General features: G+C 57.3%; 55 protein-coding genes, 1 tRNA gene and 1 rRNA gene (1 of these 57 only partly in view). 22 read left to right on the top strand and 35 right to left on the bottom strand.

From position 1 onward, the window contains the following. From ACTQ3R_RS06140 to ACTQ3R_RS06125, 4 genes are all read right to left on the bottom strand, one after another. Nucleotides 1–143: the 5' portion of a hypothetical protein gene (locus ACTQ3R_RS06140; protein ID WP_032548367.1), read on the bottom strand. Its footprint begins 55 nt before the window's first position; only the first 143 of its 198 coding nucleotides appear in the window; it begins with the start codon at nucleotides 141–143; its stop codon lies off the left edge, out of view. A 58-nt stretch (nucleotides 144–201) separates the two neighbouring features. Next, complete coding sequence (mobV, locus tag ACTQ3R_RS06135; protein WP_427855216.1) at nucleotides 202–1140, bottom strand: MobV family relaxase; 939 nt, start codon at nucleotides 1138–1140, stop codon at nucleotides 202–204. A 182-nt stretch (nucleotides 1141–1322) separates the two neighbouring features. Further along, nucleotides 1323–1718: a replication initiator protein A gene (locus ACTQ3R_RS06130; RefSeq protein ID WP_249747351.1), complete on the bottom strand. Its 396-nt coding sequence runs from the start codon at nucleotides 1716–1718 to the stop codon at nucleotides 1323–1325. A 111-nt stretch (nucleotides 1719–1829) separates the two neighbouring features. Further along, nucleotides 1830–2243, bottom strand: coding sequence for a cysteine-rich VLP domain-containing protein (locus ACTQ3R_RS06125; RefSeq protein ID WP_437793761.1), 414 nt, complete (start codon nucleotides 2241–2243; stop codon nucleotides 1830–1832). Nucleotides 2244–2623: 380 nt separating this feature from the next. Between ACTQ3R_RS06125 and ACTQ3R_RS06120 the strand changes: the two genes are divergently transcribed. From ACTQ3R_RS06120 to ACTQ3R_RS06105, 4 genes are all read left to right on the top strand, one after another. After that, on the top strand, nucleotides 2624–3169 hold the full coding sequence (locus ACTQ3R_RS06120; RefSeq protein WP_021391068.1) for an AAA family ATPase: 546 nt from the start codon (nucleotides 2624–2626) through the stop codon (nucleotides 3167–3169). A gap of 37 nt (nucleotides 3170–3206) precedes the next feature. Beyond that, entirely contained in the window at nucleotides 3207–4007 is an 801-nt protein-coding gene (locus tag ACTQ3R_RS06115; RefSeq protein ID WP_021391066.1) for a helix-turn-helix domain-containing protein, read from the top strand. 25 nt (nucleotides 4008–4032) lie between these two features. Further along, on the top strand, nucleotides 4033–4485 hold the full coding sequence (locus ACTQ3R_RS06110) for a GNAT family N-acetyltransferase (protein ID WP_021391067.1): 453 nt from the start codon (nucleotides 4033–4035) through the stop codon (nucleotides 4483–4485). Between the two features lie 374 nt (nucleotides 4486–4859). Further along, nucleotides 4860–6335, top strand: a complete 1476-nt coding sequence (locus ACTQ3R_RS06105) for an Lsa family ABC-F type ribosomal protection protein (RefSeq protein ID WP_235398761.1) — start codon at nucleotides 4860–4862, stop codon at nucleotides 6333–6335. Nucleotides 6336–7028: 693 nt separating this feature from the next. On the opposite strand, the gene ACTQ3R_RS06100 is transcribed toward ACTQ3R_RS06105, so the two are convergent. The 6 genes from ACTQ3R_RS06100 to ACTQ3R_RS06075 all read right to left on the bottom strand — a co-directional run bounded on the left by ACTQ3R_RS06100 (nucleotide 7029) and on the right by ACTQ3R_RS06075 (nucleotide 13282). Next, nucleotides 7029–7511 (bottom strand): hypothetical protein, encoded by a 483-nt coding sequence (locus tag ACTQ3R_RS06100; protein WP_441778264.1) that lies wholly within the window; start codon nucleotides 7509–7511, stop codon nucleotides 7029–7031. Between the two features lie 131 nt (nucleotides 7512–7642). Beyond that, the gene (locus tag ACTQ3R_RS06095; protein WP_441778263.1) at nucleotides 7643–8647 is read right to left on the bottom strand and encodes a TAXI family TRAP transporter solute-binding subunit; all 1005 of its coding nucleotides are present in this window, start codon (nucleotides 8645–8647) and stop codon (nucleotides 7643–7645) included. Nucleotides 8648–8693: 46 nt separating this feature from the next. Beyond that, nucleotides 8694–9491: an enoyl-CoA hydratase/isomerase family protein gene (locus tag ACTQ3R_RS06090; RefSeq protein ID WP_441778262.1), complete on the bottom strand. Its 798-nt coding sequence runs from the start codon at nucleotides 9489–9491 to the stop codon at nucleotides 8694–8696. Between the two features lie 30 nt (nucleotides 9492–9521). Further along, nucleotides 9522–10388 (bottom strand): 3-hydroxyacyl-CoA dehydrogenase family protein, encoded by an 867-nt coding sequence (locus tag ACTQ3R_RS06085; protein ID WP_441778261.1) that lies wholly within the window; start codon nucleotides 10386–10388, stop codon nucleotides 9522–9524. 37 nt (nucleotides 10389–10425) lie between these two features. Beyond that, the gene (locus ACTQ3R_RS06080) at nucleotides 10426–11613 is read right to left on the bottom strand and encodes a thiolase family protein (protein ID WP_441778260.1); all 1188 of its coding nucleotides are present in this window, start codon (nucleotides 11611–11613) and stop codon (nucleotides 10426–10428) included. 280 nt (nucleotides 11614–11893) lie between these two features. Next, on the bottom strand, nucleotides 11894–13282 hold the full coding sequence (locus tag ACTQ3R_RS06075; RefSeq protein WP_441778259.1) for a sigma-54 interaction domain-containing protein: 1389 nt from the start codon (nucleotides 13280–13282) through the stop codon (nucleotides 11894–11896). A 490-nt stretch (nucleotides 13283–13772) separates the two neighbouring features. Between ACTQ3R_RS06075 and dpsA the strand changes: the two genes are divergently transcribed. The 4 genes from dpsA (at nucleotide 13773) to glsA (ending at nucleotide 17336) form a co-directional block, all read left to right on the top strand. Next, nucleotides 13773–14645 (top strand): dipicolinate synthase subunit DpsA, encoded by an 873-nt coding sequence (gene dpsA / locus ACTQ3R_RS06070; RefSeq protein WP_441778258.1) that lies wholly within the window; start codon nucleotides 13773–13775, stop codon nucleotides 14643–14645. A 21-nt stretch (nucleotides 14646–14666) separates the two neighbouring features. Then, nucleotides 14667–15245 (top strand): dipicolinate synthase subunit B, encoded by a 579-nt coding sequence (locus tag ACTQ3R_RS06065; protein ID WP_441778257.1) that lies wholly within the window; start codon nucleotides 14667–14669, stop codon nucleotides 15243–15245. 102 nt (nucleotides 15246–15347) lie between these two features. Then, nucleotides 15348–16280 carry a LysR family transcriptional regulator gene (locus ACTQ3R_RS06060; RefSeq protein WP_441778256.1) on the top strand — a complete coding sequence of 311 codons (933 nt, stop codon included), beginning with the start codon at nucleotides 15348–15350 and terminating at the stop codon, nucleotides 16278–16280. Nucleotides 16281–16409: 129 nt separating this feature from the next. Further along, nucleotides 16410–17336 carry a glutaminase A gene (gene glsA, locus ACTQ3R_RS06055; protein ID WP_441778255.1) on the top strand — a complete coding sequence of 309 codons (927 nt, stop codon included), beginning with the start codon at nucleotides 16410–16412 and terminating at the stop codon, nucleotides 17334–17336. A gap of 92 nt (nucleotides 17337–17428) precedes the next feature. On the opposite strand, the gene ACTQ3R_RS06050 is transcribed toward glsA, so the two are convergent. The 5 genes from ACTQ3R_RS06050 to ACTQ3R_RS06030 form a co-directional block, all read right to left on the bottom strand. Continuing rightward, nucleotides 17429–18370, bottom strand: coding sequence for a transketolase family protein (locus tag ACTQ3R_RS06050; protein ID WP_441778254.1), 942 nt, complete (start codon nucleotides 18368–18370; stop codon nucleotides 17429–17431). 1 nt (nucleotide 18371) lies between these two features. Further along, nucleotides 18372–19217 carry a transketolase gene (locus tag ACTQ3R_RS06045; RefSeq protein ID WP_441778253.1) on the bottom strand — a complete coding sequence of 282 codons (846 nt, stop codon included), beginning with the start codon at nucleotides 19215–19217 and terminating at the stop codon, nucleotides 18372–18374. Nucleotides 19218–19367: 150 nt separating this feature from the next. After that, entirely contained in the window at nucleotides 19368–19988 is a 621-nt protein-coding gene (locus ACTQ3R_RS06040; RefSeq protein WP_441778252.1) for a hypothetical protein, read from the bottom strand. A 136-nt stretch (nucleotides 19989–20124) separates the two neighbouring features. Continuing rightward, nucleotides 20125–21222, bottom strand: coding sequence for a tetratricopeptide repeat-containing glycosyltransferase (locus tag ACTQ3R_RS06035; RefSeq protein ID WP_441778251.1), 1098 nt, complete (start codon nucleotides 21220–21222; stop codon nucleotides 20125–20127). 63 nt (nucleotides 21223–21285) lie between these two features. Continuing rightward, on the bottom strand, nucleotides 21286–22602 hold the full coding sequence (locus ACTQ3R_RS06030) for a collagen-like protein (RefSeq protein WP_441778250.1): 1317 nt from the start codon (nucleotides 22600–22602) through the stop codon (nucleotides 21286–21288). A gap of 155 nt (nucleotides 22603–22757) precedes the next feature. Between ACTQ3R_RS06030 and glpK the strand changes: the two genes are divergently transcribed. Next, complete coding sequence (glpK, locus tag ACTQ3R_RS06025) at nucleotides 22758–24251, top strand: glycerol kinase GlpK (RefSeq protein ID WP_441778249.1); 1494 nt, start codon at nucleotides 22758–22760, stop codon at nucleotides 24249–24251. Nucleotides 24252–24263: 12 nt separating this feature from the next. After that, entirely contained in the window at nucleotides 24264–24533 is a 270-nt protein-coding gene (locus tag ACTQ3R_RS06020; protein ID WP_441778248.1) for a hypothetical protein, read from the top strand. 108 nt (nucleotides 24534–24641) lie between these two features. On the opposite strand, the gene ACTQ3R_RS06015 is transcribed toward ACTQ3R_RS06020, so the two are convergent. Further along, nucleotides 24642–25823, bottom strand: a complete 1182-nt coding sequence (locus ACTQ3R_RS06015; RefSeq protein ID WP_441778247.1) for a cation:proton antiporter — start codon at nucleotides 25821–25823, stop codon at nucleotides 24642–24644. Nucleotides 25824–26111: 288 nt separating this feature from the next. Between ACTQ3R_RS06015 and ACTQ3R_RS06010 the strand changes: the two genes are divergently transcribed. From ACTQ3R_RS06010 to cobA, 5 genes are read left to right on the top strand one after another with little or no spacing between them, the layout of a single operon-like run. Then, a complete protein-coding gene (locus tag ACTQ3R_RS06010; protein ID WP_441778246.1) occupies nucleotides 26112–27098 on the top strand; it encodes an ABC transporter substrate-binding protein in 987 nt (328 codons plus the stop codon). After that, entirely contained in the window at nucleotides 27061–28080 is a 1020-nt protein-coding gene (locus ACTQ3R_RS06005) for a FecCD family ABC transporter permease (protein ID WP_441778245.1), read from the top strand. The genes ACTQ3R_RS06010 and ACTQ3R_RS06005 overlap by 38 nt, the downstream gene beginning before the upstream one ends. Further along, nucleotides 28073–28840: an ABC transporter ATP-binding protein gene (locus ACTQ3R_RS06000; RefSeq protein ID WP_441778244.1), complete on the top strand. Its 768-nt coding sequence runs from the start codon at nucleotides 28073–28075 to the stop codon at nucleotides 28838–28840. The genes ACTQ3R_RS06005 and ACTQ3R_RS06000 overlap by 8 nt, the downstream gene beginning before the upstream one ends. A gap of 11 nt (nucleotides 28841–28851) precedes the next feature. Next, entirely contained in the window at nucleotides 28852–29472 is a 621-nt protein-coding gene (locus ACTQ3R_RS05995) for a precorrin-2 dehydrogenase/sirohydrochlorin ferrochelatase family protein (RefSeq protein ID WP_441778243.1), read from the top strand. After that, nucleotides 29469–30950, top strand: coding sequence for a uroporphyrinogen-III C-methyltransferase (cobA, locus tag ACTQ3R_RS05990; RefSeq protein WP_441778242.1), 1482 nt, complete (start codon nucleotides 29469–29471; stop codon nucleotides 30948–30950). Before ACTQ3R_RS05995 ends, cobA begins: the two co-directional genes overlap by 4 nt. Nucleotides 30951–30993: 43 nt before the next feature. On the opposite strand, the gene ACTQ3R_RS05985 is transcribed toward cobA, so the two are convergent. From ACTQ3R_RS05985 to ACTQ3R_RS05920, 14 genes are all read right to left on the bottom strand, one after another. Next, the gene (locus ACTQ3R_RS05985; RefSeq protein ID WP_441778241.1) at nucleotides 30994–31842 is read right to left on the bottom strand and encodes a metallophosphoesterase; all 849 of its coding nucleotides are present in this window, start codon (nucleotides 31840–31842) and stop codon (nucleotides 30994–30996) included. Nucleotides 31843–31975: 133 nt separating this feature from the next. Further along, the gene (locus ACTQ3R_RS05980) at nucleotides 31976–32818 is read right to left on the bottom strand and encodes a sirohydrochlorin cobaltochelatase (protein WP_441778240.1); all 843 of its coding nucleotides are present in this window, start codon (nucleotides 32816–32818) and stop codon (nucleotides 31976–31978) included. 102 nt (nucleotides 32819–32920) lie between these two features. Further along, complete coding sequence (locus ACTQ3R_RS05975) at nucleotides 32921–33544, bottom strand: uridine kinase family protein (RefSeq protein WP_441778239.1); 624 nt, start codon at nucleotides 33542–33544, stop codon at nucleotides 32921–32923. Nucleotides 33545–33560: 16 nt separating this feature from the next. After that, nucleotides 33561–34109 (bottom strand): ECF transporter S component, encoded by a 549-nt coding sequence (locus ACTQ3R_RS05970; RefSeq protein ID WP_441778238.1) that lies wholly within the window; start codon nucleotides 34107–34109, stop codon nucleotides 33561–33563. A 186-nt stretch (nucleotides 34110–34295) separates the two neighbouring features. Continuing rightward, a complete protein-coding gene (locus tag ACTQ3R_RS05965) occupies nucleotides 34296–34697 on the bottom strand; it encodes a DUF5655 domain-containing protein (RefSeq protein ID WP_441778237.1) in 402 nt (133 codons plus the stop codon). Between the two features lie 117 nt (nucleotides 34698–34814). Beyond that, nucleotides 34815–35222, bottom strand: coding sequence for an RbsD/FucU domain-containing protein (locus ACTQ3R_RS05960; protein WP_441778236.1), 408 nt, complete (start codon nucleotides 35220–35222; stop codon nucleotides 34815–34817). 13 nt (nucleotides 35223–35235) lie between these two features. Continuing rightward, nucleotides 35236–35850: an SIS domain-containing protein gene (locus tag ACTQ3R_RS05955; RefSeq protein WP_441778235.1), complete on the bottom strand. Its 615-nt coding sequence runs from the start codon at nucleotides 35848–35850 to the stop codon at nucleotides 35236–35238. A 90-nt stretch (nucleotides 35851–35940) separates the two neighbouring features. Then, nucleotides 35941–36936, bottom strand: a complete 996-nt coding sequence (locus ACTQ3R_RS05950) for a ribokinase (RefSeq protein ID WP_441778234.1) — start codon at nucleotides 36934–36936, stop codon at nucleotides 35941–35943. Nucleotides 36937–36951: 15 nt separating this feature from the next. After that, nucleotides 36952–38457 (bottom strand): tripartite tricarboxylate transporter permease, encoded by a 1506-nt coding sequence (locus ACTQ3R_RS05945; protein WP_441778233.1) that lies wholly within the window; start codon nucleotides 38455–38457, stop codon nucleotides 36952–36954. A gap of 11 nt (nucleotides 38458–38468) precedes the next feature. Continuing rightward, a complete protein-coding gene (locus ACTQ3R_RS05940) occupies nucleotides 38469–38936 on the bottom strand; it encodes a tripartite tricarboxylate transporter TctB family protein (protein ID WP_441778232.1) in 468 nt (155 codons plus the stop codon). Nucleotides 38937–39037: 101 nt separating this feature from the next. Further along, nucleotides 39038–40078 carry a tripartite tricarboxylate transporter substrate binding protein gene (locus ACTQ3R_RS05935; protein WP_441778231.1) on the bottom strand — a complete coding sequence of 347 codons (1041 nt, stop codon included), beginning with the start codon at nucleotides 40076–40078 and terminating at the stop codon, nucleotides 39038–39040. A 31-nt stretch (nucleotides 40079–40109) separates the two neighbouring features. Beyond that, nucleotides 40110–41021, bottom strand: coding sequence for a dihydrodipicolinate synthase family protein (locus ACTQ3R_RS05930; RefSeq protein WP_441778230.1), 912 nt, complete (start codon nucleotides 41019–41021; stop codon nucleotides 40110–40112). A gap of 22 nt (nucleotides 41022–41043) precedes the next feature. Further along, complete coding sequence (locus ACTQ3R_RS05925) at nucleotides 41044–42087, bottom strand: sialidase family protein (protein WP_441778229.1); 1044 nt, start codon at nucleotides 42085–42087, stop codon at nucleotides 41044–41046. After that, complete coding sequence (locus ACTQ3R_RS05920) at nucleotides 42084–42854, bottom strand: IclR family transcriptional regulator (RefSeq protein WP_441778228.1); 771 nt, start codon at nucleotides 42852–42854, stop codon at nucleotides 42084–42086. Before ACTQ3R_RS05920 ends, ACTQ3R_RS05925 begins: the two co-directional genes overlap by 4 nt. A gap of 641 nt (nucleotides 42855–43495) precedes the next feature. Here ACTQ3R_RS05920 and ACTQ3R_RS05915 point away from each other — a divergent pair. The 3 genes from ACTQ3R_RS05915 (at nucleotide 43496) to ACTQ3R_RS05905 (ending at nucleotide 48489) form a co-directional block, all read left to right on the top strand. Next, on the top strand, nucleotides 43496–46429 hold the full coding sequence (locus tag ACTQ3R_RS05915) for an acyl-CoA dehydratase activase-related protein (RefSeq protein WP_441778227.1): 2934 nt from the start codon (nucleotides 43496–43498) through the stop codon (nucleotides 46427–46429). 2 nt (nucleotides 46430–46431) lie between these two features. Beyond that, nucleotides 46432–47763, top strand: a complete 1332-nt coding sequence (locus ACTQ3R_RS05910; RefSeq protein ID WP_441778226.1) for a 2-hydroxyglutaryl-CoA dehydratase — start codon at nucleotides 46432–46434, stop codon at nucleotides 47761–47763. Nucleotides 47764–47871: 108 nt separating this feature from the next. Further along, nucleotides 47872–48489 carry a DUF1643 domain-containing protein gene (locus ACTQ3R_RS05905; protein ID WP_441778225.1) on the top strand — a complete coding sequence of 206 codons (618 nt, stop codon included), beginning with the start codon at nucleotides 47872–47874 and terminating at the stop codon, nucleotides 48487–48489. A gap of 45 nt (nucleotides 48490–48534) precedes the next feature. Here ACTQ3R_RS05905 and ACTQ3R_RS05900 read toward each other — a convergent pair whose 3' ends face one another. Next, entirely contained in the window at nucleotides 48535–49143 is a 609-nt protein-coding gene (locus ACTQ3R_RS05900; protein ID WP_441778389.1) for a substrate-binding domain-containing protein, read from the bottom strand. Nucleotides 49144–49161: 18 nt separating this feature from the next. Then, nucleotides 49162–49425: a LysR family transcriptional regulator gene (locus ACTQ3R_RS05895; RefSeq protein ID WP_441778224.1), complete on the bottom strand. Its 264-nt coding sequence runs from the start codon at nucleotides 49423–49425 to the stop codon at nucleotides 49162–49164. Between the two features lie 153 nt (nucleotides 49426–49578). Here ACTQ3R_RS05895 and ACTQ3R_RS05890 point away from each other — a divergent pair, with 153 nt between their 5' ends. From ACTQ3R_RS05890 to ACTQ3R_RS05875, 4 genes are all read left to right on the top strand, one after another. Further along, nucleotides 49579–50046, top strand: a complete 468-nt coding sequence (locus ACTQ3R_RS05890; RefSeq protein ID WP_441778223.1) for a MarR family winged helix-turn-helix transcriptional regulator — start codon at nucleotides 49579–49581, stop codon at nucleotides 50044–50046. Further along, nucleotides 50043–51782, top strand: a complete 1740-nt coding sequence (locus ACTQ3R_RS05885) for an ABC transporter ATP-binding protein (protein ID WP_441778222.1) — start codon at nucleotides 50043–50045, stop codon at nucleotides 51780–51782. Before ACTQ3R_RS05890 ends, ACTQ3R_RS05885 begins: the two co-directional genes overlap by 4 nt. A gap of 14 nt (nucleotides 51783–51796) precedes the next feature. After that, nucleotides 51797–53677, top strand: a complete 1881-nt coding sequence (locus tag ACTQ3R_RS05880; protein ID WP_441778221.1) for an ABC transporter ATP-binding protein — start codon at nucleotides 51797–51799, stop codon at nucleotides 53675–53677. A 104-nt stretch (nucleotides 53678–53781) separates the two neighbouring features. Then, complete coding sequence (locus ACTQ3R_RS05875; RefSeq protein WP_441778220.1) at nucleotides 53782–54999, top strand: PstS family phosphate ABC transporter substrate-binding protein; 1218 nt, start codon at nucleotides 53782–53784, stop codon at nucleotides 54997–54999. A 44-nt stretch (nucleotides 55000–55043) separates the two neighbouring features. On the opposite strand, the gene ACTQ3R_RS05870 is transcribed toward ACTQ3R_RS05875, so the two are convergent. The 3 genes from ACTQ3R_RS05870 to ACTQ3R_RS05860 all read right to left on the bottom strand — a co-directional run bounded on the left by ACTQ3R_RS05870 (nucleotide 55044) and on the right by ACTQ3R_RS05860 (nucleotide 56280). Then, nucleotides 55044–55961 carry an FUSC family protein gene (locus tag ACTQ3R_RS05870; RefSeq protein WP_441778219.1) on the bottom strand — a complete coding sequence of 306 codons (918 nt, stop codon included), beginning with the start codon at nucleotides 55959–55961 and terminating at the stop codon, nucleotides 55044–55046. A gap of 78 nt (nucleotides 55962–56039) precedes the next feature. After that, a 5S ribosomal RNA gene (gene rrf / locus ACTQ3R_RS05865) occupies nucleotides 56040–56155 on the bottom strand. Nucleotides 56156–56205: 50 nt separating this feature from the next. Continuing rightward, nucleotides 56206–56280 (bottom strand) — tRNA-Glu (locus ACTQ3R_RS05860). Nucleotides 56281–56316: the final 36 nt, after the last annotated feature.

Raw genomic sequence — 56316 nt, 5'->3', positions numbered from 1 at the left:
CCAATCGGACGACCGCCAGCGGCAAAATGTTCGGAGATTTTGATACGGTTTTTCCCACATACAAAATACTGTGTGCCGTTCTCGTCAGTAATGACCTGCCCGGTGTGTATTGTATCAATAATGTCGCTTTCGCTTTTTACCATCCAGTGTCCTCCGTATGATTATTTTTCATCATGCAGCTTGAATTTCTGTTCATAGCGTTTACCTCCCTCTTGTTCGCTGCTGCCGTTTCAGCTCCGCCAGCACTTCCGGCGGGATACGGCCAACCAGCCTTTGCATATTTTCCAGTTCGCTTTCCAGCTTTGCCCGTTCCATGCGGTCTTTCATCTTGCCGCTTTCACTGGCCTTTGCCCTTGATTCCAGCTTTTGATTTTCTTCCAAAAGGTCTTTGATCGTGACCTTGTATTTTTTCAGCTGCCCGGAGAAGTTCTCCATCTGCGGAAACCATTTTTTCAGCATGGAGAGGGCTTCTTCTTTTTTCTTTCCGGCGTTCAGCGGGTTTATGCCGTCAAGGGCGGCTTCAATGGCTCTGGCCTGTTTGGAGAGGGAAACCGCCTGTTTGAACAGCCGGGTGGGAATGTGCTTCCGGCCTGTCTTGCTGGCGCTCTCCCCACGCTCCAAATCCGGGTATTTTTCCACCATGTAAGCGTGAAAATCGTCCTGCCACTTCGTCAGGTTTGCCCGGTTGCCAATGATTTCTTTGGCGCACAGGCGGTTGTCCTTTGTCAGCGGCACAAAGGTCAAATGCAGGTGGGGCGTTTTCTCGTCCATGTGTACCACCGCCGACACGATATTTTCCCGGCCTACCCGGTCAATGAGGAAATCCGCCGCCCGCTGGAAAAATGCCTGTATTTCCTTTGGGGATTTCCCCTTGAAAAACTCCGGGCTGGCAGTTATCAGGGTATCGACAAACCGGGTGCTGTCTTTTCTCGTCCGGCACCCGGCCTGCTCGATACGGCTCTGAATGAAGTGGTAATAGCGTCCCTCCGGCTTGACGATATGGAAGTTGTACTTGCTTTTGGCTGTGTCAATGTCGGGGTTGCTGGCGTACTGTTCTTTCTGGCGTTCGTGATGGGCTTCCAGCGGCCTTGCCGGGTTGCCCTTGTGCTTCTCAAAACGCAAGATTGCGTGTTGTGCCATGAAACTCCTTTCCCCATCCCTTTCCCATCCGGGGTTTTCCACAGGGAAAATCTCGCCGGAAATAGCTCGGATAAGATTGGAATGGATAGAATCTAAATCAATCTTTTAATCTTTGTATTTCTATATACCGTCCGGTTTCCGTACTTCTCACGGGTGATTTCCGTACTTCATGGGTACGGTTTTCAGCCCTCCGGCGTACCATAACCGGATTTCTTGAAGTCGGTGTTTGGAACCGCTTCATAGGATTTTGGGTAAATGCGATTGGGTTTTCCACAGCCCTGCTTCTGGATCTCTATCAGCCCGGCGTATTGCAGTTCCCGCAGGGTATTCACCGCCTTTTGCCGCCCACAGCGGAGCAGGTCAACCACCTCGCAAATGGGATAATACAGATAAATCCGCCCATACTCGTCCGCCCACCCATTTTCCCGGGATAACTCCGTCCGGCGCAGGATAAAGGCATACAGCAGCTTTGTCTCATTGGACAGGGGCTTGAATGTAGGTGCTTCAAAGAGGAAATTGGGGAGCCGGGTGAAGCTGAACGCCTGTTCCGGCTGATGAATGTAAATCGTGTTTGTCATAGCGTGTTTTGTGGACGGTTAGAAGCCTGTTTTCCGGGGTGGGCGATAATTTATACCACCCGCCCCGGTTTGGGGCTTGCGAAGCCTGATAAATCAAGGCTTTTTTCGCTCCTAACTGTCCACAGCAGACCTCCTTTTCCGTTCACTTTCTGTTTTCTGCCGCCTGTGAACTCTGGCGGCACAGCCGGGGCAGTATTTTGCCCGGTTGGATTTGGGGACGAACACACCGCCGCAGACTGCACAGCGTTTCAAGTCCTTATCCCGGAAAATCTCCGCTTCCAGCGTCCCGTCCAGCGGCAAGACTGCCCAGCGGAACCACTTGCAGCAGACCGAGAAAGAAACCGTCTGCGGGCAGGTGCAGGTGTCCCCATCGTCAAGGGCAATGCAGTTGCCGTCCTCACAGCAACAGCACTCCCGGCGTATCAGGGCGCTTGCCCGTTTCCGCTGCGCCAGGGTCATGCGGTAAAGGGAACCGTCCGGCCTGCATTCCAGCGGCGGCAAGTCTTTGTAGGGATTATTTTTCATGCGTTCCCTCCGTTTTGCTTTCCGCTGCCGTTCTCCCCGAAAAGGCTTCCTGCCCCATTCCTGCGGCGTGTTCCGGCGTTGGCACGCTCACCATAACTTCGGGACAACTTGTCCCAAAGTGACCTCTGGACAAAGTGTCCAGAAGTCGGCTCCTTGCGGTGCTTCCCCAGCCGGGGGTATTCCTTTTCGGACGGTCATTCGGTTTTCAAGGTGCTGTCCATCGATGAACTAACCTAAGTCTACACCGAAATGACCGCCCGTCCCGTATATCCGAAAGGTGGGAAATCTGCCTGAAAATCCCCCCATTTCCACGCTCTCGGAATTGTGGTAGAATGGAAGAAACTGAACAGTAAATTTGAAGTTGTGGAGGTAACACATAGATGGATCAAGGTAGAATTATTGTAATCACAGGTTCGCCGGGGACGGGGAAAACTACAACGGCATCTACTGTTGCAAAAGAATCGGATTTGGAAAAATCTGTGCATATGCACACAGATGACTTTTATCATTATTTGAGTAAAGGGGCAATACCACCATATTTGCCAGAATCAAATGAGCAAAATTTGATTGTCATTGAAGCATTTTTAGAAGCCGCGAAGCGATATGCTCGTGGTGGATATGATGTAATTGTAGATGGTATTGTAGGACCGTGGTTTTTAGAGCCGTGGCTCAACATTGTTCAAGAGCATTATGAAGTACACTATATCGTTTTAAGAGCAAGTAAAGAAGAAACTATGAAGAGAGCTATCAAACGCTCAAAGTTAGACAGAGAAACAAATATTGAATTAGTTGAAACGATGTGGGAACAATTTTCCAATTTAGGAATCTATGAATCAAATGTTATTGATACAACTACGCACTCAGTCAAAGATACTGTATCAGCAGTAAAAGAAAAAATTGTAAGGGGTACTGCTTTACTGCTTTAGGCAATTCCAGTTTGTCGAGCAGACAAGGAGGGAGAACATGGAACTATCCATACAAGAACGCCTGAAAGACCTGCGTGTGGAGCGTGGCCTGACGCTGGAGCAGCTTGCGGAAGAAACCCATCTCTCCAAGTCTGCGTTAGGCAGCTATGAGGGGGACAAGTTCAAGGACATCAGCCACTATGCCCTTATCCAGCTGGCAAAGTTTTACGAAGTGTCCGTTGATTATCTGCTGTGCCGTTCTGAAACAAAAAATCACCCAAACGCCGATCTTGCAGACCTGCGTTTGAGTGATGATATGATTGAATTTTTGAAAAGCAGGCTGGTGGATAATGCCCTCCTGTGTGAACTGGCGACGCACCCGGATTTTCCCCGGCTCATGGCTGACCTTGAAATCTATGTAAACGGCATAGCGGCAAAGCAGGTACAGGGGGCAAACGCCATTGTGGACGCTGTGAGCGCAACTATTATGAAGCAGCACAATCCCGGTCTGACCGACCCGCAGTTAAGGCAGCTGATCGCCGCCCACATTGACGATGACAGCTTTTGCCGCCATGTGATACAGCAGGATATAAACAAGATAGCCCTTGACCTGCGGAAAGCCCACAAGGACGATTTTTTCAGTGTCCCGGAGGACAATCCTCTGGAAGATTTCTTGCAGACCGCCGAAGAAGCCGCCAGCCCAAACAGCGACCCGGAACAGGCTGCGATGGCCTTTATCTGCAAGCGGCTCAAACTGAACTATGGGAAGCTGTCGGAGGAGGAAAAGAAATGGCTGAAAAGGATTGCACAGAAGTCGGACTTGCTGAAAAATCCAAACCCGCAGCGGGGAAGAAAATGAGAAATTAGATATGCAAAAAGGAAAAATGAGATTCATTGAAGTAGAAACCAAAAACAGGACGGCGGATTTCATAAATCGGCTGCTGACGGTATGGGAAAGTTCTGTAAGAGCGACACACCTGTTTCTGTCGGACAGTGAAATCAAAAAGATAAAAGAATATGTACCGCAGGCGCTCGCTGGAATTGCGCATTTGATGATCGCAGAAGATGATAGGGGCTGCCCCGGGGCTTTTATGGGGATCAAGGACGGCACCTTGGAAATGCTGTTCATTTCCCCGGAAGAAAGAGGAAAGGGGCTCGGAAAGCGCCTGCTCCAATATGGGATTAAAACCTATGCCGTAGAGCGGGTGGCTGTGAATGAGCAAAACCCACAGGCCAAGGGCTTTTATGAACACATGGGCTTTCAGGTTTATAAAAGGACAGACCTTGACGAACAGGGCAATCCTTATCCGCTTTTATACATGAGCCTTAACATCTAAATCGGATTTTACGAAATCTCATATCCCGCAGAGAAGCAAAAACAGAAAGTACCCTGCCTTATACTCATTATCATCATTGCCCTTTTCCTTGACTTGCTTGTGTCTTTGTGATACACTAACATACATAAAATTAGAGGTGAGGTGGAAAGATGATTAACTTTTCTTGCAAATAAATTGGAATATACAGTGATACTGTGTTTTACAGTACCATTGTACCCATTGCAAGAAAGTTAAAAGTCTATTCACTCGATATATCGTAGGCGTATCACTCTTGATAGGGGTGGTACTATTATGCTGTGACGAGCTGCAAGAATTGACTTTCTTGCAGCTCTTATTTTATGTTCTTTATCCCCGGAATAAAGGAGGAATGCGATATGTCGATGATCCGAGTCGAGAACCTTACCTTTGCCTATCCATCCAGCTATGATAACATTTTTGAAAATGTCAATTTTCAAATTGATACAGATTGGAAACTTGGGTTCATTGGTAGAAATGGCAGAGGTAAAACAACTTTTCTAAATCTTCTGCTTGGAAAGTACGAATACCATGGGAAAATACAAGCCTCTGTGCAATTTGATTACTTTCCATACCCTGTTAGCAATAAAAACAGATTAACTGCGGACATTCTCTCGGAAGTCTGCCCGCTGGCGGAAGAATGGGAGCTGTTGAGAGAACTATCCTATCTGGAAGTCCGTGATGATGTGCTTTGGAGACCATTTTTTACGCTTTCCAATGGGGAGCAGACCAAGGTGCTGCTTGCCACCCTCTTTCTGAATGATGGACACTTTTTACTGATTGATGAACCGACAAACCATTTGGATATGGAAGCCAGAGAAACCGTTTCAGCATACCTGAAACGGAAAAAGGGATTCATTTTAGTCTCTCATGATCGCTGTTTTTTAGATGGCTGTGTTGACCATATCCTGTCGATCAATCGGTCAAACATCGAAGTGCAAAGCGGAAATTTTTCTACTTGGTTTACCAACTTCCAGCGTCAACAAGAATTTGAACTCGCTCAAAATGTGAAGCTGAAAAAAAGCATTGATAATATGCAAAAGGCAGCTAAAAGAACTTCTGTCTGGTCAGACCGAATTGAAGCGTCAAAATATGGGAACGGCCCGGTTGATCGAGGGTATATTGGTCACAAATCTGCCAAAATGATGAAACGCTCAAAGGCTATCGAAGTGCGGCAGCAACGTGCAATCGAGGAAAAGTCCGGCCTTCTCAAAAATTTGGAAACCGTAGAAGATTTGAAAATCGCTCCGCTTCTCTATTTTTCAGATACCTTAGTGACTTTCTCTGATGTTGTACCGATTTTTGACGGCAAAAATGTCTGCCAGCCAATCTCGTTTACAGTAAAACAGGGAGAACGCATTGCCCTTTATGGAAAAAATGGTTCTGGGAAAACGAGCCTTCTAAAGCTACTGGTTGGGCAACAAATAGAACATCGTGGGACAGTTGCAATAGGTTCTGGCATGATATTGTCCTATGTACCTCAAGATACTTCTATGCTGAACGGTTCGTTATCAGAGTTTGCGGAAGCCAATCGTGTTGATGAAAGTTTGTTTAAGGCAATCTTACGGAAAATGGATTTTTCACGAATACAGTTTGAAAAGAAAATGGAAGATTTTTCGGCGGGACAAAAGAAAAAAGTGTTGATAGCAAAAAGCCTTTGTGAACAAGCGCATCTGTATGTGTGGGATGAACCTCTTAACTATATTGACATCTATTCTCGAATGCAAATTGAAAATCTGATTAGAGAATTTTCTCCTACCATGATCTTCGTAGAACATGATCTTGCTTTTAGAAATAACATGGCGACCAAAAGCATTCGTCTGGCTACCGAATAGCAAAGCCAGCCGAGCCAGTCAACGGTCAAGATGAACGGCGCATTTCATGCGCCGCCGTTGACAGCCCCGCCCGTCTTTGCAAAAGGTAATCAAGGCGGGAAAGCCACAAAATGGCTTCCCGCCCATTTCAATTTTGCAAGGGAGAACGCTCCCAAATTAAAAAAAGTGCGGCCAAGCACTTTGAGGGATTGGCCGCCTTGTCTGCCCGTTCAGCGGGACGGAGGGCGGCGGTCAAGGCCGGGTATAAAACCGTTCATTTCAGCCTTGACGGTTGCCCGCTGTCCTGCTACTTTTCCGGGAGTGTGGCCACAGCTTCGGGACATTTTGTCCACAAGTCGGAGCGTAGGACGAGGGACGGGGCTTTCATATACCTGCCGCCGTTCTCTGAAACCAGCCCGATTTTTTGTTCATTCCCATTCACAAAAATTCAGCCTGTTTTCCTGCCGGAGCAAACGGGGCGCAAAAAGCACCGCACCCCGTTTCCCCCGTCAGCCACGCCAGCAGGTATAACACACTACACTTTGCTTCGCAAAGTCGTGTGCCAAATGGGGGCTTTGCCCCCTTTGGAAACCCCCACAAGAAAAGGCGGTACGCTACCCCTCCACGGGGCGCATACCGCCTTTTCTTGTTATCCAGCCCTCCGGCTGTATCGGTTGAGCAAAAGTCAGCATGGGATTGGTGTGGTATCTTTAATTATGTGAAACTCCGGTGTCTCAGCAGTCCAGGCATCGACTGTCCGAAATAACCATATAATAAAAAGAGAATGGAAAGCACAGGCAATGTCCAGCCAATCATGCGCCGGGTACCGTCAATCACCGCAACAACCAGCACAATTCCGAACAAAATGTCCCACTGGCTGGGATTGCCCACGCGCCACCCCATACCTTCAAAATCATAAAGGATATATCCAATACTCGCTAAGGTACCTGCAATCAGGCAAATATCCACAATATTTGCAACGACTTTGTTCTTATGGAAGGGCTTCATCAAAAAAATCATGGGAAATGCCATTACAATCAGCGCGGAGCGCTGAAGAATATTCGGGAAAGAACCAAAAAACGAAGTATAGAGGAAAAAAAGGGAACATACAATTGCCAAGGGAATGGTACAATATCCTCTCCATCCACTGAGATTATTCTCCTTACACACATATTGGAGAAGCGATGATGATTTCATAGGCCGAGATCACTCCTTTCGATCTTCCCAAGCTTTCACAACCGTACAGCATCCATCCTGATTGCCATACTGAAACGTGTTTATCCCCTCCCCTCCACGGGGAGGGGATAAACATTGGAAGCGGTCAATCTTTACTCAAGATAAGTCACAGTTTTACCCTGCTCTTCGTAGTAGCGCTGTGCACCGGGATGCGCGGGCAGGATCATGTTGGTACAGCCCAAATCCAGCGTCAGGCCGCCCCAGTTGGGATGTACCTCGGCCAACTCGTCCACATGCTCAAACACGGTTTTGGCGATCTCGTACGCCAGTTCCTCGTCCATATCGGCGCGCACACACAGCTGGGTATTGACCGAGAACGTAGGCACAGCTTCCTCCAGGCCCTCATACCAGCCAGCCGGAATTTCACTTCCGTTATAGAAAGGCTTCTCCTTGGGCAGCTCGGTCAGCTGTTCCTCATCAAAGGGCAGCAGCCGGCAATCAAAGGTAGTCATCAGTTCAACGAAACCTGCAGAGGGGCCATACTTACCGGGGGTAAGTACACAGTAGGCATCAATGTTGCCGTCCTTCAGGGCATCCGCCTGGTCGCCATTACTGGCCTGGTAAGGAATAATATCATCATACGTCCATCCATAAGATTCCAAAATGGCCTCTACCATGAAATAGAATCCGCTGCCCGCAGTACCGGTTCCCACTTTTTTGCCCTTCAGGTCCTTAAAGGTCTTATAGGGAGAGTCGGTGGGGACCACCACAGTCACATAAATCTCGTCCATCATAAACAGCGTGGCAAGCTCCTCCTGGAACGGATCATAGCCGTTGATCCCTTTCAGCCGCTGATAAACCACGTCAGAGTTGGCCATACCGAGCTCCAGGTTTTTCCCCTCCAAGGAAGTCAGGTTTTCCAGCGAGGCGTTGGTCGCAATGGCAGTAACCGTAGTATTGGGCATATATTTGGTCAGCACGCTGGCTAATGCACCGCCCATGGGGAACCAGCCGCCGCCCGTTGTCGCGGTACCGATGGTCAGCAGCTGGGAGGACCCAGCGCCGCTTGCACTGCCGGTTTCTTGATTTCCATTACACGCAGCCAGGGTAAAGATAGAGCTGAGCGCCAGCAGCAAAGCAACAATTCTCCGTTTCATCAGTAAAGCTCCTTTCAAATTCAATATTTACGCCACTGTCCGGGGACTACTTTCCTTTAAATACCGGGGCGCGTTTTTCCAGGAACGCGTTGGTCCCCTCATATTTATCTTCTGTCGCAAACACAACTGCCTGTGCATATTTCTCAAACCAAAGCCCAGATTGCAGATCGGTATTTGCCCCCACATTGATGCAGGCCTTTGCGATCTTGGTGGCCAGCGGAGCACGCTCAATGATCTTGCGTGCCATTTCCTTGGCGCCCTCCAGCGCCTGCCCATTTTCCGTCACTTTGTTGACCAGTCCCAGCCTGCATGCCTCTTCCGCATCAATAATATCCCCGGTCAAAATCAGCTCTTTGGCCTTTCCAAAGCCCACCAGGCGCTGCAGGCGCTGGGTTCCACCCGCACTGGGAATAATGCCATACTTGGTTTCCGGCTGCCCAAATTTAGACTTTTTAGAGGCGACGCGCATATCGCATGCCATTGCAAGCTCACAGCCTCCGCCCAGCGCATATCCTTCAATGGCGGCAATCACAGGCTTGCTGACGTTCTCAATCACATTGAACGTCCCCTGCACCACCGCATCCAGCGCCTCCAGGAACGGGCGGTCCCGCAGCACCTTTAAGTCCGCTCCGCTGGCAAATGCCTTGTCACCTGCACCGGTCAAAATGATCACACGCACACGGGGATCTTCGTCCAGGGCCATAAACACCCGTTTGAACTCGCCGTACGTCACCGGATCCAGCGCGTTTCTCATCTCCGGCCTGTTGTTGGTCACAATAGCAAGGCCATCCTCTTCCACCTCTATCAGCAAGCGGGTATAGTTCTCATACGTTTCCATAAACATCACCTTTCTGCATCCTTTCTCCCGCAAAAATCAATGATACCGATAGAACCCTTCTCCGGTCTTCCGGCCAAGTTTCCCTTCCTTTACCTTCTCTTCCAGCAGGTGGCTGGGACGGTCTGCCTCAAGTCCCGTCTCCTTAAAATGCTCTGCGCGAACATTATAGCTTACGTCAATACCGATCTGATCCAGCAGGCGGAAGGGACCCATGGGATGCCCCAGGCCCTTTTCCGCGGCGATATCAATTTCCTCCACGGTTGCAATGCCCTGGTCCAGCAGATAGAAGGCCTCTTTGAACACACCGTCCATCAGGCGGCTGACCACAAAGCTGTGGATCTCTTTTTTCAGCAGGATGGGCGTCTTTCCAGTGGCACGGCACAGTTCCATGATCAGCTCAGCCGTTTCCTCAGAGGTATCCGGGTTCATGACCACCTCAACCAGCTCCATGACCATGGCAGGGTTGAAGTAATGCATGTTGGCTATGCGATCGGCCCGCCCCGTCACGCTGGCAAGCTTGGAACTTCCAATGCTGGAGCTGTTGGTGGCCAGAATCGTGCGCGCGGGACAGATTTTATCCAGCTGTGCAAAGATGTTTCTCTTCAGCTCCAGATTCTCCACCGCCGCTTCAATGACCACATCCGCATCGCACACGGCCTTTGTCAGGTCACTTTCATAGGAAATGCGGCTCTTTGTGGCCTCCACTTCACCTTCGGTCATGCGGCCTTTGGCAATGCGCCCTTCCAGATATTTCTCCGCCCATTCCTGCGCCTTGTTCAGGGCTTCCTCGCTGATATCATACTGCACCACAACAAAACCATATTTCGCAGTGTTGAGGGCAATCTGCCGTCCCATGTTTCCGCTTCCAATAACTGCTACTTTCTTTACGTCTTCTAAGCGCATGATTCTCCAGCCTTTCTTTTTTCATGTTTTCTTTGATTTATAGGTCAGAAGCTTCGATAATCGTGGCCATGCCTTGTCCGCCGCCTACACACATGGTGGCCAGACCCCGCTTTGATCCACGGCGATTCATCTCATAAGCCAATGTCACAAGCAGACGCACACCGGAATTTCCCAGCGGGTGCCCCAGGGCAATGGCTCCGCCATTGACATTCAAGATATCTGTATTCAGGCCCAGCTCACGGATCACGGCCAGCGACTGGGACGCAAACGCCTCATTGAGCTCGATCAGATCCAGATCCTCCAGGGACAAACCTGCCGTCTTCAGCACTTTACGCACCGCCGGAATCGGCCCAATTCCCATGATCTCAGGATCCACACCGCTGGCAGAGCTGGCAATCACCTTTGCCATCGGCTTAACGCCCAATTCCTTAACCTTTTGGGCCGACATGAGCACGACTGCCGAAGCGCCATCGTTCCGGCCGCAGGAATTTCCCGCTGTCACCGTGCCGTCCTTAAAAAGCGGCTTTAATTTCTGCAGCTTCTCCATGGTAATGCCGGGACGAGGGCCCTCATCGGCATCAAAGATTTTTTGCTCCTTCCCCTCTGTATACTCAATGGGAATGATCTCATCTTTGAACTTCCCCTCGGCCAGCGCCTTGGCACATTTCTGCTGGCTCTGATATGCAAAAAGGTCCTGATCCTCTCGTGAGATCCCATATCGGTCTGCCACGTTCTGTGCCGTCAAAAGCATAGACAGGTCACGTCCATACAGCTCAGGCGGCACGGAGCTGCGTCCGCTGTCGGTTCCGGAATTGATGAGCGTCAGCGGCTCCCGGCCAAACCGATCGCCGTTGATGTAAACAGGGGCCCGGCTCATATTTTCCACTCCGCCCACCAAAATAACGTCGGCGTCTCCACTCTGGATAGATTGGAAGCCGCATTTAAATGCCTGCATGGAGGATGCGCACAGCCGATTTACGGTATATGCGGGAATCGTATTGGGGAAACCCGCCAGCAATTGGGCCACACGCGCCATATTGGAAACTTCACCGTTGCGTACTTCGCCGACAATAATTTCGTCAATGCAGCCTGCATCAATCCCCGCTCGGGCAACTGCTTCCTTCAGAACATTAGCCGCCAAACGATGGGCAGGGACTCCTTTCAATTTGCCGCCAAACACCCCAATGGCTGTTCGCACAGCACTGACCATATACACTTCTTGCACCGCGATCACTCTCCTTCTGGCTTTTTTAAATCAGGAACTGCCATTTATTAAAAGCAATTGCGATACCAACGTTGATAAGGTCAAAAAAATTTGTGGACATAGCCCACCTGGTCCCATTGAATTTGTAATTTTTGCACAAAAAAGCATTGCGTATCCCGCAATATTTCAAGCGAAAAACGCAATACTTTTTTCTAATTTATAAGAATTTATATATTTTTACTCGGCAAATTTCTAAGAATTTAGAATTTTGCTGTATCATTCCCGCCGCTTCTCCCTTCGATCACATTCCATACCGTTTGAGCTTATTATAGAGTGTCGCAACCGAAATTCCCAGTGACTGGGCTGCTTTCTGTTTTCCGCGGACATCCGTCCCAAATTTCTGAAGCGCGCCTTCCAACGCGTTTCGTTCTGCCTCCATTACCACTTGTGAGAGGGTCAAACCATTCCACGGAGAGATTGCCGCAGCCCCCTCGGTCTGGGTCAAGGTCTCCTCCTGGGCCAATACATACCGCGGCAGAGAATCTACGGTGATGACTCCATCCACCGCGACTTCACACATATATTCCAAAGCATTTTTAAGCTGCCTGAAATTACCCGGCCAGGGATATTTCAACAAATATCCCAGCACCTCCGGCACAATCCGAAAGGCAATATTCTTTTTCTGCTTCTGCTCGGCAATGAACAGATTGACATATTCTGTTATGTTATCCTTCCGCTGCCGCAGCGGCGGAATTTCAATTTCAAACACAGACAATCGATAGTATAGGTCACTTCGGAACCGATGTTCTGCCAATGCATCTCCTATGCACTGGTTGGTCGCGGCAATGACGCGCACATCCAAGGGAATGTTTCGGTTATCCCCCAAACGGCGGATGGTTTTTTCCTGCAAAGCCCGCAGCAATTTGCTTTGCAAGGCCAGTGGCATTTCTGTTATCTCATCCAAAAACAGCGTGCCATGGTTGGCTAATTCAAACAGCCCCATACGGCCCTGCTTACTTGCACCTGTGTACGCGCCCGAAACGTACCCGAACAGCTCGCTTTCCATCAATTGCTCCGGAATTGCCGCACAGTTCACATCCACAAAGTTCTTATCGCTGCGCGCACTGAGATTGTGAATCATCTGGGCCACCACTTCTTTTCCTGTACCGCTCTCTCCAATGAGCAAAACGGAACTGTTGGTGGTAGCCGCTGTCTTCGCAATGCGCCAATAATCCGCATCCATGCCGACAATTCCATCTCGTTCATAACGAGTACGAAACAGCGCCCCCAGGCGTTCATTTAATAGCTGAATCTTATTTTCGTTCTCGTTGATCACTTTGAACAGGTCATTGATTTGGTGCATATCCCGCAAGACCACCAGTCCGCCAACGACCTCTCCCTTGTCAACATAAGGAATGACATCCGCGTAAGTAACGGTCCCATTTACATTGCGGTAGCAATTATATTTTGCAATTTTACTGCGGTATACTTCCGGTGAAACAGCGCCAGGCCTGATTTTGGGCATGTACTGTCCAATCAGGTTTTCTTCTTTCAGCCCAGTCAAATTTAAATAGGCATCGTTGACAAATACAATATTTATATTTTCATCCAACAGGACGATTCCTTCCTGAAGCATGTTAAACCATCGAAATATACTGGAGTTAAAATATTTAGGGTCAATATTCTTCATCTCTTTTCTCCTCTCTCTGCAGTACGCCACACGAAATTGCTTTTCCCATGTTTTCTGTCATGAAGTTCCGCTCTTCTGCTTTCCATCACTCCATTCCATCTTCATGGACAAACTGCTGCCGGAGCTTCCAAAATGATTTCCCTGCTGATTTGGATTTCTTTCCCAATACTACTTGACATCATTTTACTAAAAAGTTTTTAATAATTCAAGAAATTTATCTCTTTTTACAAAGAGCAACAATTTCTCTGGTGCTTTTTTGTTGAATTTCCCCTTTTATGGCTTCCAACGGGCAAAACTGATTTTGAAAAGAGTCTGTTCAACGGGAACAGGCTCTTTTCATTTTTATTATGCTTCCGTTTCCAGATGGACGCTTTTTCCTGCCAGCATCTTTGATCGGTTTTTCTCCTCCCTTTCACCCCCGCCGCTCCCCCGCATAGGATAAAGCAGAAACCCGCCGCCCTGCCGGGCGGTTCCGGAGGTGTACATTCCCATGAAACACGAACTGAATATCTGGGTGGTGGGCGGTGACCAGCGCCAGGCCAGGCTGGCTCAGCTGCTCAGTCAAGATGGGCACACCGTCTATACCTATGCCCTGGACCTGGTTCAGGACCTGTCCGGCCCCATCCCCCAGTCCAATCCCCTGTCCATCCCCCTGGCTGACTGTGTTATTCTTCCCCTTCCCGTATCCCAAGGAGAGGGACTGCTCAACGCCCCGCTCTCCGCCGCCGACCATCCCCTGGAGGACATCCTGGACCGGCTCTCCCCAGGGCAATTTCTCTGCGGAGGCCGGCTGGACCCCCAGGTCCAGTCCTTCGCCCAGGCCCGTGGTCTCACCCTTCGGGACTACTTTGCACGGGAGGAGCTGGCCGTGGCCAACGCAGTGCCCACCGCAGAGGGTGCTCTCCAGCTGGCCATGGAACACCTGCCCATCACCATCCACGGCGCGCGGGTGCTGGTGATCGGGTTTGGGCGGGTGGGGCGGCTGACCGCCCAGCGCTTCCAGTCCCTGGGAGCCAAGGTCACCGTGGCCGCCCGGAAATACGACCAGCTGGCCTGGGCCCAGGCCATGGGTCTGGGGGCAGAGCACTTATCCCAGCTGAAGGACTGCCTGTGCGGCTGTGACCTGGTCATCAACACGGTCCCCACCCAGCTGCTGGGCCGGGACGAACTGGCCGAGACAAAGGAGGACTGCCTCATTCTGGACCTGGCCTCCAAACCCGGCGGGGTCGACCTGGGAGCCGCGGGAGAACTGGGGCGCACCGTCATCTGGTGTCTGTCCCTGCCCGGCAAGGTGGCCCCTGTCACCGCCGGAGCCGCCATCAAAACTACCATCTATAACATGCTCCACGAGCTGGACTACTAAGCGCGGAAAGGAAGAGTTGAATTGGAAGACAAGACCATTGGATTCGCCCTGTGCGGGTCCTTTTGCACCCATGCTCGGGCCATGGAGGCCCTGGAGCAGGTAAAAGCCCGGTTTGCCCATGTGGTCCCCATCGTGTCCCAGTGCGTAGCTGACACGGACACCCGCTTCGGCAACGCCCACGACCTGATGCGGGAGATGGAACGCATCTGTGACCACCGGGTCATCTCCACCGTCAAGGCTGCCGAGCCCATCGGCCCCCAGAAGCTGCTGGACCTGCTCATCATTTGCCCCTGCACCGGCAACACCCTTGGCAAGCTGGCCGCCGGCATCACCGACACCAGCGTCACCATGGCGGCCAAAGCCCACCTGCGCAACCAGCGCCCCCTGCTCATTGCCCCCTCCACCAACGACGGCCTGGCCGCCTCTGCCCCCTCCATCGGCGCCCTTTTGGGCCGCAAGTACATCTACTTTGTCCCCTTCGGTCAGGACGACCCGGTGAAAAAACCCACCTCCCTGGTGGCCGATTTCTCCCAGGTGGCGGACGCTGCCCAGGCCGCCCTCCAAGGCGAGCAGCTCCAGCCCCTGCTGCTGCGGCAGTAAAGGAGCTTTCCCGGCAAAGCGGTGGATTTTTTTACCCAAAAATGATATAATTTCCCCTGACCAACCTAGGCCCATGCCCATGGAACGGAGGGGGAAGCGTCCATGCAATACAACATCAGCCTGAAGCATTTAGAATGTTTTATTAAGGTGGCCCAGCTGGGCTCTATCAACAAAGCGGCCCAGGCGCTGTTTATTTCCCAGCCTCACCTGGGGAAGATGATCCACGACCTGGAAAATGAATTTGGCTACCTTCTCCTCAACCGCAGCAACCAAGGTGTCACCCTCACCCCTGAGGGGGAGGAATTTCTCACCCACGCCGTACGGGTACTGGAGGAAATGCGCTGTCTGCGCCGGTCTTCTCCCCCGGAATCCGACCAGCCCGACCACCTGTCTGTGTCCATGACCCAATTTTCCCATGTGATGGAAAGCTTTATCGAGGTAGTCCTCAAATACCGGGACCGCCCTGCCTTTTCCCACCGGCTCTTCGAGGGCAGCCCGGAACAGGTCATCGACGATGTGTTCTCCGGCCGGGCCACGGTGGGCATCTTTCACTTTGACAGCAAGCGCCGCCGGGAGCTGGAAAAGCTGCTCAGTGCCAAAGGGATGGCCTACCGGAGCCTTGCCTATGTGGAGCCCCACATCGTCCTGTCCAAACACCACCCCCTGGTGCTCCAGCACAAGCCCATTACCCTCGCCGCCCTGGCCCCCTACGGGATGATCCGCTATCTGGGCCAGTATGACGACCTGACCCACAGCCTTTTCGAGGCCCAGCTGCCCGGCCTGCGGGAGGAGCGCTGCAGCAAGGTGATCTACCTGTCCAACCGGGAGTCCCTTATGCGCCTGATCTCCATGAGCGACTTCTACTCCATCGGCATCCACGACTTTGAGATGCAGGGGGCAGGCTATCAGGCCATGTCGGTGCCCATCAGCGGCTGTGACTTTCTGTTTGAATTTGGCTATGTGACCATGGAGGGGGAGACTTTGTCAGAGATCACACGGGAATTTCTGGACAACGTCAAAACACGTCTCAACTGACCCAACGGATAGCGGTGTTCGCTATCCGTTTTTTTAATAGCCGTCAAAACTCTTTCGTATTATACAACCAGCCCCTTTTCTGGTATGCTTTGGATCAGGAAGACCCCATGCATAAGGAGGAGAATTGCCATGATCCAGACCATTCTTTCTCAGGCCGTGGATGCCGCACGGCCCGCCACCCAATTGGGACAGACCGCCACCTATATCCCCGAACTGGGCAAGATGGACCCGCACCAGCTGGGGGCCTGTATTTTTACCCGCGAGGGGGAGCGCTGCTGCGCGGGAGACACCGGCGTTCGCTTCAGCATTCAGAGCATCTCAAAAGTCATCAGTCTGGCCGCCGCCCTGGAGCTGTGCGGCTTTGACACCGTCTTTGAGCGGGTGGGCATGGAGCCCTCGGGCGAGGCCTTCAACGCCATGGGCAAGCTGGAGGCAGTAGGCAGCACCCCCAGCAACCCCATGATCAATGCCGGTGCCATCGCTGTGGACAGCTACCTGGAGCCCAAAATCTCCTTTGCGGAGATGCTTGCCTTCACAAGGAAGCTGTGCATGGACCCGGACATCACCCTGGACGAGAAGGTCTACCACTCGGAGATGTCCCACATCTCCCGGAACCGGGCCATCGCCTACCTGCTGGAAAACACCGGGGTCATCCGCAGCGATGTGGAGCGCACCCTGGACTTCTACGTGCGCATGTGCTCTCTGAGCGTCACGGCAGAGAGCCTGGCCGGTCTGGGGCTTATGCTGGCAGGGGGCGGGGTGTGCCCTGCCACTGGGGAGCGGCTGCTGTCTCCAGACACCGTCCGGGTAGTCAAGACCATTATGCTCACCTGCGGGATGTACGACGGCTCCGGCACCTTTGCCGTCCAGGTGGGGATTCCCTCCAAAAGTGGCGTGGGGGGCGGCATCCTGTCGGTGGTAGACGGACGCATGGGCATTGGTATCTTTGGGCCCGCCCTGGATGGCAAGGGCAACAGCGTGGCCGGAATTCAAGTGCTGCGCAGCCTGTCTCGGGCACTTCACCTGCACATCTTTGACCCGGAAGCCCGCCGCTGAAGAACAAAAAACGCCTGTGCCCCATGGGGCACAGGCGTTTTTCATTCTGTATAGGCTCGCCGTCCTCAAGGCGGCAGCCCCCATTTGATCCATTACTTGCAGAAGTCCTTTGCGACCTCCACAATGTGCTCCGCGCACAGGCCGAACTGCTTGAGCAGGGCGGCGGCGGGGCCGGAGTGGCCAAACTCGTCGTTCACGCCGATGCGGCGCACGGGAACAGGACACTTCTCACTCACAAGACCGCATACGGCCTCACCCAGACCACCCAGAATGGAATGCTCCTCGCAGGTAATGATCTTCCCGCACTCCTGGGCTGCCTTCAGCACCAGCTCCTCGTCCAGAGGCTTCACCGTGGCCATGTTGATGACCCGTGCGGAGATTCCGGCCTCCTTCAGAACTTTTCCGGCCTCCATCGCCTCGGCTACCATCAAGCCATTGGCGATAATGGCCACGTCGGTGCCCTCCTGGAGGACCTCGCCCTTGCCGATCTCAAAGGTATAGTTGGCCTCGTCGTGGAACACAGGAACGGCGGAGCGGCCAAAGCGCATATAGACCGGGCCCACATGCTCATAGGCGGCCTTTACCATGGCCTTTGCCTCCACGTCGTCGGCGGGGGACATGACCACCATGCCGGGGATGGAGCGCATCAGGGCGTAGTCCTCGCAGCACTGGTGGGAGGCTCCGTCCTCGCCCACGGAGATGCCGCCGTGGGTGGCGCCGATCTTCACATTCAGGTGGGGGTAGCCGATGGAGTTGCGCACCTGCTCAAAGGCGCGCCCGGCGGCGAACATGGCAAAGCTGGAGGCAAAGGGCACCAGTCCCATGGTGGAGGCCCCGGCGGCCACTGCCATCATGTTGCCCTCGGCAATGCCGCAGTTGAAGTGGCGGTCGGGATAGGCCTTCTTAAAGGTGCCCGTCTTGGTGGCTCCGGCCAGGTCCGCGTCAAAGACAATAACGTCCTCGTGCTCCGCGGCCAGCTCCTTCAGAGCGTTGCCGTAGCTTTCGCGGGTCGCGATCTTCTTCACATCTGCCATCTTACATCGCCTCCAGTTCCGCCAGCTGAGCCTTAAGCTCCTTCATGGCAATTGCATATTCCTCATCGTTGGGAGCCTTGCCGTGCCAGCCCACCTGGTTCTCCATGTAGCTGACGCCCTTGCCCTTGGTGGTCTTCATCACAATGGCAAAGGGCACGCCCTTTGTCTGGCGGGCCTTGGCAAAGGCGGCCTCTATCTGGTCAAAGTCGTGTCCGTCGATCTCCGCCACCTCAAAGCCAAAGGCACGCAGCTTCTCGGGGATGGGATAGGGACTCATGACCTCGTCGATCCTACCGTCGATCTGCAGGCCGTTGTTGTCGATGATCACGCACAGGTTGTCCAGCTTATAGTGGTGGGCGAACATCATGGCCTCCCACACCTGGCCCTCTTCGATCTCACCGTCTCCCAGCAGGGCATACACCCGGCAGTCCATTCCCTTGTGCTTGGCAGCCAGAGCCATACCGGCTGCAGCAGAGATGCCCTGGCCCAGAGAACCGGTGGACATATCCACACCGGGGGTCTGGTTCATGTTGGGGTGGCCCTGGAGGTAGCTGCCGATATGGCGCAGGGTGGGCAGATCCTCCACAGGGAAGAAGCCCCGGTTGGCCAGAGCGGCATACAGCCCAGGGGCAGTGTGCCCCTTGGAGAGGACAAAACGGTCCCGCTCCTCCCACTTGGGGTTCTTGGGGTCCACCTTCATCTCTTTAAAATAGAGGTATGTAAACAGGTCCGCGGCGGACAGGCTTCCGCCGGGATGGCCCGCCTTGGCGCCGTAGGTGCCTTCAATGACTCCCATGCGCACCTTACAGGCGGTCACCATGAGCTGCTTTTTCTCGCTGGCTGTCATAGCGTTCTCCCTTTCATCAAAAGATATCGTTCTCCTATAGAAAACGGCCAAATTGGTTACAAATCATTATAAAACAGGCCCGTTAAAATTACAAGAGGGCGCACAAAAAAAGCCCGTCCTGCCGTGGCAGGACGGGTCTTGCTTGTGCGTTTACTGTGCCTCGCCTGAGGGGAAAGCGGTATAGGCCTCGTCGGCAGAGATGGTCACGCCGATGTCCTCCAGCACCAGATCCCCGCCATCCGCGGCGGTGAAATAGACCTCAACGGTGCCGTCCTCGGTGCCGACCCACTTCTCAAGCGTTCTCTTGATGCTGTCCAGAATGGTCTGGTCCAGCTGTCTGGCATCCAGGACATGGAACTCCTCCTTCTGCTCCTGGGGAGGACCCACATACAAAGCGCTGGTCTCGGCAAAGGACACCACGATCTTTCCGTTGCCCTCCACGGCGCTCACCACATCCAGATTCCAGCCGGTCAGTTCGGCCATGCTCTGAATAATGGACTCAGGAGTGACCTCCCCGGAAATCTCCTGGGTATAGACGTAAAAGTCGCCGTCTCTTCCTATGTAGAGGCTGACACTTTCCGTCTCCTGCTGGGAAGCGGAAGCGCTGCTTCCCGCACTGCTCATATCGCCGCCGGAGCTGGAGGCTGAGCTGGAAATGGAGCTGGAACTGCCGCCCGCAGAGGAAGAGGCAGGTTCCTTCTCCCCACCGGAACAGGAGGTCAGGGCCAGCAGCAGGGCGCCGGCGCAGGTGATGGCTAGCATTCGTTTCATCGTTTGTTCTCCTTTCTTGGACGCCGCCCCTCCCGGAGTGGAGGGGACGGACCGGGGGAACACCTGGGTGTCCCCGTCGGTAGGTGCCATCATACCCGACATCCGTGAAGAAATCATGGCTCCAATATGAACTTTCCTAAAACGTTTTCTGAAGTTTCTGTTCCATCAAAACCAGATTTTTTTGCAGCCGCTCATTGCCCGGCTCCTTTTCCAGCGCCTTTTTCACCTCTTCCACCGCTTGGGCATAGGCTCCGGTGCGGTAGTAGGCCATGGCACGCAGATCATAGGGAAGGCTGCCCCAGGCCTCGGCCTCACAGATGTAGCTGGCCGGCCGTTCGGTGATGGCCAGGGCACAGGCGGTAAAATACAGCACTCCCTCCCACTCTCCCTGGAGATAGAGCATAAAAGCCAGATCCATATAGGGCTCCCGCAGGTGGGGGGCCTCAGTGATCGCCCGAAGGTACCAGTCCCTCGCCTCCAGCTTCTCCCCTTTGTTCCAATAGGCCTTGGCAATGTAGCGCATGGAGGCCGCCCGCTCATCCCGCCAGGTGGCCTTTGGAAGGGTAAGGTGGCGCTTCAGCGTGCGGATACAGTCGTCCCACCGGCGGCGGTAGAGGTACTCCCGCCCCAGATAATGGACGTTCCGGTCATCCTCCGGAGCCTCCTTCACCGACAGCTCCAGAAGAGGTAAGTACTGTGCCCTGGACTTCTTCGGGTCTGGGTGGTGGTCCAGTTGGATGCCCTCCGCCCGCACCATGGGGCCCTCCCGCCCCTCGCCCGTCCATTCCAGCACCTCATGGACCGGATGGACCCATTGGTAGCCACGGCGGGCGTGGATCTTCTCGTACCAGAAGGTCACCCCCTCTGACCCGTCCGCGTTAAAGGACCAGGTATAGCGGTAATTGGCCCGCCCTGCCCCCGGCACCCAGGCCCGCTCCAGTTTTTCCCGCCAGCCGGGATGAAAGACCTCATCCAGATCGGTACACACACAGATGTCCACGTCCTCGTCCACCAGCTCCATGGAGCGGTTTCGGGCCACGTCAAAACGCCAGGGAACGATTGTTTCCACCGTGACCTGTGCCCCCCGCGCTCTCAGCCGCTGCACCGTGTCGTCCTCTGACCCGGTGTCCAGCACCACCACCTGGTCCGCCTCGGACATGGAATCCATCCACCGGTCTACAAACTGACTCTCATTTTTACAGATGGCATAGACCCAAACCTTATATTGACTCATAAGTCCCCCCTTTGAAAGGGCCGGCACCCCCGAAGGGGCGCCGGCTGCAGGTTTTACACGAACTTATTCGGCCAGGATGCCTACCGCGCGCAGGCTGGAGAGCAACTGGTTGAAGGCCGTGACCACGTCGCTGGTGCTGGTGGCATTGGGCACCGCCGCCGCCCGTGCCAGCAGTCCGCTCGGGCCGGTGGGGCCAGTAGGACCGGTGGGACCGGTGGCACCCTCCGCGCCCGCAGGTCCCTGGGCACCGGCAGGGCCTTCCGGCCCAGTGGGGCCAGTGGGACCGGTCTCGCCAGTATCACCCTTCGCGCCGGCAGGACCCGCAGGACCCGTATCGCCGGTATCACCTTTAGCCCCCTGGGGTCCAGCAGGGCCGGTGGGACCGGTAGCGCCTTCCGCTCCAGCGGTACCCTGGGGACCCGTGGGACCGGTAGGACCAGTAGGCCCGGTGGGACCAGTGGCGCCCTCCGCACCCGCAGGTCCCTGGGCACCGGCAGGGCCTTCCGGCCCGGTGGGGCCAGTGGGGCCATCCGCTCCAGCCTGACCCTGAGGCCCGGTGGGACCAGTAGGACCGGTGGCGCCAGTACCCGCAGGGCCAGTGGGACCAGTGGGACCAGTGACTCCGGCAGGGCCGGTAGGTCCGGTGGGACCGGTCACACCGGCAGGGCCGGAGGGTCCAGTGGCACCTTGGATTCCCTGGGGCCCGGTGGGGCCAGTGGGACCCTGGACAGAAACCAACTCATAATCTGCAGAACTGCCCGGTGTGCCGGTGGGGTTTCCGATCCGGGCCCGGTACAGGCTTCCGTTATAGGTGACAAAATCGCCCAGAGCATAGGGAGTGCCGGGAACAAAGGTAGTCACCGTCTGTAACCCCTCTCCCATGGGCCCGGTGGGACCAGTGGGGCCCGTGGGGCCTTGAAGTCCCTGGGGACCAGTGGGTCCGGTGGGACCGGGGATGCCGTTGGGGCCGGGAATCCCCTGAGGCCCGGTGGGTCCGGTGGCGCCGTTGGGGCCGGGATAGCCCTGGGGGCCAGTGGGTCCGGTGGGACCGGCAGGGCCGGTGGGTCCGGTGGGACCGCTCACCGGACCGGGACAGGGAGGTACGGGACCGGGACCAGGACAGGGAGGCACCGGGTTGGGGCCTGGGCAGGGAGGCACCGGCCAAGGATTGGGGCAGGGGTCCGGACGGGGGCAGGGATCCGGACAGGGGCAGGGATTGTGCCCATGGCAGGGAGGTACCGGAGGCATGGGCGGAGTGGGACAGCAGCCGGAATTGCAGCCGCAGCCGGAATTGCAGCCGCAGCCGCTGTTTCCGCTCAGATAGGCCACGACCCCGTCTCTGCGGCTCTGCTCCCACTCAGAAGCATAGCATCGTTTCATAAAACGCTCCTTCTTCACAGTTGATGGTTGTGGCCATGCCCATCCTCTGGGTACGCCACACTCCATACTATGTTCCCCGCCCACATGGGTGCGTCCAGCCTTTACACAGCCAAAGATTTCTGTCATAATAGGGGACAAGAAAGGGGGAGCGCGCCGTGAAGCAGTATGTCGTCGCCCTGGACCAGGGTACCACCAGCAGCCGGTGCATCATCTTTGACCGGGATCAGCGGATCGTGGGAGTGGCCCAACGGGAATTTACCCAGATTTACCCAAAGCCGGGCTGGGTGGAACACGATCCTATGGAGATCTGGTCCAGCCAGTACTCCGTCCTTACCGAGGCTCTGGCCCAGACGGGCATCGCCCCCGAGGACATTGCCGCCATCGGCATCACCAACCAGCGGGAGACCACCATCGTCTGGGATAAACAGACCGGCCGTCCCATCTATAACGCCATTGTCTGGCAGTGCCGGCGCACGGCAGGACTGTGCGAGGAGCTGAAGAAAGACCAGGCGTTCACCGACTACATCCAGACCCACACCGGCCTTCTCATCGACGCCTATTTCTCCGCCACCAAAATCAAGTGGATTCTGGACCAGGTGGAGGGGGCCCGGCAGCGGGCAGAGGCGGGAGAGCTTCTCTTTGGCACAGTGGACAGCTGGCTTGTGTGGAAGCTCACCGGCGGAAAGGCCCACGTCACCGATTACACCAACGCCAGCCGCACCATGCTTTTTGACATTGAGAAGCTATGCTGGGACGCCTCCATCTGTGAAAAGCTGGGCATTCCCCAAGCCATACTCCCTCAGGTGATGGACTCCAGCGCCATCTACGGCACCGTCAACCTCCAGGGGGTGGAGGTGCCCATTGCGGGCATCGCAGGGGATCAGCAGGCCGCCCTCTTCGGCCAGGCCTGCTTTGCTCCGGGCGAGGCCAAAAACACCTACGGGACCGGTTGCTTCCTGCTGATGAACACCGGCAGCCGCCTGTGCCGCAGCCAGAACGGCCTGGTATCCACCATTGCCGTGGGCCTCAACGGCCAGGTGGAGTACGCCCTGGAGGGCTCTGTCTTTGTCGGCGGGGCGGTCATCCAGTGGGTGCGGGATGAGCTGCGCTTTATTACCGAATCCAGAGACGCGGAGTATTACGCCTCCAAGGTCCCCGACACAGGGGGCGTCTATCTGGTCCCCGCCTTTACCGGTCTGGGTGCCCCCCACTGGGACATGTATGCCAGGGGCGCCCTGGTGGGCCTTACCCGCGGCACCAGCCGGGAGCACATCATCCGGGCCGCCCAGGAGTCCATCGCCTATCAGGTCTATGACCTGGTGGAGGCCATGGAAAAGGATACGGGCATCCCCCTGTCCGCCCTCAACGCCGACGGAGGAGCCAGCCGGGACAAGTTCCTCATGCAGTTCCAGTCGGACATTTTGAATAAGCCCCTCCACCGCCCCGCCATCACCGAGACCACCGCCCTGGGGGCAGCCTGTCTGGCCGGGCTGGCCGTGGGCATGTGGAAGGACCGCTCGGAGCTGCGTCAGCGCCGGCTTCTCTCCCAGAACTATGAACCCCACATGGACCAGGCCCGGCGGGAGCAGCTCCTCCGGGGCTGGCACAAGGCGGTGGGGCGCAGCCTTGACTGGGAAGAGCACACATAAGGAGGCACATCCATGTTAAAACCCATTGAGCTGCCCACCCTCCTCTTTTGGGAGAACGGCAACAGCTGGTACGGCAGCAAGGGCCTGGCCCGCTTTTTTATCAAGCCTGAAAAGCCCGAGGGGGAGGAGGAGCCCCGGCTGAACGTCCAGCTGTGGCGGGGGCCGCTGTGTATGGACTTAAGCGAGATTCTCTCCACCGCACAATTCCCCGTCACCGAGGAAGGCCTCCAGCAGACCACCGCCTGGCTGGAGGAACAGGCCAAAATGCTTAACGAAGGGTAAATAAGGCTACAAAAAATCCCATCCGTTATCGAACGGATGGGATTTTTTAGTTCTTTGGCAAGGCGTTCCGCTGCCCACAGGCAGTGGAATCAAATAAAATCTGATTTGTTAAAGCTCCGCCACAGGATTTTTCCCCACCGCGATCTTCAGCAGAATGGGGGTCACCAGGGCCGAGGCCACAATGCTCAGCACAATGGCGGGCAGGGCCACCTCGGGGATCAGGCCGGAGTCCAGGCCCTTCTGGGCCACCATCAGAGCTACCTCACTCCGGGCCACCATGCCGATGCCCACCACCAGGGACTGGTGTCCAGACATCCCGCACAGCTTGGCCCCCAGGCCACAGCCCATAATCTTAGAGATCACCGCCGCCACAATGAGCAGCAGGGCAAAGAATAAAATCTCCGAGTTCATATTGCGCATATTGGTCATCATACCGATGTTGGCAAAGAACACGGGGGTAAAGACCATGTAAGCAGTGACGGTAAACTTCTTGGCCACAAACTGCCGGGCCTTGGTCACATTGCAGAGGATGAGGCCGGCAAAGTAGGCGCCGGTGATGTCGGCCACGCCGAACCAGACCTCGGCCACATAGGACATCAGCAAACAGAAAGCCAGGGCCCACACCGCCACCCGGCGGCTGTGCCAGTGTTCCTCGGCGATATAGCCGAAGAGCTTGCGCACCACCAGGCCCACCACCAGCACAAACACAAAGAAAAGCACAATGTGGGTGATGACCTCCAGGGGGTTGGACTCCCCGGTGCTGAAGCCGCTGAGGAAGGACAGCACGATGATTCCCAGGATGTCGTCAATGAGGGCGGCGCTCAAGAGCACTGTTCCCGTTTTGGTTTTCAGCTTGCCCATCTCATTGAGGGTCTCCACCGTGATGGACACGGAGGTGGCAGCAAACACCGCGCCCATAAAGCTGGCCTTCAAAATGGCCATGGCGCTGGACTGCTCGGGGAAGAAGATCAGATACACCCCGCCGCACAGGATCATGGGGAAAATAACGCCCAAAAGGGCCACCACAAAGGCCTGTACACCGGTGGCCTTCAGTTCCTTCATATCCGTGTCGATACCGGCGGTGAACATGAGCATGATGACGCCGATCTCCGCCGTCTTGACCAGAAAGTCCGTGCTCTCCAGCACACCGAAGCCCGTGGGGCCCAGGATGATACCGGCAAGCAGCGCACCCAGGACCTGGGGCAGCTGGATTCGCTCGGTGGCCAGGCCCAGCACCTTGGTGGAGAGCAGTATGATGGCTAAAAGCAGCAAAAAGGTATACGATTCCATAATTCCCTCCAAAAATCAAAGAAGTCGTCCGGAAGCCATTGCTCCGGGCCGACTTCAAGCATTATAATCACCTGACCCTCACAAGTCAACCAGCATTTCCACAGGAAATTTCCCGTTTCACTTTCCTTTGTGAGGAAAATTGTCCCCTTTTCTTTTTCTGCCGTTTCCGGCGCTTATCGTCCACGGTCATCCCCTTGCACGGCAGAGCGGCTCATGGTAAAATGAGATATTCCTTTGCCCTGGGACAAGCCACGGGCTATTCTTGTAATTGGAAATGAGAGGATCATCATGAAACGAACGCTGATCTGCGCCCTGCTGTGCGCCGCCCTGGCGCTGAATCTGGCAGGCTGTGCCGGACAGAGCGCCCCCAGCGCCTCTGCCGGGGCCTCCGCCTCCGCTTCCGCCGCCCAAAGTACCCCCGCTGGAGAGAGCGTCACCTTTACCGACGATCTGGGGCGGGAGGTCACCCTCTCCTCCCCCAAACGGGTGGCCGCCCTCATCGGCAGCTTTGCCGACGTGTGGTGCCTGGCCGGGGGGAAGGACACCCTGGTGGCCGCCGCCGACGACAGCTGGACCCAGTTTGACCTGGGGCTCGGTGAGGAGGTCAAAAATCTGGGGGCAGTGAAGACCCCCAGCCAGGAGATCCTCCTGGCCGCCGACCCGGACTTTGTCATCGGCAGCACCAAAACCGCCGCCGATGTGGAGCTCATGGACCTGATGGACGAGCTGGGCATCCCTGCGGCCTGCTTTGACATCAGCTCCTATGAGGACTACCTGCGCATGCTGGACATCTGCACCCAGCTCACCGGGGACACGGAGGCCTATGAACAGCACGGCACCGCGGTGCAAGAGCAGATCGATGCCGCACGCTCCCGCGCCGACGGCAGCAATCCCACCGTGCTCTATGTCCGGGCCACCGGCTCCAGCTGCAAGGTGAAAAACAGCGAAAACACCGTTCTGGGCGAAATGCTCGCTGACCTGGGCTGTGTGAACATCGCCGACAGCGAGACCTCCCTGCTGGAGAGCCTGAGCATGGAGACCATTCTGGCCTGTGACCCGGAGTACATCTTTGTAGTCCTCCAGGGCTCCGATCCCACCGACGCCGAGATCACCCTTCAGAACGCCCTGCTGTCCGACCCCGCCTGGAACAGCCTCACCGCGGTGAAGGAGGGGCGGCTTTACTACATGGACCAGCAGCTCTACAACGTCAAACCAAATGCCCGGTGGGGAGAGGCCTATGAAAAGCTTGCGGACATCCTCTATCCAGAGGAGTAATCACAACTTCATCGTGCTGTGCCTGCTGGGGCTCTTTCTGGCCGTGGGAGCTTTGAGCCTGCTGCTGGGGCCGGAGGCCATTGCCCCCGGCCAGGTGCTCCAGGGCCTTTTTGACCCGGCGGACACTGTTGTCCGGCGCATTGTCCTCTATGTGCGCCTGCCCCGCACCCTGGCCGGGCTGCTGGCCGGGGCTGCGCTGGCCTGTGCAGGGGTCATCGTCCAGGTGGTGCTCTCTAACCCCCTGGCCGCCCCCAGCACCATCGGGGTCAACTCCGGGGCGGGCCTGGCCGCGGCCCTGTGCTGTGCCCTGGCCCCCACCCATTTGACCGCAGTCCCCTTTGCCGCCTTTGCCGGGGCCTTTTTGGGGGCGGTGATCGTGCTGGCCATTGCCGAGCGCACGGGGGCCTCCCGGCTCACCCTGGTGCTGGCGGGCCTTGCCATTTCCGGTATCTTCAGCGCCGGGGTGGACACCATCCTCACCTTTGTCCCCGAGTCCCTCAACGGCTACTCCGACTTTCGCATCGGCGGGCTGGACGGGGTATCTCTGCGCCAGCTTAAGCCCGCCGCCCTGCTCATCCTTCCCTCTCTGCTGCTGTCCCTGTCCCTGCACAACGAGCTGGACCTTCTCACCCTGGGCCAGGAACAGGCCCAGGCTCTGGGTCTGCGGGCGAAAAAGCTGCGTCTTGTGGCCCTGGGTCTTGCTTCGGTCCTGGCCGGGGCGGCGGTAAGCTTCTGCGGCCTCATTGGCTTTGTGGGATTGATGGTCCCCCACATCATGCGCCGCCTGGTGGGAGAGGAAAGCGGAGCGCTCCTGCTCACCTGTGCCCTGGGCGGCGGGACGGTGCTGTGCGGATGCGACCTGCTGGCCCGGCTGCTCTTTGCCCCCTATGAACTGCCCGTAGGCATTCTCATGTCCCTGCTGGGCGGTCCCTTCTTTATCTGGCTGCTTCTGCGGCAGAGAGGGGGGCGCCACCGTGGTTGAAGTGCAAAACCTGTTTGTGGGGTATGGCGAGACTCCCGTCCTTTCCGACATTTCCCTAGCCTTCCCGCCCGGACAGGTCACTGGGGTACTGGGCCCCAACGGTTGCGGCAAAAGCACCCTTCTGAAGGCCGCTTTGGGTCTTATTCCCATTCAGGGGGGCCAGGTGCTGGTGGACGGCAAACCGCTCAGCACCCTCCCCCCCCGTGATGTGGCCCAGCGGGCCGCCTACCTGGCCCAGAGCCGCAGTGTACCCAGCATCACTGCCCGGCGCATGGTGCTCCACGGCCGCTTTCCCTATTTGTCCTACCCCCGGCGCTACCGCCCCGAGGATTACCAGATGGCCGACCAGGCCCTTCAATGGGCGGACGCGGCGGACCTCAGCCACCGGCTGATGGAGGAGCTCAGCGGCGGCCAGCGGCAGAAGGTCTATCTGGCCATGGCCCTGGCCCAGGACACCCAGACCATTTTCATGGACGAGCCCACCACCTTTCTGGACATCAGCCACCAGCTGGAGGTAATGGCCCTGGCCCGGCGGCTTGCCGCTATGGGCCGGGCGGTGGTGCTGGTGCTCCATGACCTCAGTCTGGCCCTGCGGGGCTGCGACCGGATCGCCCTGCTGTCCGGAGGGGCTCTCCGGGCTCTGGGCTCTCCAGAGGAGGTCTTTCTCAGCGGGGTGCTGGACGAGGTCTTTCAGGTCCGGGTGGGCCGGATGAACACGGAGGAGGGCTGGCAGTACTACTGCTCCCCTCTCCCCCGGTAAAGGAGGACGCCATGGCATATTTCCCTTTTTTTATTGATATCGCCGGGGCGGATGGCCTGGTGGTAGGGGGCGGTACCGTGGCCCTTCGCAAGGTAGAAAAACTGCTGCCCTACTCCCCCCGGCTCACCCTCATCGCCCCGGACATCCGCCCGGAGCTGGAGGAAATTCCCGGCTTGACTATCCTACGCCGGGCCGCCCAACCCCAGGACCTGGAGGGCCGGGCCTTTGTCATCGCCGCCGCAGGGGACCGGACGGTGAACGCCCAGTTTTCCCGCCTGTGCCGGGAGCGGAACATCCCGGTGAATGTGGTGGACAACAAGCAGGAGAGCTCCTTCCTCTTCCCCTGCCTCATCAAGCGTGGAAGCCTGTCCGTAGGCATCTCCACCGGCGGGGACAGTCCCTCAGCGGCCATCTATTGGAAGGAACGCTTTGCCGCTCTCATTCCCGGACAGATGGAGGAAATCCTGGATTATCTGGCCTGGGAGCGGCTGGCTGTCAAAGAAACGGTGCCCCAGCTCAAGCAGCGGGAGGCCATCCTGAAGGCCCTCTTTGCCGCCTGTATGGAGCGCTGCCGCCCCCTTACACCTGAGGAACGAACTGAGATTGTTCGAAAGCTGGAGGAGAAACCATGAGCGAACACACTGGGTACGTCTATCTGATCGGGGCCGGGTGCGGCCGGTGGGACCTTATCACCCTCCGGGGCCTGCGTCTGCTGCAAAGCTGCGATGTGGTGGTCTATGACGATCTCATCGACCCCGCCCTGCTCTCCGCCGTCCCGGCCCAGGCAGAGAAACTCTACATGGGCAAACGCCAGGGGAAGCACTCTGCTCCCCAGGAGGAGATCTCCCAGACTCTGGTCCGTCTGGCCCAGGCGGGCAAACGGGTGGCCCGGCTGAAGGGAGGCGACCCCTTTGTCTTCGGCCGGGGGGGCGAGGAGATGCTGGCCCTGAGGGAAGCGGGGGTCCCCTGTGAGGAGGTGCCCGGCATCCCCTCTCCCGTGGCCATTCCCGCCGAGGCGGGGATTCCCGTGACCCACCGGGGGCTCAGCCGGAGTTTTCATGTGATTACCGCCCACACCGCTGCCGACGGTCTGCCTCAGGATCTCAGCAAGCTGGCAGCACTCTCGGGCACTCTTGTCTTTCTCATGGGCCTGTCCCGGATGGAGGCGCTGGCCCGCGGGCTGATGGAGGCGGGGAAAGACCCCAGCACTCCGGCGGCCGTGATCTCCGGGGGCTGCGCCCCAAAGCCTATGGCGGTGCGCAGCACCCTCTCCACTATTGCCCAAAAGGCGGCCCAGGCGGGGGTGGAGCCCCCCGCGGTCATTCTGGTGGGCGAGGTGGCCGCCCTGAACCTGACCTCCCCTCTCTCCCGGCCTTTGGAGGGGCTTGCGGTTGGTCTGACCGGAACCGGTGCCATTCAGGACAAGCTGCGCCCCCTTCTGGAGCAGCAGGGCGCCCTTGTCCACACTGTGATGAAGTCCCAGGTGGAGCCCCGCACACCATTCTTTGACCCCCAGCGGCTGTGCGATGGGACGCGGCGCTGGCTGGTCTTTACCAGCGCCAACGGGGTGGAGGAATTTTTCCGCCGGGTTTGCCGGAAGCGGCTTGATCTGCGCCGGTTCGCCTCCTGCTCCTTTGCCGTCATCGGTCCGGCCACCGGCAGGGCCCTGGAAGCGCACGGGTTCTTCCCCGACCTGTGCCCGGCGGAGCACACCAGTGCCGGCCTGGCCGATGCCCTGTGCAAGGCCCTCTCCCCTGGGACAGAATGTGTCCTTCTGCGTTCCGAGCTGGGGGCAGAGATTTTACCCCGGCTGCTGCGGGAGCACGGCATGTCCGTGCAGGAAATCCCCCTCTATACGGTGGAGACCACCGCCTCTGAGGAGGCGCTCCCATCCCTCTCTTACCTGTTTTTCGGCAGCGCCCAGGGGGTGGATGCCTATTTCAGCCGCTTCTCTGTCCTGCCGGAGGGCACCGTCCCGGTGTGCATAGGTCCAGTGACCGCCCAGCGGCTGAAGACATGGACCGGCAGGCCCTTTCTCACCGCTTCCACTCCCTCTGTTTCCGCCATGGTGGACGCTGTGTGCCGCCACGCGGCCTCAAAAATCCCATAAAATATCCCCCTGCTCCCATATTGGGAAGCAGGGGGATGTTTGTTTATTCGCAGTGGAGCTCCGCCAAAACGATCTCCGGACGGTTGTTCACCCGCAGGGGCACAAGACTGTTACCCAGTCCTCGGGACACCACCATTTGGGTATCCCCCAGGGTATAAAGCCCCCCGTCATATTGGGGGAAAAACCCCTGGTTGGGGGCAATCACCCCACCCACAAAGGGGAGGCGCACCTGGCCCCCGTGGGCATGGCCGCTGAACACCAGGTTCATCCCCGCCTTGGCATAGGTCTCCAAAAGCTCCGGCCGGTGAATGAGAAGAATGGAATAGAGCTCCTCGTCCCGCAGCCGCTCCAGCTCTGCCTCTAAAAGCTCCGGCCAGCGGGCGGAATTTTTGTCCTGGAAGGTGGGGTCGTCCACCCCGATCAGGGCAATGGCAGCCCCCTGCCGGGTGAGAATAGCCCGCTCTCCACGCAGGACATGGACCCCCATCTGGTCCAGGCTCCGCTCCAGCATCCAAAACTCCTCGGGAAGGCGGCTTTCATGGTTGCCGGGCACATAGTAGACCGGTGCCAGCTCCACCGCTCCTCGGGCAAACTCCAGGGCGGCATCCACATCGGTATGCCGGGAATCAATGAGGTCTCCGGTGATCACGATCACATCCGGCTTTGTTTCGGCCAGCAGGGTCAACAGCTGCCCGTTTCCCGCCCCAAACACCTCGTTGTGCAGATCAGAAATCTGGGCAATGCGAAATCCCTCAAAGGCGTGGGGCAGGTTCCGGTCCGTCACCGAGATGGTATGGACCATCACCGCCCGGTTCCCCCACCAGAGCCATCCCGCTGTCCCCGCCGCTAGGGCAGAGGCCAGACACAGTCCCAAAATGGTCTTTTTCTTCATGGCAGGCCCTCCTTGCTGTGTGGTTCTATGCTATCACAGCTTTCAGGGAAAAAAAGCAACTTTTTGAAAATTTTTTCTGAAAAAAGGGCCCGCCCTCTTCTGGGCGAGCCCTCTGTGTTTCTCCAAAATGTGGTCACAAGCCAGGAGCTTCCATCGCTTCCTGGGCGTGGCGGACAAAGATCCGGCGGACCTCCTCCAGCTCTCCCAGTCCCTGGAGCTGGCACAGGACCTCATAGCCCGCCTGGGCAAAGGCCTGTTTCCAGGAGTCCTCCTCCCCGGCCATGTCGTTGGTGGCGTGGTCCCCGGCCACGATCATCAGCGGCCGCAGCACCACCCGGCGGTACTGTCCTTCCCGGACCCGCTCCAGCACCGCTTCCAACCCCGGATCCGCTTCCACGGTACCGACAAACCAGTTCTTTCCCCCCAGTGCCCGAAGGACTTGCTCAAAGCGGGGATAAACCGCATTGCACCGGGCGGTGGTCCCATGTCCCATGAGTACCAGGGCAGTCTCCCCATCGTCCAGATGGGCCTGGGCCTGGATCAGCGCCCGAGCCACCCCTTGAACGTCTTCCTGGCTGGTGAGCAGGGGCTTTCCCACTGCCACACGCCGGAAATCCCCGGCCCGCTCCCGGACCGCCTCCAGCAGCTTCTGGTATTCCAGCCCCTCCAGCAGATGGGTGGGCTGGACCACCAGCTCCTCCACCCCGTTGTCCACCGCGCGCTGCAGGGCCCGCTCCGTATGGTCAATGGTCAGCCCCTCCCTCTTTTCCGTCAGGGAGATGACTACCCGGCTGGTAAACGCCCGGCGCAGATCATAGGTGGGAAAGGCCTTCTCCAAGGTCTGTTCAATGGCGGCGATGGTCCGTTCCCGGCTCTGGGGGTAGCTGGTGCCAAAGCTCACTGCCAGCAGCTCCCGCTTGCCAATGCCATCCTCGCTGCGCGCCCGGTTGGATCCAACGGCGCCCGGTTCTCTCATCACAATTCCTCCTGCTCTGGGGTTTGACGCGGATGCGGAGAAATCGATCCCGAACCCCGGCCGCGCGGCAGCTTTGATGATACAATATCACCCGCGCTTCTGTCAAGGCAGCGCAGGCAGCGTTCCAGCCTCCAGGCGGCAGTCACACCGCCGCTCCACATCCCAGGCAGAAAGGTAGGACTCCTCCAGGGGAATCCACCGCTCCTGAAATACCCGCAGCCTCTCCGGGCCGTTGCGCGCCAAAATCCGCGTCCGCTGAAGCTCCGGCTCCACGGTAAGAAATGCCCTGAGGTCATAGTAGTCCCACAGGCGTGGATGGCAGGCGTAGGCCCCCTCCACCAAAACTACCCTTCCGGGCTCCACCCGGACAGGCTCGCCCAGGGTCATGGTGCGGCAGTCAAACCGCCGGTAACAGGCACTGCGCCCCTCGCTCAAAGGGCGCAGCACCTCCTCCAAAAACCGCTCATGGTCCACATTCTCCCCCGGAGTGCTCAGACGTTCCGGGGTGCGCTGCTCCGGGCGGAGAAAAAAGTGGTCCATATGAATGACCTGCCAGCCATACCGCTCTCCCAGAGCTCCGGCCAGGGTAGTTTTTCCCGACGCACACCGGCCATCCAGGGCCGCCAGCACCGGCTTTTGATCCCGGCTCAACACCTGAAGCCGCTGGACCAGTTCCGCAAGGCCATCTATGTGCCGGGGGGACGTACAGAGGTTTTCCGTCTTCACTGCGCGCTCCCCGTCCTCAGGCCTGGGCCCGCTGGGGATACCGGGTGGGAACGAGCCCCGCTTTCACCAGCACCATCACCAGGGCAGGCAGTACAATCAGCTGCAAAATAGCCCCAGGCATGGTACCCACAAAGTAGCTTCCCGTCCACATGGCCAGGGAATAGTGCTCCGTTCCGCCCAGATACTCCAGGGCCTGGACTGCGCCGCCTACCACACGGCCCAGCAGCATGGCGGGTACTAAAGCCAGATAGAGGTCGGCGTACAGGCTGCCGGTACGCCAGAGCTTCAGGAGCAGGCCGGCAAACAGCCCATAGGCCACCAGCTCCGGCACCATGTGCAGCAGCTGGGCCGACCCCGGCATTCCGGTGATCACACTGGATAAAATGGGCCCGGCGGCGCCGCACACCGCCCCCAGGCCTCCGCCGCAGATCAGGCCGCACAGCAGCACCGGCAGATGCATGGGGGACAGAGCCATTCCCAGCCCAAAGCTGTGGAAGGCAGTGGGAAGGACACAGCAAAGGGCAATACAAAGGGCACAAATACAGAGTTTTTTCACAGAGGACATGTTTTTTCTCCTTTCCGACACACAAAAAAGGTATGCTCTTTTCCTATGGAAAAGGGCATACCTTCCTGATACGCATAAAAATAGAATCGGTTCGCGGGGACAGGGCGCTTCAGCGCCGGGGGCCGGCTTCTTGCCGACAGTGGCTCTATTGTACCGGAGAAGGGGCCTTCTTGTCAAGAAAAGCTTCTACTTTTTTCCTTTCGTCCAGGCAAAGTCATAGGCCTCCCTCAGCCAGCCCAGCAGTTCTTCATCGATCTCCTCCGCCTGGACGACCAGCACATGATTGGTCCAGCGCCCAGGGTAGGGCTCCACCTTCACCACCGCCCGACGGGATTCCAAAGGGCGATCAAGGCCGATGGTCACCACAAGGCACTGCTCCGGCCAGTCCTTCTTCCGCCGCAGGGGCAGCGAGGCGGCAGCAAACAGGTGCTTGTGATAAAAGCTGATTTGGCTTTTCTGCACCTTCACCGAAGCTTCGGGAAAAGCCTGTTCCATCTGGGTGAACAGCGCCTCATAGAGGGCCCGCTCCCGGAGCTTTTCTCCAAAAAAAGCCAGCACATCGGACGGGTAGTACTCAGATCGTTCCATCTGCGTTCCTCCTTTGTTTCATTTTAGCACAGCCCAGGCTTCCTGAACAGGGAAAAAAGCGCCCCGACGCAGATTTCTCCGCGCCGGGGCAACACACACACAAATGGAAACTTTCGCTCAGGCCACACCCACGGTGATGAGCAGGTTGGCAAACACCCGCTTCTCGCCGGTGGACACGGCCACGCGCACCTGGGGCAGGCCGCAGGCATCGTAAAACTCATACCGGCCCAGCTTATCCAGCTCCATGCCGCCCAGCATGGTCTGGAACTCCCCGAAAATCTCGGGGGTGGTGCCGTCGGCGGGGTCCATGACCTCGGCCTTTTCAATGTTGATGACGCTCTGGATGGCCTCCAGCACATCGGTGACGGTGGGAAGGCCGGGCTTCAGACCCAGGTAGATCTTCTCGGCGTTGCCGGTCTTGGAGTCCAGAGGATAGTTTCCGTCGGCAATGAGCACCTTGTCTCCGTGGCCGCACAGGGCCAGGGCGGCCATCAGATCGGGATGGATGAGCGTTCCCTTCAGCATAAACAGCCCCTCCTTACTTCTCGTTGTCCCGCAGCTGGCCCAGCTTTCCGCCGGGATGGCAGCGCACATACTTGATGGGGTCCCAGTCCTGCTCCACCTGGAGGGCCACGGACAAAGCCTGGAGGGTGAGGATCTCCGCCAGGATGGAGTTGCGGGGGGCCCGGTTCAGGGGGCCGCCCTCCTCCTTCACGCCGGCAAAGAGGAAGGCGTCACTCTCTTTGGCCAGCCAGCTGTCCGGGTTGCCGGACACGCCGATGACCTTGCAGCCGTTGTTTTTCACAGCCAGGACAGTGGCCTTCAGCTCCCCGGTCTCACCGGAATTGGAGATGGCAATGACCACATCTCCGGCCACCAGCTGGCCGCAGGAACCGTGAACGGCCTCAGTGCCGTGGAGGAAATAGCAAGGATTACCAGTGGAGGAAAACAGAGAGGCCATGTAGGCGGACACATGGCCGGGCTTGCCGATACCGGTGATGTGCAGCCGGTTGCCCTTGGCCTGGGCCTCCAGGATGATCTGGGCGGCAGCCTCGTAATCATCGGGGCTCAGGGACTTCAAAAAGGTATTCATCTGGGTGTCCACGCTCTGGAAGAAGTTGGACACCGCCTGCTTGCTTTCAGGTTTCAGCATAGCGTCATACTCCCTTTCATAGTTTGCAGATGGTTTCAAAAGGTCCGGACGGTTCGCTTCCCCGGAGAACATCTCCGGGGAAGTATGGGCTTATTTCAGCGCATCCAGCAGGGACAGGTCAAAGCCCTGATAGCCCCGCTCCTCCATCAGCGCCTTTACCTCGTCCACCGTGGGCAGGCTGGGCATAGCTCCCATCCGGGAGACGGTGATGGCGGCGGTGTGGCTGGCAAAGGCCAGGGCCTCCCCCTGGGGCAGGCCGGCGGTGAGTCCGGTGCAGAAGGCGGCCACGAAGGAGTCACCGGCGGCAGTGGGGTCGGCCACATGCTCCATCTTCACACACTGGGTGTGGTGGATGCCGTTCTTGCCGGCCACGATGGAGCCGTTCTCCCCCATGGTGATGATCAGGTTCTCCACTCCACGGGCCTGGAAGGCCTTGGAGACAATATCCACATCCTCCATGTTGATGCCGTTGGACACGTCGATGGAGTGGCCCGCCAGCAGGGCGGCCTCGTGCTCGTTGGGGGAGAGATAGGTGGTGCAGGCCAGGAGCTTGTCAGACATGGGAGCGGCGGGAGCAGGATTGACCATCACGATGACCCCCGCGTCGTGGGCCCACTGGGCCACGGTCTCAATGACCTCCATGGGCAGCTCAAACTGCATCATGACCAAGTCATAGTTGCCGATCTCGTCCTTCAGCCAGGCCACATCCTCCACCGTCAGGGTGAAGTTGGCGCCGGGGCAGACGGTAATGCGGTTCTGGGCCCCGTGCTCAGTGACCTCCAGGGTGATATGGCCCACACCGGAGGACTCGTTGGGGTCTACCGACACATGGGATACGTCCACGCCGGATGCGGCGGCGGTATCCGTCATGATCTTGCCAAAGGCATCGTCACCCACCTGACCTACCATGGTCACATGGGCACCCAGGCGGGCACACTGGACAGCCTGGTTGGCGCCCTTGCCGCCGGGAGCGGTTTGGAACTTTAACCCCACCACCGTCTCGCCGGAGTTGGGGGCTCGCCTGGTGGAGGCGATCAGGTCCATCATAAAACTGCCCACCACCAGAATGTTGGGTTTTTTCAACATGGAAGTCACTCCTTCTTACTGCTTGACCGGCTTTTTAAAGACCTTCTTAAGGGCAGGACCCAGGATGGGGGCAAACAGAGAGACCAAGGCAATGAGCAGGAAAATAGCGCAGATGGGATGCTCCAGGAAGATCATCATGTTGCCGTCGGACATCATCAGTGCACCGCGGAAGTTCTGCTCAGCCAAAGAGCCCAGGATGATACCGATGACGATGGCGCTGCTGGAAAACTCCATCTTGTTGAGGAAATAGCCCAGGAAGCCAAAGGCCACCATGACAAACACATCGGTAATGGAGTTATTGTAGGCAAAGGCGCCCACAAAGGTCATCACAAAGATGATGGGCATAAGGTACTTTTTGGGGACATTGATGACCTTGACAAACAGACGGATCACGGAGAAGCCCAGCAGGCCCATCACCAGGTTGGCCGTCATCAGGCCCAGGAAAATAGTATACACCTGGGGAGCCTGGTTCTGGAACAGCAGGGGGCCGGGCTGCATCCCCTGCACCATCAGGGCACCCAGCATAATGGCGGTGGCACCGTCGCCAGGGATACCCAGGGTCAGCATGGGGATCATGGCGCCGCCGGACACGGCGTTGTTGCCAGCCTCGGGGGCACAGATGCCCTCGGGCGCGCCGTCGCCAAACTTCTCCTTTTCCTTGGACCAGCGCTTAGCCTCGTTATAGGAGATGAACGAGGAAATGTCGCCGCCGGTGCCGGGGACGGCGCCGATGACAGTGCCGATGACAGAGGAGCGGAGAATCGTAATGGCACACTTCTTTAAGTCAGCAAAGGTGGGGAAGACTCGCTTGAGCTTCACATCATGCTTGACGTAGGTTTCATTGTAAGAATCCTCAATGGAGGTAAGGACCTGGGAGAAGGCGAACAGACCGATCAGGACAGGGACAAAGGACAGTCCGCCCAGCAGATAGGTGGTACCGAAGGTCATGCGCATCTGGCCGCTCATAGCATCAATGCCGATGGTAGCAATGATCAGGCCCACCAGGCCGCCCATCAGGCCCTTAAGTACAGAGCCGGAGGAGACGGAGGTGATGATGGAAATTCCAAACACGGCCAGGGCAAAGTACTCCGGCTTGGAGAACTGCAGAGCCACAGAGGCCAGCATGGGGGAAAACAGCACAAGGCAGATGGCGGAAAACACACCTCCAAAGGTGGAGGAGAAGGTGGACAGGCCCAGAGCCCGTCCCGGTTGTCCGTATTTGACCGCCATGGGGTAACCGTCAAGGGTGGTAGCGGCGGATGCGGGGGTTCCCGGTGTTTTCAGCAGGATAGCAGTGATAGAACCGCCGTAAATGGCGCCGCAGTAAATACCCAGCAGCATCAGAATGCCGCCGATGCCCTGGAAGGAGAAGGTTAGTGGGAACAGCAGGGCAATGCCCATATTCACGGAAAGGCCGGGCAGTGCTCCGATGACAATGCCCACAGCCACGCCGAAAATCAGGCCGCCCAGATTCAGGGGAGATAAAAATACATTACCAAAAGCAGCTAAAATCGCATCCATATGATCCCTCCTCAGCGCAGCCAGATGGGCTCAGGCAGCGGGGTGTGCAGCAGCTCCACAAAGGCCAAATACAGCACCAGCACGAATACCACATCCAGAATGATCACAGCCTTGCCCCTGCCGCCCAGCATATAGGAGCAGATGGGAATAAAGATCAGCGCCGCAATCAGCAGTCCAAAAATGTACATGACCACACAGAATCCCACCGTCAACGCCATGAACTTATAAACCAGCATGTTCTGGGGCAGGGTCATGGTAAAGGTCTTTGCCTCGTCTTTTTCTTTGTTTTTCGTGGTCATCACCGCGAGCAAAATGGCGAGTAAAATCAGCAGACCGCCCAACAAGGTGGGCCAGAAGCCCGCGCCGGGATCTCCCACGCCAAATTCAATGTCGAACTTGGAGTTGATGGCAATCACTCCAATTCCCAAGGCCGCAACGATGATCGCAATGACATAGTTCCACTTTCTCATGTTTGTCATAGCATATCAACTCTTTCTGCTTAAATTAAGTGTGGGGGGCGACCCCTTCGGCCGCCCCCACAAATAGTCAAGGATTTGCGCGGGAGGTGACGATCGGGAGATTACACGTCCAGCTCAGCCAGAACCTCGCCGAACATCGCGTGGTCTTCCTCCATCATCTGATAGCAATCGTCGCCAATAATGCACACGGGGTCAATGCCCTGGTTCATCAGGTACTCCTGATACTCAGGATCGTTGCAGGTCTTCTCAGCGGCATCGCGCAGGATCTGCAGGATCTCAGCGGGGGTATCCTTGGGGGCCACAACGCAGGCCCAGGAACGGATGGTCATGTCGTAGCCCAGCTCCTTGAAGGTGGGCACGTCGGGGAACATAACGGAACGCTCGTCGGCCATGATGGCCAGGATCTTCAGAGTGCCGGCCTGAACCTGGCTGACAAAGCTGGAGGGATCGGCCAGAGTGCCGTCGATGTGACCGCCGGTCAGAGCAGCGGCGATGTCAGCGGTGCCGTTGGGATAGGGAATGTGCTTGACCTCAATGCCAAACTCTTTCTCCATCTGGACGGTAGCCACGTGCCAGATAGCGCCCATGCCGGAGTTGCCCATCTGGACAGTGCCGGGATTCTCCTTGCAGTAGTCCACGAACTCCTGCAGGCTGTTGTAGGGAGCGTCGGCGGGAACGATCAGAGCGGCGGGAGCGGCGATCTGAGCGCAGATGGGGGCGTAGTCCTCATAGGTGACGGTGCACTTGCCCTGGTGAGGGAACATAGCCAGCTCCACGGTCACAGCGCCCAGGGTGTAACCATCGGCCTTGGCATTGGCGGTCTCCACCATGCCGGTAACGCCGCCGCCGTCGGGCTTGTTGGTGGGCACAAAGTTGGCCCCGTCAATGTAGTTCTTCATGTACTGGAGCAGGCCGCGGGTGGACACATCAGTGCCGCCGCCGGGATTCTTGGGGATGATGACAGTAATGTCCTTGGTGGGGTAGTCCACAGTGGTGGCCTGGCTGCCGGCGGCGGAAGCGCTGCCGGCAGAGCTGGCATCCGCGCTGCCAGCGGAACTGGTGGTGTTGCCGCCACAGCTGGCCAGCAGGCTGACAGACAGAGCGGCGCTCAGACACAGAGCGATTGCTTTCTTGAACTTCATGTTCTTCGTCCTCCTTCTTTTTCAAACAAGCTTAGAGATATTCCTTACTCATACGCTCCGTAATGCGGTGCAGCATCTCAACCTCACTGCGGAACGTAGTCGTCAAATCCTTATCGCTCTTCGAGCGAGTCTCCGTGGTGATGGGCAGTCCCTCCAGAGAGAGGTAGTACTTGGCGTTGACGGGGTAGAGCTGACGCTCAATGAGCGAACAGATGGTCAGCTCATCAGAGAGCTTGTCGGCCTTTGGATCGTGAATGTGATCGCACAGCCAGGCATACAGCTCACACTGCATATTTGCCATGACACCGCTGTAGCCAGTGGCTCCGTAGCGCAGGGACTCCAACAAAGTGGAGGTGTTGGCATTGTAGAGCTTCAGGTTGCTGCCCTTGCAGATGTCCACTTTTTCCTTGATCTGCTCCAGGTCGCAGCAGGTGTCCTTCAGGAAGAAGAACCGGCCGCTCTCAGCACACCAGCGGGTCACACGGGGGCTGAGCACCCGCTTGTAGGGGAAGGGGCACTCATAGAAGCCCAGAGGCACATCCTCAGGCATCTGGGCCAGGATGGTCTGGAGATTCTCCAGCCACACATCATCGCTCTCGTCCTCTTTGGCCAAACGATTGGTAATCAGGATCACCGCGTCCACACCGGTCTCAGCCATGGCCTTGAGCTCGTCGATCTGGTCCTCGATAGCGTCAGAGATGTGGCCGGAAGCAATCACGGGCACCCGGCCGGCGGCATGCTCCTTTACAAACTTGGCCACGCCCACTCGCTCTTCCTTGCTGAGAAAGAACATCTCACTGGACTGGCACACAGCGAACAGGCCGGAAACCTTGTGGGCAATATACCACTCGATAAGCTCTGCCAGGGCGGGATAGTCCACTTTGCCGTCCCGGAAAGGGGTCAGCATTGTGGGCCATTCTCCGCCGGGAAAATGGTTTGTCATATATATCCTCTCCTTACATTATTTATCGTTTGATCGGCCAGGCTTGCTCCCCGACCAGACGGATATGCCAATAGGCAATGTTTTCCCGCTTCCAGGTATAGGTGATCCGCACCTCGTCCCCCCGGCACAAAATGGCGGGATAGGCAAACTCTCCAATGCCGGTATCCAGGTCCATGACCTTCTCCCATGTGAAGCCGTTATCTCGGGACAGAAGCAGGCTGATGGGGGTACGAGCTCCCCAGTTGTCGGCAACAGGGTTGCAGACCAAAAGCAATTCCCCGCTGTCCAGCCGGTCCAGGTCAATGCCGCTGTTGTTGTTGGGCAGTCCCAGAGGGTAGGGGGCACACCAAGTCTCACCGTTGTCTCTGCTGTCGCTGCGGTAGACATGGCCCTCGGTGGAGCGCAGGAGCATATGGACCTTACCAGGCTCCGACTCCCACAAAGTGGGCTGGATCACGCCCCGGCCATAAAAGGACTGCTCGGCCACCGGTACATCGCTGTTCTCCACCGTCCGGGTTCCATCGTTCACCAGTCCCTGGATCCGGATGGGGTTGGAACGCATCCAGGTCTCCCCCTCATCATCGGACCGGTCTGCGTAAGCCGTCCAGGGACCCAGCTCGGTGGAACAGGGGGCCAGCAGCCGCCCGGAGGCAAGGCGGATCACCTTGCTGCGCACAGGGCCGCGGCCGCCATTTTCATCTCCAGGTACCAGCTCTTGGGGCACGCTCCAGGTTTGTCCGCTGTCCGGAGACTCACATACCATCGTCCGCCAATGGGCGATAATCTGTCCTACCTTATAATAAAGCCGAATGCTGCCGTCCTTTTTCTGCTGCAGCACCGGATTCCAGTGGGCTTCGTTCACATGTGCAATAGAAAACGGAGGCTGCCACACACCATCCACCCTGCGTGCCACCCAGATGGCCACATCCCGCTCCCCTTCGTGGGAGCCGCCAAACCAGGCGCATAGGACACTGCCGTCCTCCAGATCCAGCACCGTGCTGGCGTGGCAGATGGCGGTGGGAAGCTTGGCGCAGATCATTTGCCGGCTGAGTACTTCATAGTTCATCGGTAGATCCTCTCCCTCATATGAGCGGTGGCACTGCGCAAAATGTCAGCGCATTCCATCAGCTTTTCATCCGTCATGGTAGAAGCGGGGCCCGAGGTACTCATCCCCGCCACCAATTGTCCCATAGCGTTATATACCGGCACACCTACACAGCGCACATTGTAATCATGTTCCCCGTTGTCGATGGCAAATCCCATCCGCCGGGTCCGGCGAAGCTCTTCAAAAATGGCCTCCCGGTCGGTAATGGTGTTGGGCTGATATTGAATCAGCTGTTCTGGGAGATGCTCTGCCCACTCTGTCTCCGGCATGTGGGCCAGCATAGCCTTGCCCAGCCCCGTACAGTACAGGGGACTGGTCTCTCCCAGCATGTCCCGGTAGGGCAGCACGCCCATGCGGTTGATGGGATGGGCCACATAGAGGTAAAGTACATTGGTACCGTAGGGCAGGCCAAAATAGACAATCTCATCGGTCTTAGAAGCGGTGTCTACCATAATGTCATACACCGCATTGGGGTAACCCAGGTTCTGATTGATGATAAAGGCGTATTCCAGCATTTTCAGCCCCAAGGTGTACCGCCCGTCCGGAGTGCGGTCCAGATAGCCCAGGTCATGGAAGGTGGAGACGATGTTATGTACGTTGGACTTTGTCACGCCCATCCGCTCCGCCAGCTCACTGACCCCCAAAACAGGCTGTTCATGGGTGAAGCAGGACAAAATATTCAGTGCCTTTGCCAGGGATTTTACTTTGGGCTCCTGTTTCTCCCCCATACAGCCTCCTCCTTCCAGTTGGTCCATCGGTGTCGTTCTCTATTGAAGAACGCCTTTTCTTATTACAAATGTATTGTAGCAAAGCGCATGATTTTTTGCAAGAGGCTAAATTTTTTTTGGAAGATTCGTGTGCATACATGAACTTTTTATGAAGAAAAAAGACCGCTGTTCTCTTATTAGGAACAGCGTTAAAAAGTTTTTGACATTGCCTCCGCGCTCGCCCAAGTTCTGCCTCCCCCAACGGTCGATTGCGCAAGGTAAACGCACACCTTCTTTCGGCAAAATCCCTCTTTTCAAGGAAAATAATCAACATTTTTTTATTTTTTCTTGCGCCTCTTTTTTCCCTTCCCTTTTTCTCTTTTGCCGCCTTTGCAAGCCATGGACAGAAGACAGGCTGATACGCTCCACACGGTGTCCTAAGCACCGCTTCGATTTCATAATTTAGTCTAATATGTTGTAATTTTCCTCCATTTCTGTGAATCTTGCCGGATTTTGCTTCGTTAAGTTCCCGCTTTTCTTTCAGTTTCGTTCGTTAAGAAGCTGTTAATTTCGTTGTTTTCGGCAAAAAAACTCAGTATGATTATAAAGCTAAACTAGAATGGTTGTACTGGAAGGACCCCGGAAAGGCGTGAATTTTCCCTATGAGTCTGCGCGTAGGTATTGATATTGGCTCCACCACGGTGAAGGTGGTTGTCCTGAACGAACAAAACAAACTTCTGTTCCGCTCCTATGAGCGGCACTTTTCCAAAACACGTGAGCGTGCCCTGGAGACCCTTCACTCCATCCAGGATATGCTTGCCGGCCAGAAGATCAAGGTCACCATCACCGGCTCGGCCGGCCTGGGCGTGGCTAATGCCGCGGGCATCGATTTCGTTCAGGAGGTCTATGCCACCGCCGCGGCCGTGAATACTTACATCCCCGACACCGATGCCGTCATTGAGCTGGGGGGCGAGGATGCCAAGATCATTTTCTTCGGCGGTGCCCTGGAGGAGCGCATGAACGGTTCCTGCGCCGGCGGCACCGGCGCTTTCATCGACCAGATGGCCACCCTGATGAATGTCACCGTGACCGAACTGGATGCGCTGAGCCTGAAGCATGAAAAGATCTACCCCATCGCTTCCCGGTGCGGTGTATTTGCCAAGAGCGATATCCAGCCCATTTTGAACCAGGGCGGTCGGAAAGAGGATGTGGCCGCCTCCATCTTCCAGGCGGTGGTGGACCAGACGGTGGCCGGCCTGACCCAGGGCCGGGAGCTGAAGGGCAAGATCGTCTTTCTGGGCGGCCCGCTCCACTTCCTTATGGGCCTGCGCCAGCGCTTTGTGGAGACCCTGAAGCTGGATGGCGAACACGCCATTTTTCCCGAGGACGGCGACTGCTTTGCCGCTATGGGCGCGGCCCTGTGCGCTACCGACTATGAGCCGGTCCTCTTTGAGACGGTGCTGAAAAAGCTGGAGGACAGCGCCGAGACCACCACTCTGGTGGACACCATGCCCCCTCTCTTTGAAAATCAGGAGGAGTATGACGCCTTTGTGGCGCGCCACAACGCCAACCGCCCTCCCGAGGTGGACATCCATACCTACACCGGCCCCGCTTGGCTGGGTCTGGACTCCGGCTCCACCACCATCAAGCTGGCCCTCATTACCGAGAACGGTGGGCTTCTCTATACTTATTATCACTCCAACCTGGGCAACCCCGTCACCATCGTCCTGGAGCAGTTGAAGAAGATCTACGAGCTGTGCGGCGACCGGATCGAAATCAAGGGCGCCGCCGTCACTGGCTATGGCGAGGACCTCATCAAAAACGCCTTTAACTGTGACTTAGGCCTGGTGGAGACCATGGCCCACTATAAGGCCGCCGCCCACTTTGAGCCCGATGTGGACTTCATTATCGACATCGGCGGCCAGGATATGAAGTGCTTCAAAATCCGCAATGGAGCGGTAGACTCCATCATGCTCAACGAGGCCTGCTCCTCCGGCTGCGGCTCCTTCATCGAGACCTTTGCCAAGGCCCTGGGCTACGACATCGCCACCTTCTCCAAGCTGGGCCTGTTCACGCAAAAGCCGGTGAATCTGGGCTCCCGGTGCACCGTGTTTATGAACTCCAGCGTCAAGCAGGCCCAGAAGGACGGGGCCAGCGTGGAGGACATCTCCGCCGGTCTCTCCACCTCCATTGTGAAAAACGCCATTTACAAGGTCATCCGGGCCGCCAGTGCCGACGATCTGGGCCAGCACATTGTGGTCCAGGGCGGCACCTTCCTCAACGACGCGGTCCTTCGTGCCTTTGAGCAGGAGCTGGGGAGAAATGTGACCCGTCCGGTGATCTCGGGCATCATGGGTGCCTTCGGCGCCGCTCTGGCCGCCCGTGACCTGCACCTGGAAAAGAGCTCCCTGCTGGGCCCCAAGGCTTTGGAGAAATTTGTCCACACCGCCAAGCCCGCCACCTGCGGACTGTGCACCAACCACTGCTCCCTCACCGTCAACTCCTTTGACGGCGGACGGCGCTTCATCTCGGGCAACCGCTGCTCCCGCCCCCTGGGGGAGGAGCCCACACGCCAGCCCGACCTTATGCGCTATAAATACGCCAAGCTCCGTGCCCTGCACGGCAAAGGCCAGGGGGACGGTTCCCGCGGACGGATCGGCATCCCCTTCGGGCTCAACATGTACGAGAATCTGCCCTTCTGGTTTGAGCTGTTCACCCGGCTCAACTTTGAGGTGGTCCTCTCCCCCGAGTCCTCCCGGAAGCTCTACTTAAAGGGCCAGCGCACCATCCCCTCGGATACAGTGTGCTACCCCGCCAAGCTCCTCCACGGCCATGTGGAGGCCCTGGTGGAGGCGGGGGTGGACGCCATCTTCTACCCCTGCATGCCCTATAACTTCAACGAAGGGGTCAGTGACAACAACTATAACTGCCCTGTGGTAGCCTACTACCCCGAACTGCTGGCGGCCAACGTCCCGGAACTGAAGACCACCCGGTTCCTGGATCCCTATTTTGGCCTGCACCGTCCAAAGGACTTCGAGCGCCGGGCCGGGGAGTGGTTCTTCAACGAGTTCCAGGTTCCCAAGCGGGAGACCTCCGCCGCCGTAAAGGCCGCTTACGCCGCTTATGAGGCCTACAAGAACGATCTGCGTGAGACGGGTAGGGCCTATATCGACCAGGCCCGCCGGGAAGGAAAACCCATTCTGGTAGTGGCCGGCCGGCCCTACCACATGGACCCGGAGATCAACCACGGCATCAACGACCTCATCACCTCCTACGGCTTCATTCTGGTCACCGAAGACGCAGTGGCCTACCTGGAGGATAAGGCCCCACGCCATGTGCTCAACCAGTGGACCTACCACGCCCGGATGTACAACGCCGCAAGGTATGTGTGCACCCAGAAGGATATGGAGCTTATCCAGCTGGTGAGCTTTGGCTGCGGCATTGATGCCATTACCGGCGATGAGATGCGCTCCATCCTGGAGCAGGGCGGCAAGCTTTACACCCAACTGAAAATTGATGATATCAGCAACCTGGGCGCGGTGAAGATCCGAATCCGCTCCCTGATGGCAGCCATTGAGGCAAGAAAGGAACATTGATTATGGCGAAATTGGTATATGATGAATCCGGTCGTCTTCTGTTTACCAAGGAGATGAAGGAGGAGTACACCCTCCTGATGCCTCAGATGCTCCCCGTCCACTTCGGCATGCTGAAAAAGCTTCTGGAGTGCGAGGGGTATAAGGTAGATATGCTCACCACCAACCACCGTGGGATCGTGGATGAGGGCCTCAAGTACGTCCACAACGACACCTGCTACCCCGCCCTGCTGGTCATCGGCCAGCTCATCGATGCGGTGAAGCATGGGGGCTACGACCCCCACAAGGTGGGCCTGCTCATTACCCAGACCGGCGGCGGCTGCCGGGCCAGCAACTACATCCACCTGCTCCGGAAAGCCCTGGAGAAGGCAGACATGGCCTACATCCCCGTGGTATCCGTCAACCTGTCCGGCCTGGAGAAGAACCCCGGCTTTTCTCTGACCCTCCCCTTCGTCCGCAAGGCGGTCTATGCCATGATGTACGGCGATATCATTGTCAATGTGGCCAACCAGGTGCGCCCCTACGAGGTGAAGGAAGGTGCCGCTGACGAGATGATCGACCACTGGTCCCAGAAGCTGGTGGACGGTTTCCAGGCTGGCAAGGGCATGAGCCGGGCTCAGATGCGCCAGAACTTTGACGCCATCTGCGCCGACTTTGCCGCCATCCCCGTGGCGGGCGAGCCCAAGATCCGCGTAGGCGTGGTTGGCGAGATCTATGTGAAGTTTGCCCCTCTGGGCAACAACAACCTGGAGAAGTTCCTCCTCAGCGAGGGGGTGGAGCCGGTAGTGCCTGGCCTGACCGACTTCATCATTTTCAAAATCTTCAACCGGGTGTCCGATGTGGACCTGTACGGCGGCAAGTGGATCAAGAAAGCGGCCTGTAAAGCCTTTATGGCTTACATCGAAGGCTGTCAGAAGGACATGATCGAGGCCCTGGAGCGCTCCGGCCGCTTCCGCGCCCCCGGCACCTTCCGCCAGCTCCACAGTCTGGTACAGGGCTACCTGGGCGACGGCAACAAGATGGGCGAGGGGTGGCTGCTCACCGCCGAGATGCTGGAGCTCATCCACTCGGGCACCAACAACATCGTCTGCACCCAGCCCTTTGGCTGTCTGCCGAACCACATTGTGGGCAAGGGTATGATCCGCAAGCTGAAGGATGACTATCCTTATAGTAATATTGTGGCTATTGATTACGATCCCGGCGCCACTAAGATCAACCAGGAGAACCGCATCAAGCTCATGCTGGCCAACGCCAAGGGCCTCACCCATCAGGAGGCGGCCCCCCAGCGCGCTCCCCAGCCCCAGCGGGAGCCCAAGCTGGCCCACGCCAACGTATAAGAAGCTGTGGAATTTCCAGACCCTCCGCTCTACGGGCGGAGGGTTTTGTCTTGCCCCGGAGCCCCGGAGCTGATATGATAGGGGAAGAAACAAAAAGGAGGCTATCCCATGCACATTCCCACCTGCGAAACAAAGGAACTGGAGCTGGTGCGCTTTGACGCCGCTTTGGAGGAGGCCAACCGTCCCAACCCCAATTATGATATTACAAAATGGCTTTATGTGCCGAATTTCTACTCTGAGTATCGTTATATTTTGGGAACACGGGGCAGCAAGCCCCTGATCTGCGTGGGCATCAACCCCTCCACTGCCGCTCCCGACGACCTGGACAACACCCTGAAGTCGGTGGAACGGGTGGCCCACCACAACGGGTACGACAGCTTCATTATGTTCAATGTCTACGCCCAGCGGGCCACCAACCCCGATGACATGGAGCTCACCTATAACCGGGAGCTCCACCAGGAGAATATGCGCGCCTTTGACTACGCCCTGTCCCTGGATAAGGCCGCCTCCCCCGCCGTGTGGGCCGCCTGGGGGACCATCATCGAAAAGAGGCCCTATCTCCCCGGCTGCGTCCGTGACATGATCGAAATTGGAGCGCACCGGGGGGCCCGGTGGTATTCGGCGGGAAAGCGTTCCAAAAAAGGGCACCCCCACCACCCCCTTTACCTGCGGAAGGACAGCCCCCTGGAGGTGTTTGACGTGGCCTCCTACCTAGATCTTCTCTGATCGGCAGCAAAAGAGCCTGACCGTTTCTCGGTCAGGCTCTCTTTTTTATTGGGTGTCAGACTTCCCCATGGTCTCCTCCAGCAGCTTCACCAGCCGGCGTATACCGGGGTGTTTCTGTCCCGGCAGGCTGAGGGCCCCAAAGGACAGGGGCTCCACATCTGCAATGGGGCGGCGGCACAGTCCCGCCGTCTGGCTTCCGGGTACGTCGGCGGTCACTCCAAAGGCATAACCTGCCTCCACCAGGGTAAAGAGCACCTCCTGGTTGTCACAAAAGAGGATTTCCTTCGTGGGCCTGCCTCCCACTGCCCGGCCCTGAACCGCAAACAGGCCCTCCGGACAGATGGGAGGACGGCAGACGGCAATTCTCCCACCCTGATGAAGCTCCTCCATGGTCACCGGTCCCTCTCCCGCCAGGGGATGCCCCGGCGCGCAGACACAGCACACCGGGCAGCGCCGCAGCTCCCGGTACTGGACCCGTTTGGATACAGCACCGGAAAAGGAAAACATCAGATGGATTTCTCCCTCTGTCAGCAGATTTTCCAGAGAATCAAAGGGAATCAGGCGCAGCACAGGCAGCAGCTGAGGCTCCTCCCGGCGCAGCTGGTCCAGGGCCGGAATCAGCACGCGGAGCTCTCCGGTGTTCCGGCAGCCCACCACCAGGCGCTGGGGAGCCTACTCCTGGGCCTCCTTCATCCGGGCCCTGGACAGGTCCGTGAGCTTTAAAATCTCCCCGGCGTAGTGGGTAAATTGAAATCCCTCCTGGGTCAGACGCACACTCTTGCTGGTGCGGTGAAAGAGCTTGATCCCCAGCTCGTCCTCCAGGGTGTTGATCTGATGGCTCACCGCCGGCTGGGTGATGCGAAGCTGCTGGGCTGCTCTGGAAAAGTTGAGAAAATTGGCCACCGCCATAAAGCACTCCAGCTGTGTGGTGTTCATAAAATGCCCCCTCTTCCCCGCTTTAATAACATTGATCTATAAACATTCTTTATAGAATATAGCACATTTGAATTTCACATACAAGACAAATCGTGCTATAAAAAGTAAGGGTCCAAACTATTTTGCCCTTAACCAACGTAAAGAAGGGAGCTTATGACAACACCAGCCAAAGAACGGATCCTGCGGGACAACCGGCGCATCTCCATCCAGGTGGAACAGTGGATCAACAGCACCATGGCCCTCTGGGGGCTTACCGCCGCCCAGGTGCAGGTGCTGCTGTATGTACTGGGCCACAGTGGCCAGGGCACCTCCCTCACCCAAATTCACCAGGAATATGGCTATTCTATGGCCGCCCTGTCCTGCATCGTCAAGCGTCTGCGGGAAAAGGGCTACATCCGGGTGGAGCCCTGGGCCGGGGATGAACGGCGCAAGCTCCTCTTTGCCACCCAGGCGGCACAGGAGCTGCAGCACCACCTGGACCACTCCACCCAGCGGCTGCATCAGCAGCTGTACCGGGACTTCACCCCCCAAGAACTCTGCGAACTGGACCGGCTGCAGCGCAAGCTGCTCTCCAGCCTGTCCGCACTCACCCATTCAGCAAAGGAGGAACCATCACCATGAAATCTGTACTTCGGCAGCTGGGGCACTTTCGGAAAGACGCTCTGGCCTGTGTGGGCCTGACCACTCTAGAGGTCATCACAGACATCCTGCTGCCTTTTATCACCGCCATCATTATTGACCAGGGTCTGGAACAGGGGGACCTGCCCACCGTCTACCGCTACGGCGCTCTGATGGTGGTCATGGCCTTTCTGGGGCTCATTTTCGGGGCCCTGGCGGGCAAATATGCCGCCGCTGCCTCCGCCGGCCTGTCCGCCAACCTGCGTCAGGCCATCTACCACAACATTCAGACCTTTTCCTTCTCCAACATCGACAAGTTCAGCGTCCCCGGCCTGGTCACCCGCATGACCACCGATATCACCAACGTACAAAATGCCTTTATGATGGTCATCCGGGTGGCGGTGCGGGCCCCTCTTACCTTTGTGTTCAGCTACATTATGTGCCTGATCATCAGCCCCAAGCTGAGCCTCACCTTCCTCATCGCCGTGTTCTTCCTGGTGGCAGTGCTGGGAGGCATCATGGTGGTCACCATGAAGATCTTTAACCAGGTGTTCCGCAAGTATGACGACCTGAACGCCAGCGTACAGGAGAATATCTCCGCCATCCGGGTCGTCAAAGCTTTTGTCCGGGAGGGGTATGAGAACGAAAAGTTCTCCCGCGCCTCCCAGAACCTCTACCGTATGTTTGTCAAGGCTGAGGGCCTGCTGGCCTTTAACAGTCCGGCCATGATGACAGCCGTATACTTCTGTATCATCATGGTCTCCTGGATGGGCTCTCAATTCATTGTGGCCGGAGAGATGACCTCGGGCAACCTCACCAGTCTTTTCAGCTATGTGATGAGCCTTCTTATGAGTCTGATGATGCTCTCCATGGTGGTGGTCATGATTTCCATGTCCATGGCCAGCATCCGGAGAATCGACGAGGTGCTCAAGGAGCGGCCCGATCTCCACAATCCTGCCCGTCCCGTTCACGAGGTGGCCGACGGCGCCATCGACTTTGACCATGTGAACTTCTCCTACAAGCACGGCAGCGGGAAAAACGCCCTCACTGACATTGACCTGCATATCCGCGCGGGAGAGACTATCGGCGTCATCGGCGGCACCGGGTCGGGCAAGAGCAGTCTGGTCAACCTCATTTGCCGGCTCTATGACGTGGACAGCGGCCAGGTCCGGGTAGGCGGCCGGGACGTGAAGGAGTACGACATGGAGGCGCTGCGCAACCAGGTCTCCGTGGTGCTTCAGAAAAACACTCTGTTTTCCGGCACCATTCTGGACAATCTCCGCTGGGGTGACCCCAATGCCACCCAGGAGGAGTGCCAGGCCGCCTGCCGGGCGGCCTGTGCCGACGAGTTTATCGACCGCTTCCCGGATGGTTACCAGACCCGCATTGAGCGGGGCGGCGCCAATGTGTCCGGCGGTCAGAAGCAGCGCCTTTGCATCGCCCGCGCTCTGCTGAAAAAGCCCAAGGTCCTGATTCTGGACGACTCCACCTCCGCGGTGGACACCGCCACCGACGCCAAAATCCGCGCCGCCCTGGCCAAGCACCTGCCCGGCACCACCAAAATCATCATCGCCCAGCGGATCTCCAGCGTGGAGGACGCCGACCGGATCCTGGTGCTGGACAACGGCCGGATCGATGGCTTTGATACCCATGAAAACCTGCTGAAAACCAACGCCATTTACCAGGAGATCTACGACTCCCAGGTAAAGGGCGGGGGCGACTTTGACCAGAGCGCGTGAAAGGAGGAACTACTATGAATCACACACAATCCCGCGCTGCCTCTCTCCATGTGCTCAACCGGGTCCTGGGCTATATGCTCCGGCTTTATGCCCTGCCCTTCCTGGCAGTCATTTTGTGCATTATCATCTCCGCCGGGGCCACCGTTATGGGGGCCACCTTCCCGCAGACGCTGGTAGATGATTACATCGTCCCCATGCTCAGCAGCGGCAGCACCGACTTCTCCAGTCTGGGAGCCGCCATTATCCGTCTGGCCTGCATTATGGCCCTGGGCGTGGCCGCCTCCTTTGCCTATAACCGTATGATGGTCACTATCAGCCAGGGGACCATGCGCCGGCTGCGCAACGACCTTTTCCAGCGGATGGAATCTCTGCCCATCCAGTATTTTGACACCCACGCCCATGGTGACATCATGTCTGTATACACCAACGACGTGGACACCCTCCGCCAGCTTTTGAGCCAGAGCATTCCCCAGGTCATCAATTCCGTGGTCACCATGGCCGCCACTCTGGGGACCATGCTCATTCTCAATCCCGTTCTCACCCTCATCTCCATCCTCACCGCCATTGTCATGCTTCTGGTCACCAAAAACTTCTCCGCCCTGTCAGGTAAGTACTACGTCCAGCAGCAAAAAAATCTGGGCATTGTGGACGGATTTATTGAGGAGATGCTGGACGGTCAAAAGGTAGTAAAGGTCTTCTGCCACGAGGAGCAGGCCATGAAGGACTTTGACAAGGTCAATGAGGACCTGCGGCAAAGCGCTGAGCTGGCCAACCGGTATGCCAACCTCCTCATGCCCATCAACGCCAACATCGGTTGGCTCAGCTATGTGCTGGTGGCCATCGTGGGCGCCATTCTGGGCATCAACGGCCTGGCCGGAGTGACTCTGGGCACTGTCATTACCTTTGTGGGCCTCAACAAGAGTTTTACACAGCCCATTACCCAGGTGAGCCAACAGGTAAACTTTGTGGTCACCGCCGCCGCCGGCGCCTCCCGTGTTTTTGAGCTCATGGACCAGCAGCCGGAAGAAGATCACGGCTATGTGGAACTGGTCAATGCGAAGGAAGATTCCCAGGGCCAGCTCAGCGAAGCCCCGGAGCGCACCAACGTGTGGGCCTGGAAACACCCCCACAAGGCCGATGGCACCATCACCTATACCCGCCTGGAAGGCGGCGTAGTCCTGGACGGGGTGGACTTTGGCTACACACCAGACAAGATGGTCCTCCATGATATCTCCTTGTGGGCCAAGCCCGGACAGAAGATCGCTTTTGTGGGAGCCACCGGCGCGGGCAAGACCACCATCACCAACCTCATCAACCGCTTTTATGACATTGCCGACGGTAAAATCCGCTATGATGGCATCAACATCAACAAGATCAAAAAGCCCGACCTGCGCCGCTCTCTGGGCATCGTCCTTCAGGACACCCACCTCTTTACCGGCACTGTGCTGGAAAACATTCGCTACGGCAACCTGGATGCCAGCGATGAGGAGTGCATGGCCGCGGCCAAACTGGCCAACGCCGACGGCTTTATCCGCCGCCTCCCCGACGGATATGACACCATGCTCACCGGAGACGGGGCCAACCTCTCCCAGGGCCAGCGGCAGCTTCTGGCCATCGCTCGGGCCGCTGTGGCGGACCCACCAGTGCTGATTCTGGACGAGGCCACCTCCTCCATTGATACTCGAACCGAGAAGCTGGTCCAGGACGGTATGGACGCCCTGATGTGCGGGCGCACCACCTTTGTTATTGCCCACCGGCTCTCCACCGTCCGCAACGCCGACTGCATTATGGTCATGGACCAGGGCCGGATCATTGAACGGGGCACCCACCAGGAACTGATGGGAAAGAAAGGTACCTACTACCGGCTCTACACCGGCAATTTTGCAGAGGACTGACCCCTCTGTTCCAAAACCTCCGCTCTCGCCGGCGGAGGTTTTTCTTGCTTTGGAGCGGCCCGATTTGGTACAATGGGACCAAGCTCAGAAAGGAGGTCCTTTCCGTGAAGCTTCCCTGGAGAACCATCCTCTATCGCCTGGCCTACGCCGTTTTGGCCGCCATTTTTCTGATCCCCGCTGTATGTTTTCTCATCATCCTCCTGCTGTTTTCCTTCAACCTGCCCCCCTACGGACAGCGGGCCATTCTGGTCCTGGGATGGGCCGCTGTGGCTGCCATCCTGCTGGCCATTCTCCTTCCTCGGCGCTGCCGCAAGCTCCTGGGAGTGCTCCTCCTGGCGACGGCAGTAGGCTGTGGGGGCTACTGCTGCTTTGGTCTGTGGCGGGACAGCATTCCAACCGTGGGGGAAGTTGGCCGCTACACCCTCCTGTCCAGCTACCAGCCCTTTACCGAGGGGTCTCTCACCGCCCGCCTGGAGGGCCCCGCCTCCCTCCGGCTGAGCCGGGAGGACTGTCCCCGTCTGGACGGGGCCACCGCCCTTTACCCGGTCTACGCTGCCTTTGTCCAGGCCGTCTACCCGGAAGGCGATTATCCCTTCTTACAAAGCCCCGGAGAGATCAGCCCCAAGGTTGCCTGCACCGGCACTGTGGAAGCCTACGAGCGGCTGATTGCGGGGGAGACCGACTTAATTTTTGTCGCCGCCCCCTCCCAGGAACAGTTGGACCTGGCCGCGAGCCAGGGGATGGAGCTGTACCTCACCCCGATCGGGCGGGAGGCCTTTGTCTTTTTTGTCAACAGCAAAAATCCTGTGGAGGAACTCACAGTGGATGAAATCCGGGGAATCTACTCGGGCTCTCTTACCAACTGGAGCCAGGTGGGCGGAAAAAACCAGTCCATCCGCCCCTTCCAGCGCATGGAGAACAGCGGCAGCCAGACCGCCCTGCTGCAGCTGATGGAGGGGCTTACTCTCATCGAGCCTGAGCAAGAGGACCGGGTGGCCGATATGGGGGGCATTATCAGCCAGGTAGCCGACTACCGCAACTACCAAAACGCCATCGGTTTCTCCTTCCGCTTCTACTCCACTCAAATGGTACAAAATGGGGACATCCGTCTGCTGGCTCTGGATGGAGTATTCCCCACCAGGGAGACCATTCGGGACGGGAGCTACCCCATCTCCGCCCCCTTCTACGCGGTCACCGCCGCACCCATAGGCCACTCCGCCCCCCAGGAGAGCAATCCGATACTGGCTGATTTCCTCGCCTGGATTCTATCCCCGGAGGGGCAGTCTCTGGTGGAGGCCACAGGCTATGTCTCCCTCTCATAATAAAAAAGAACCGGCAGGCAACCTGCCGGTTCTTTCCGTTTTTCCTATTTTTTTCGCTCAGCAAGCTTGTCCTTTAACTCCTGCCGCAGACGGAGCACCCGAGCGATGTGGTAGTTGACCACGGTGTGCTCCACCCGTCCCTCCTCCATTAAACAGCGATCGGACACTTGAGCACCCAGGGCCCGGAGGGCCTGCCGGTTTTCTTCGTTAAGGCAGCCCAAATGTTCCATATTCCGCAGGGTAATGAGTTCCGTCAGCAAATCCTGGGCAATGTCCTCGCAGCACTCCAACCGGCACAGCTCCCGCTTCTGGCGCTTGCGCCGCAGCAGCCGCTGCTCGGAAAACAGCGCCAATTGGCCCTCCAGGGCGTCAATTTTCTTTTCCAGCCCCTGGGTTTCCGGGAGATGACTGTCTCCGTCAAACATGTCCTCTAAAAATGCAATCAGGTCCCGGTCCAGTCCCTCCATGGTCTGCCGGATTTTTAGACTATTGTCATAGGGGAAAATGAGGGTATTCACCGCCATGCCGATGGCCAGGCCGATGGCTGTATCCCAGATCCGCCCCATAGAATAGGACAGCGCTTCTATCTCTGGATTGAGGCATGCATTCACCAGCACCAAACAGGGCAGCACCGGCACAAGCTTCAGGCGAAGGCTCTGATATCCTGCCAGAATGGCAATGATCCCTACACCTACGGCAACCATGGGTGGAATCTTTAGAGACAGCATGAACAGTGCCAGCAAAGCCCCCACCGTCACTCCGCAGATCTGGGTCAAGCAAGCCAGAAGAGACGCGGTAAACGTAGGCCCTACCGCGGAGATGGCACCAATGGTGGCAAACACCACTTTAGCCGGACTGGCTCCATAGTGCTCTACTACCATCAAGGCCAACACCACAGCAAGGGCCGTCTTGATGGTACGCATCCCCACAGGAAGCTTCATGGCGGCAAGCCGTTTGTTCATGTCTTTCACCTCATCTTTTCTCTGTACTGGTTTAGTATATATAAAAAAAGAAGGAACAGTCAAGCTGTTCCTTCTTTGTGTTGGCGTTACCTATCTTCCCGGTCCGTCTCCAGACAAGTATTTTCGGCAGAAATGAGCTTAACTTCCGTGTTCGGAATGGGAACGGGTGGACCCTCATTCTAATCAACACCAACTATTTTAATCACCGAAGCGACTAAAATCATATCAAATTGTAGAGAAAACTTGGTGACCCGTACGGGAATCGAACCCATGTTTGCGGCGTGAGAGGCCGCCGTCTTAACCGCTTGACCAACGGGCCGTGTGGTGCGCCTTCAGGGATTCGAACCCGGGACCC

Origin of the sequence: Lawsonibacter sp. LCP25S3_E2 (genome assembly GCF_052117285.1) — a bacterium.
GTDB lineage: Bacteria > Bacillota > Clostridia > Oscillospirales > Oscillospiraceae > Lawsonibacter.
This window is presented reverse-complemented; position numbering and strand designations above follow the sequence as displayed.

Excerpts from the sequence above, each read along its gene's own strand:
- mobV (WP_427855216.1), bottom strand. The coding sequence starts at position 1,140 with ATGGCACAACACGCAATCTTGCGTTTTGAGAAGCACAAGGGCAACCCG.
- ACTQ3R_RS06130 (WP_249747351.1), bottom strand. The coding sequence starts at position 1,718 with ATGACAAACACGATTTACATTCATCAGCCGGAACAGGCGTTCAGCTTC.
- ACTQ3R_RS06125 (WP_437793761.1), bottom strand. The coding sequence starts at position 2,243 with ATGAAAAATAATCCCTACAAAGACTTGCCGCCGCTGGAATGCAGGCCG.
- ACTQ3R_RS06120 (WP_021391068.1), top strand. The coding sequence starts at position 2,624 with ATGGATCAAGGTAGAATTATTGTAATCACAGGTTCGCCGGGGACGGGG.
- ACTQ3R_RS06115 (WP_021391066.1), top strand. The coding sequence starts at position 3,207 with ATGGAACTATCCATACAAGAACGCCTGAAAGACCTGCGTGTGGAGCGT.
- ACTQ3R_RS06110 (WP_021391067.1), top strand. The coding sequence starts at position 4,033 with ATGAGATTCATTGAAGTAGAAACCAAAAACAGGACGGCGGATTTCATA.
- ACTQ3R_RS06105 (WP_235398761.1), top strand. The coding sequence starts at position 4,860 with ATGTCGATGATCCGAGTCGAGAACCTTACCTTTGCCTATCCATCCAGC.
- ACTQ3R_RS06100 (WP_441778264.1), bottom strand. The coding sequence starts at position 7,511 with ATGAAATCATCATCGCTTCTCCAATATGTGTGTAAGGAGAATAATCTC.
- ACTQ3R_RS06095 (WP_441778263.1), bottom strand. The coding sequence starts at position 8,647 with ATGAAACGGAGAATTGTTGCTTTGCTGCTGGCGCTCAGCTCTATCTTT.
- ACTQ3R_RS06090 (WP_441778262.1), bottom strand. The coding sequence starts at position 9,491 with ATGTTTATGGAAACGTATGAGAACTATACCCGCTTGCTGATAGAGGTG.
- ACTQ3R_RS06085 (WP_441778261.1), bottom strand. The coding sequence starts at position 10,388 with ATGCGCTTAGAAGACGTAAAGAAAGTAGCAGTTATTGGAAGCGGAAAC.
- ACTQ3R_RS06075 (WP_441778259.1), bottom strand. The coding sequence starts at position 13,282 with ATGAAGAATATTGACCCTAAATATTTTAACTCCAGTATATTTCGATGG.
- dpsA (WP_441778258.1), top strand. The coding sequence starts at position 13,773 with ATGAAACACGAACTGAATATCTGGGTGGTGGGCGGTGACCAGCGCCAG.
- ACTQ3R_RS06060 (WP_441778256.1), top strand. The coding sequence starts at position 15,348 with ATGCAATACAACATCAGCCTGAAGCATTTAGAATGTTTTATTAAGGTG.
- glsA (WP_441778255.1), top strand. The coding sequence starts at position 16,410 with ATGATCCAGACCATTCTTTCTCAGGCCGTGGATGCCGCACGGCCCGCC.
- ACTQ3R_RS06050 (WP_441778254.1), bottom strand. The coding sequence starts at position 18,370 with ATGGCAGATGTGAAGAAGATCGCGACCCGCGAAAGCTACGGCAACGCT.
- ACTQ3R_RS06045 (WP_441778253.1), bottom strand. The coding sequence starts at position 19,217 with ATGACAGCCAGCGAGAAAAAGCAGCTCATGGTGACCGCCTGTAAGGTG.
- ACTQ3R_RS06040 (WP_441778252.1), bottom strand. The coding sequence starts at position 19,988 with ATGAAACGAATGCTAGCCATCACCTGCGCCGGCGCCCTGCTGCTGGCC.
- ACTQ3R_RS06035 (WP_441778251.1), bottom strand. The coding sequence starts at position 21,222 with ATGAGTCAATATAAGGTTTGGGTCTATGCCATCTGTAAAAATGAGAGT.
- ACTQ3R_RS06030 (WP_441778250.1), bottom strand. The coding sequence starts at position 22,602 with ATGAAACGATGCTATGCTTCTGAGTGGGAGCAGAGCCGCAGAGACGGG.
- ACTQ3R_RS06020 (WP_441778248.1), top strand. The coding sequence starts at position 24,264 with ATGTTAAAACCCATTGAGCTGCCCACCCTCCTCTTTTGGGAGAACGGC.
- ACTQ3R_RS06015 (WP_441778247.1), bottom strand. The coding sequence starts at position 25,823 with ATGGAATCGTATACCTTTTTGCTGCTTTTAGCCATCATACTGCTCTCC.
- ACTQ3R_RS06010 (WP_441778246.1), top strand. The coding sequence starts at position 26,112 with ATGAAACGAACGCTGATCTGCGCCCTGCTGTGCGCCGCCCTGGCGCTG.
- ACTQ3R_RS06005 (WP_441778245.1), top strand. The coding sequence starts at position 27,061 with ATGAAAAGCTTGCGGACATCCTCTATCCAGAGGAGTAATCACAACTTC.
- ACTQ3R_RS05995 (WP_441778243.1), top strand. The coding sequence starts at position 28,852 with ATGGCATATTTCCCTTTTTTTATTGATATCGCCGGGGCGGATGGCCTG.
- cobA (WP_441778242.1), top strand. The coding sequence starts at position 29,469 with ATGAGCGAACACACTGGGTACGTCTATCTGATCGGGGCCGGGTGCGGC.
- ACTQ3R_RS05985 (WP_441778241.1), bottom strand. The coding sequence starts at position 31,842 with ATGAAGAAAAAGACCATTTTGGGACTGTGTCTGGCCTCTGCCCTAGCG.
- ACTQ3R_RS05980 (WP_441778240.1), bottom strand. The coding sequence starts at position 32,818 with ATGAGAGAACCGGGCGCCGTTGGATCCAACCGGGCGCGCAGCGAGGAT.
- ACTQ3R_RS05970 (WP_441778238.1), bottom strand. The coding sequence starts at position 34,109 with ATGTCCTCTGTGAAAAAACTCTGTATTTGTGCCCTTTGTATTGCCCTT.
- ACTQ3R_RS05965 (WP_441778237.1), bottom strand. The coding sequence starts at position 34,697 with ATGGAACGATCTGAGTACTACCCGTCCGATGTGCTGGCTTTTTTTGGA.
- ACTQ3R_RS05960 (WP_441778236.1), bottom strand. The coding sequence starts at position 35,222 with ATGCTGAAGGGAACGCTCATCCATCCCGATCTGATGGCCGCCCTGGCC.
- ACTQ3R_RS05955 (WP_441778235.1), bottom strand. The coding sequence starts at position 35,850 with ATGCTGAAACCTGAAAGCAAGCAGGCGGTGTCCAACTTCTTCCAGAGC.
- ACTQ3R_RS05950 (WP_441778234.1), bottom strand. The coding sequence starts at position 36,936 with ATGTTGAAAAAACCCAACATTCTGGTGGTGGGCAGTTTTATGATGGAC.
- ACTQ3R_RS05945 (WP_441778233.1), bottom strand. The coding sequence starts at position 38,457 with ATGGATGCGATTTTAGCTGCTTTTGGTAATGTATTTTTATCTCCCCTG.
- ACTQ3R_RS05940 (WP_441778232.1), bottom strand. The coding sequence starts at position 38,936 with ATGACAAACATGAGAAAGTGGAACTATGTCATTGCGATCATCGTTGCG.
- ACTQ3R_RS05935 (WP_441778231.1), bottom strand. The coding sequence starts at position 40,078 with ATGAAGTTCAAGAAAGCAATCGCTCTGTGTCTGAGCGCCGCTCTGTCT.
- ACTQ3R_RS05930 (WP_441778230.1), bottom strand. The coding sequence starts at position 41,021 with ATGACAAACCATTTTCCCGGCGGAGAATGGCCCACAATGCTGACCCCT.
- ACTQ3R_RS05925 (WP_441778229.1), bottom strand. The coding sequence starts at position 42,087 with ATGAACTATGAAGTACTCAGCCGGCAAATGATCTGCGCCAAGCTTCCC.
- ACTQ3R_RS05920 (WP_441778228.1), bottom strand. The coding sequence starts at position 42,854 with ATGGGGGAGAAACAGGAGCCCAAAGTAAAATCCCTGGCAAAGGCACTG.
- ACTQ3R_RS05915 (WP_441778227.1), top strand. The coding sequence starts at position 43,496 with ATGAGTCTGCGCGTAGGTATTGATATTGGCTCCACCACGGTGAAGGTG.
- ACTQ3R_RS05910 (WP_441778226.1), top strand. The coding sequence starts at position 46,432 with ATGGCGAAATTGGTATATGATGAATCCGGTCGTCTTCTGTTTACCAAG.
- ACTQ3R_RS05905 (WP_441778225.1), top strand. The coding sequence starts at position 47,872 with ATGCACATTCCCACCTGCGAAACAAAGGAACTGGAGCTGGTGCGCTTT.
- ACTQ3R_RS05895 (WP_441778224.1), bottom strand. The coding sequence starts at position 49,425 with ATGAACACCACACAGCTGGAGTGCTTTATGGCGGTGGCCAATTTTCTC.
- ACTQ3R_RS05890 (WP_441778223.1), top strand. The coding sequence starts at position 49,579 with ATGACAACACCAGCCAAAGAACGGATCCTGCGGGACAACCGGCGCATC.
- ACTQ3R_RS05885 (WP_441778222.1), top strand. The coding sequence starts at position 50,043 with ATGAAATCTGTACTTCGGCAGCTGGGGCACTTTCGGAAAGACGCTCTG.
- ACTQ3R_RS05880 (WP_441778221.1), top strand. The coding sequence starts at position 51,797 with ATGAATCACACACAATCCCGCGCTGCCTCTCTCCATGTGCTCAACCGG.
- ACTQ3R_RS05870 (WP_441778219.1), bottom strand. The coding sequence starts at position 55,961 with ATGAACAAACGGCTTGCCGCCATGAAGCTTCCTGTGGGGATGCGTACC.